Here is a 53632-nt window from a genome sequence, read left to right on the forward strand (position 1 = left end):
TACTCGGGCGAGTCCGGCGGCCTGAACGAGGCGACCTCGGACATCCTCGGCACGATGGTCGAGTGGCACGCGGGCAACGCCACGGACACGGGGGACTACCTCATCGGTGAGCGCATCGTGAAGCCCGGCTTCGGCAAGGCCGCGCTGCGCTTCATGGACAAGCCCTCCAAGGACGGCAACTCGGCGGACTACTGGTCCAGTTCGCTCGGCAACCTGGACGTGCACTACTCCTCCGGCGTCGCCAACCACTTCGCGTACCTGCTGGCGGAGGGCAGCGGCGCGAAGACCATCAACGGCGTCTCGTACGACTCCCCGACGGCCAACGGCCAGTCGGTGACCGGCATCGGCCGCGACAAGGTCGGCAAGATCTGGTACCGCGCGCTGACGGTGTACATGACGTCCTCCACCAAGTACGCGGGCGCCCGCACGGCGACCCTGAACGCGGCGAAGGACCTGTACGGGGCCGGGAGCGCGGAGTACAACGCGGTCGGCGCGGCGTGGAGCGCGGTGAACGTGAGCTGAGCCTCCCGCGGCGAGCGGTGGCTGACGGTGCGTCGGGGTCCGGCGCACCGTCTTCGCGTTCCCCCCGGCCGCACGCCATTCGTGTGCACTTGACTCCCGGCCCCCAATGCGCCTCTGACCTGCTGATATGTCGCGCCGCCTCACCCGTGCGGGGGTGGCGGCAGCCACCCGTTCACCGCAGCGGGGGCGCCGGCTCGGGAGGCGGGCCGGGCGCGGTGGCCTTTACCTCAAAAGGGCAGGGGCACGTCCCCCGCGCCACACGAGTCGAGGACACGAGTTCGGACAAGCTCTGGGGAGCACCATGCGACGCACCGCCCGTCTGCTGACCGGTACCGCGCTGGCCGTAGCCGCGGCCGGGCTCGGCACCGTTCCGGCCCACGCGGACGCGGCACGTCTGACGCCCGCTCGGGCCGGCAGCCTCCAGGTGTACCCGTCCACCGCGCTGCCCGGCAGCCAGGTCACGGTGAACACGGCGGCCTGCGGGGAGAAGGGCGCGGCGGTCGGTGACGCGGGGGCGGTGGGCGCGGGGACGTTCGCGCTGGCGCCGACCACGCACGAGGGCGAGGCGATCGGGCAGTTCCAGGTGCCGGCGGGGGCGCAGCCGGGCACGTACGAGATCGTCGCGCGGTGCGCGGAGGGCGAGAAGCGGGTCACGGGGGACCTGAGGGTGACCATGGCCGGGGCGCACGGGCAGGTGCAGCCGCACGGCAGTGTGAAGACGGGAGTCGGCGGCGCCCTGGGCCCCGGCCCCATGCAGACCACGGCGGGTGTGGCGGCTCTGGCCGTCGCCGCCGCGGGCGGTACCTGGCTCCTGCATCGCCGGGCGAGAGGCGACGGGATCTGACGGACACCCTCCGCTGTCCGTCGCCGGTACCGCGAAGCCCGCCCCCTAAGGGTCCGATGCCCCTCGTGACCCCTAGGGGGCGGGCCTTCCCTCAAGGGTCGTCTCCGGTAAGGGGTTCCCATGCGCAGGATCGGCGACACCGCCATAGCCGCCGTCACGGTGTTCGCGCTCGGTACCGGTGTCTGGCTGCTCGGTACCGGTACCGGTACTCCCCCGCAGCCGTCCGCCGCCGAGGGCCGCCCCGATGCGGGCGGCGAACGCGGCCGGGCCACACCCCTGGTGGCGTCCCCGCCCACCCGTATCCGCATCCCCGTGATCCGGGTGAACGCTCCCCTGATGGGCCTCTCCCTGACCGCCTCGGGCAGCCTGGACGTGCCGCCCCCCGCCGAGAAGAACCTCGCCGGCTGGTACGAGGCCGGCACCACCCCCGGCGACACCGGCACCGCCGTCGTCGCCGGCCACGTCGACAACACCGAGGGCCCCGCCGTCTTCTACGACCTCGGCGCCCTCAAGCGCGGCGCCACGATCGAGGTCGACCGCGAGGACGCCACGACGGCGGTCTTCACGGTGGACTCGGTGGAGGTGTACTCCGCGAAGAACTTCCCCGACTCCAAGGTCTACGGCGCCTCGTCCCGCCCGGAACTCCGGGTGATCACCTGTGGGGGCGGGTACTCCAAGTCGACCGGGTATCAGGGGAACGTGGTGGTGTTCGCGCATCTGACGGGCGCGCACGGCACGTGACGGCACACCCCCGGTCAGTCGATGCCGGAACGCTCCACACCTGTCACGATCCACCCTTGCCTTTCCCGTGCCCCGGTGTTGCCCCCGCAGGCAGCCGGCGACCCGACGCTCGCTCCCGCACCCAACAGTCCCCTGCGACTGACCGCCATCTGAGCACCTCCTCGCTTCCGTCATCGATGCCCGGCCCGGCGATCAACGATGCGGGACGAGCACGAAGAGGGTGCTGCGACGGTGTGTCACCCCTGGGGGCGACCCCATCCGCAGGATGTTCGGCTGCCCTGACCTGTGCAGTCAGCCGTCCGCCCTACCCGGAGGGCACTCTCAGGGCACATCGCCGGGAGCGGCCTCCCTCACGCCGGCCGTCGTCCGCCACACCGGGGCCGGGTGCCCGCGCAGCCGGGCAGTTGCCCACAGGCAGCTTTCGAACTCGCAAGGGCAGCACGGGAACAGCGGCGGCGAGGGCGAGGGCGTCTCGCCACAGGGGTGCTCGTTCCCGGTGGGGCTGTCCAGTACCGCAGTCCGGGTCTGCCGGGCCAAGTGGCAGTATGGCCGCAATGGATATTCGCCGCAGGAACAACGTGACGGTCACCGGCCCGGCCGAGGGGCCGGTGGTAGTGCTGGCGCACGGTTTCGGTTGTGATCAGAACATGTGGCGGCTGGCGGTGCCGGTCTTGGAGAAGCGGTACCGGGTAGTGCTGTTCGACTATGTCGGCTCCGGTGGTTCGGATCTGTCGGCGTTCACCCGAGAGCGGTACTCCTCGCTCGAGGGCTACGCCCGGGATGTGGTGGAGGTCTGCGACGAGCTGGACCTGGAAGGGGCGGTGTTCGTCGGGCATTCGGTCAGCGCCATGGTGGGGGTGCTGGCCGCGCGGATGGCGCCGCGGCGGATCGGAGCACTGGTGATGGTCGCCCCGTCTCCCTGCTACATCGACGACGACGGCTATCGGGGCGGCTTCACCGCGGATGACATCGATGAGCTGCTGACCTCGCTGGAGTTGAACTACCTGGGCTGGTCCTCAGCGATGGCCCCGGTGATCATGGGCAATCCGGGGCGGCCGGAACTGGGCCAGGAGCTGACCAACAGCTTCTGCGCCACCGACCCGGACATCGCGGCGGTTTTCGCCCGCACCACTTTCCTGTCCGACAGCCGCGAGGACCTGAAGAGTGTGACGGTGCCGACTCTGGTACTGGAGTGCTCCCAGGACGTGATCGCGCCCCGCGAGGTCGGCGCGTATGTGCACGCCGCGATTCCCTCCTCCCGTCTTGTCACTCTGGATGCCACCGGGCATTGCCCGCAGTTGAGCGCCCCGGAGACCACCACCGAAGCGATGCTCGACTTTCTGGAGTCGTTGCGGTGATGTGTCGCACTGGCGAGGAACCGGACCCGGTGGGGATCGGGGACGTGGTGGGCACGGATGCCGCTTTCACGGCCCTGCTGGAGGACAGTGCCGAGGACCTGTACGAGGCGGCACCCTGCGGCTACCTCTCGACGCTGATGGACGGCACCATCGCCAAGATCAACACCACACTGCTGGACTGGCTCGGTCTCACGCGCGAGACGGTGGTGGGCAGACTCCGCTTCCCCGACCTCCTCACCGTCGGCGGAAAGCTCTACCACGAAACGCACTTCGCGCCCCTGCTGCGCATGCAGGGCGAACTGCGCGGCATCGCCCTGGAGATGAAGGCCGCCGAGGGGCGCCGTCTACCGGTGCTGGTCTCCTCCGTCGTCAAACACGGCAGTGAGGGCGAGCCGCTGCTGATCCGCACCACCGTCTTCGACGCCTCCGACAGGCACGCCTACGAGCAGGAACTCCTGCGCCGTCGCAAGGAGGCCGAGCAGGCACGCACCGAGGCCGAGCGGGCGCATGCGGAGGCGGAAGCAGCCCGCCGGCAGGCCGAGGCCGACCGGGAACGGCTGAGCGACGCGCTCGCTGTGCTGCAGCGGTCCCTCGCGCCCTCCTCGCTGCCCGCCGTGCCGGGACTGGAGGTTGCCGTCTCCTATCACACCGCCTCCCCCGACCGTCTCGGAGGCGACTTCTACGACCTGTTCCCCCTGGGCGGGGGCCGCTGGGCGTTCTTCCTCGGCGACGTGTGCGGCAAGGGCCCCCAGGCGGCCTCCCTCACCTCACTGACCCGCTACACCCTGCACGCCGCGGCCCTGCACGATCCCGAGCCCACCGCGGCCCTGACCACACTGAACGCGGTCCTGCACGAGCGGTACACCGCCAGCGGGGACCCCCGCTACTGCACCGTCATCTTCGGCGTCATAGAACCCGGCGCCGACGACGGCCACACCACCGTCCGGCTTGCCTCCGGCGGCCACCCCCCGGCGCTCGTCATACGGGCCGACGGCCGGACGGACTACCTCCACACCCCCGGAGGGCTCCTCGTGGGCATCCTGCCCACCGCCCCGTTCAGCACCGCGCAGACCACCCTCGCGCCGGGCGACACGCTCCTGCTCTACACCGACGGTCTCACCGAGGCCCGCACCGGCCCCACCCGCGAGCACATGTTCGGCGATGACGCACTGCGCGCCTTCGCCACCGACCACGCACCCACCACACCCCAGCAGTTGATCACCGCCCTGACCGGGCTGCTGGAAGGCTTCGGCGACGGCCTGGACGACGACACCGCCCTGCTGGCCCTCGGCGCTCCCGCAGCCCACCCGACCGATCGCTAACGAATCAGCCAGAATGAGCCCGCTGAACATCACTCACCACGACGCCCTCACCGGACCTGTTCTCCACGTGGCCGGTGACCTCGACTACGCAGAGGCCACCGTCCTGCGCGAACAGGTCGAAAGCCTCGCCCTGAGCCCCGGTCAGAACCTGGTCATCGACCTGTCCGGCCTGGAGTACTGCGACTCCACCGGCCTCACCGTCCTCCTCGCCGCCCGCCAGCGCGCCCAGACCGCCAGCGCCGACATGGCCCTGGCCGCCGTCCCCGCCGACACCCTGCGCATCCTGACCCTCACGGGCCTGGACCAGATCTTCACCATCCACCCGGGCAGTGCGTGAGCTTCTGCGCCCGGTGGGGGTGGCGATCTGCACCTCGAGCACTTCGTCGGCGGCCCGCAGACCGGCAGCTTCCAGGAAGACCACCGGGTCGAAGTCCGCATGCGCCAGGCCGAGGATTTCGTCCCAGCCGTGGCGGTGGATCGTCACCCGGCGTCAGGGCGACGTCTCGGTGCCGGTGCAGGCGTTGCCCGTAGGTTCGTCGGGGGTCTGGTCGGCCAGGGCATCAGCGACCGTCGCATGGACCGGCAGCAACTGGGAGATGCCGGTCAAGGTGATCATCCCCATCAAGCGGTCGGGAACACCGGCCAGGCTGAGCGAGCCGCCCGCCTGCTGGGCCGCGTGCAGGAGGCCGAGGAGGGTGCTGAGGCCGGTTGAGTCGAAGAAGTCGGTTTGTGCCAGGTCAAGGACGAGATGCGGGCCGGCTTCTTCGAGGACGGGCAGGACGTGCGCGCGCAGGATGGATGCCGTGTGCAGGTCCACGTCTCCGGTGACGGTGACGACGGTGGCGCGTGCGCTGGGGTGCTGGACGGTCACATGGAGGGTGTTGGTCATGTCGGTCGTCACTCCTGGCCGGGGTGCTCGTGTGCTGGGATGGTGTAGCGGCGCACGGCGCACCGCCGCTGTCCGGGCCTGCTCGACCTGCGCGTCCGGCACCGGCTGCAAGCGCCGCCCAGGAGCCGGGTCGACGGTCGGAGCCTGCCGGGTCATCGGGTTCTCTTCCCCGGTCACCGCGGCGGCGCCTCGTCAGGTCCCACTTCGTGGACGGTGGTCAGAGTGGCGAGGCCCGAGACGGCGAGCACGGGTTCCAGCAGCGGAGTGGTGATGAGCTCCAGCCGGTCGGCGTGGGCGAAGAGCACGCTCAGTCCGGCGCTGTCGAGGTACTCCACCGCCGTCAGGTCCAGGACGAGCGGCCCAGAGCTGGCGGCGAGGGCATCGGCCAGGGAGCCTGCATTGCTCATGTCGATCTCGCCGTGGACCGCGAGTCGTGGAGTACCGTCCGCACTCCGACCGGGAGTGAGAGTGATGGGGGTGGTCATCAGGCGATCCTCATCTGCATGTCGACAGTGGTGCCGGACGGGCCGGGGGTGATGGTGACCTGCTGCATCATGGCCCGCATGAGCGCCACGCCGCGGCCACGGTGGGCGTTGAGCTCGGGCTGCGGGACCTTCCACCGGCCGCTGTCGGCGACCGTCAGGCGCAGGTTGTCGACGAGGGCCTCGGCGCGCAGCCGCACCCCTTGCCCCGGGGCGTGCCGGTGGCCGTGCTCGATGGCGTTGGCGCACGCTTCCCCGGCGGCGACGAGAACGTTCTGCACGGCGTTCGGGGACAGCTCGCACTGGGCGAGCCAGCTGCGCAACGCCTTGCGGACCGGCGCGAGCTGGGAGGACTCGGCCGGGAAGGACATCTCCAGCGGCGCTGGATGACGGTACAGCAGCAGGGCCACGTCGTCGTCGTAGCCTCCGGCCGGTGCGAGCCGCGCCATCACCTCGGTGGCGAGGTCGTCGACGGGCACGTTGCGGCCCTTCTGCACGACGTCGCTCGCCTGGTCGATTCCCACGCTGAGCGGTCGCCGGCGGCGTTCCACGAGGCCGTCGGTGTACAGCAGAAGCGTGGCCCGTGCGGGCAGCACGCACTCACCGTCCGGACGGTGCCTTCCGGGGCGTACGGCCAGGGGCAGGGACCGTCCCTCGTCCAGCAGCCGGGTGGTGCCGTCGGGGTGCGCGATGATGCCCGGCGGGTGCCCGGCGCTGGAGTATGTCAGCCGGCCTGTGTCGGGGTCGAGGACCCCGCAGAAGACAGTGGTGCCCAAGGCACCGGGCACGCCCACGGCGAACTGGTCGAGTGCCATCAGCGTCCCGGAGGGGCTGGGAGTCTGCAGCATCAGCGCGCGGCAGGCGCTGCGCAGTTGCCCCATCACGCTGGCGGCTTCCAGGCCCCGGCCTACGCAGTCGCCGACGACGATGCCGATCCGCCGGTCCGGCAGGATGACCGTGTCGTACCAGTCACCTCCCACCTCCAGCGGGCGGGTGGCGGGCTCGTAGCGGACAGCGAAGCCGTCGGGGAGCCGGTCCGGGCCGAGGATGGCGCGTTGCAGCGCGATCGCGGTCTCGCGCTGCTGGTCGATCTGGTGTGCCCGCACCAGTCCCTGGGCCAGGTGTCCGGCCAGCAGCGACAGCAGCAGCTGGTCCTCCGGGGTGAAGGGCCGGTGTTCGCCCAGATCGATCCAGAGAGCGAGCGGGCCGTCGGGGTGCTCCAGCAGCACACCGGCTCCGGTGTCCTTGCAGACCGGCGCGAGCGGCGCTTGGCCGCGCAGGCCGGCGAGCACATCACGGCGCTCCGGGGGCAGATCCTCCCACCGCTGCTCCGCGTCCGTGGCCGTCAGCTCGGGCGCGCCGTGCCGGCCGAAGACGGCGGCCACCACACTGCGCGCCTGCCACAGGCCCCTCAGTTCGGCAAGGGCAGCGGACAACGCCTCGGGCAGACTGGCGGCCCGGGACAGGGAGGTACTCAGCGCGGCCAGCGCCGTCTCACGCTGGATGGCATAGTGCTCGGCGGTGACGTCCCGGAAGGTGCCGACGGTGACCCGGCGCCCGGTGTCAGGGTCCTCGGCCTTGTTGTAGGTGGCGGTCACCCACACTCGGTGCCCGTCGCGGTGGGTCACCGGGATCGTGTAGGAGCCCTGGGGCTTTTCGAGCAGGCCGGCGAACGCGTCCCCGACCTTCCGGTGCGCCTCGGCATCGGTGGCGGTGTCCGGCCACCAGGGGTGGACGGGTGCGTAGGGCAGACCCTCCGGTCCGTAGCCGAGGATGTCGGTGAACGCGGCATTGATCTCCACGACCGCCCCGGCCTCGTCGCAGACGAAGAACGCCTCCTGCAGGGACTCGATGAGAGCCGTCCGCCAACGGAGATGGTGCGTGCGCAGCCGGGCCAGTTCGACGTTCGCACGCACCCGCGCCAGAAGCTCGGCGGCGGCGAACGGCTTGACCAGGTAGTCGTCGGCGCCCGCCTGCAAGCCCTCGATGGACGCTTCCTGCCCTGCCCGGGCCGACAGCAGCAGCACCGGTACCGAGGCCGTACGCGCGTCACCGCGCAGCCTTGCCACCAGCTCCAGTCCGTCCAGCCGGGGCATCATCACATCGCTGACGACGAGGTCGGGCGCATCGCGGCGGACGGACCGGAGGGCTTCCACTCCGTCCGAGACGGCGGTGACGTCATAACCCGCCCCGTCCAGAAGGCGCGTAAGGTACTCGCGCATGTCGGCGTTGTCGTCGGCCACCAGTACCCGGGCGCGGACCGCGGGCCCCGGACTCTGCGGGGTGGCACTCACCGCGTCCCGCACCGGCGTATCGTCGGCCGGTCCGCCGGTACCCTGCTCGGGCTGCCAGCGCATGGCCTCCTGGAGGTAAGGGTCAGCGGTGCTGGAAGCAGCGGTGCTGCCCGCTGCGGGCACCACGGTCCCGGCGGGCAGATGACCGGACCCGAACGGCAGCCGAATGGTGAACGCGGTGCCTTCGCCCTCGGTGCTCTCGGCAGTGATCACGCCGCCGTGCAGAGCGACGAGCTCCTGCACCAGGGCCAGCCCGATCCCGCTGCCCTCGTTCGAGCGGGAGCGGGCGTTCTCGATACGGTGAAACCGCTCGAACAGCCGGGGCATCTCCGCCTCCGGCACACCGATGCCGGTGTCGGCGACCGTGACCACGGCGTGCGCACCCGCTCCCCGCACGCTCACCCGGATGGCACCGTCGAAGGTGAACTTCAGCGCGTTGCTCAACAGGTTGAGCACCACCTTCTCCCACATGCCGCGGTCGACGTAGACCGGCGCCTCCAGCGACGGGCACTCCACCTGGAAGGTGAGGCCGGCCTTCTCGACTGCCGAACGGAAGACGCTGGCCAGCTCGGCGGTCACCACACCCAGGTCGACCGGCTCGTAACGAGCCTGCATGCGGCCGGCCTCGATACGGGAGAAGTCCAGCAGCGTGTTGACCAGTTTGCCCAGCCGCAGCCCGTTGCGGTGGATGACGTCGAGCTCCTGCCGCACCTGCTCGTCGGCGCCGGCGAGCCGGACGCGCAGCTCCTCGACAGGCCCCATGATCAGGGTCAGCGGGGTCCGGAACTCATGGCTGATGTTGGAGAAGAAGGTGGTCTTGGCCCGGTCCAGTTCGGCCAGTTCCTCCGCACGACGCTGCTGCGCCTCGTAGTTCCGGGCGCTGCCGATACCGGACGCGATGTGTCCCGCGGTCAGCTCGATGAAACCCCGGTAACCCTGGTCCAGGACCCGGTAGCGGTTCAGACCCACCACCAGGAAGCCGTACGGCGCGCTGCCCTGCTGGAGGAGCGGGACCACGAGTGCCTGTACGGGCGCTTCGGGCCAGTCCCCGCAGGGCAGGCCGGTGAAGACGTCGCCGTCGAGCTGCACGACCGCCGTCTCACCTCTGGCCAGAGCCGCGGCGGGCCACACGCCGTCCGGGTCGTCGGCCGGGAGGAGTGCCGGGACGGCCGGGTGACCGGCGGGAATGCCGGTCGTTCCGGCCAGCCGGGCGTCCTCCTCGTCGAAGAGATAGGTCAGGGTGAAGGGCAGATCCTTCCGATTGCGGTTCAACTGCCGGTCGACGAAGGCCAGCACCTCCTGCTCGGTACGGATCACACTCGGGTCCGAGCCCAGGTCCCGCAACGTGGTCATCCGCCGCTCGCCGATCACCCGCTCGGTGTCCTCGCTGACCACGCAGAGCATGCCGACCACCGCACCGGCGTCGTCCCGCAGGGGGCTGTAGGAGAACGTGTGGTACGTCTCCTCGCTGTAGCCGGACCGCTCCAGGAACAGCAGCAGCCCCTCGTCCCAGGTGGCTTCACCGGTGCTGAGCACGGCGTCGATACGGGGGCCGATGTCGTGCCAGATCTCCGCCCACACCTCGTTCGCGGGACGGCCCAGCGCCCACGGGTACTTCCGGCCCAGCGTGTCCCGCCGGTAGGCGGCGTTGCAGAAGAAGGTCAGTCGCTCGCCCCAGGCCATCCACATGGGAAACCGGGAGGACAGCAGGATACTGACCGCCGTGCGCAGGCTCTGCGGCCACTCCTGCGGCGGACCGAGGGGCGTGGCCGCCCAGTCCACCTCGCCGAGGTCCCCGCCGACCTCGCGGTCGGCGGCGAACACATCGCCGTCGGCCGCCGTCGGCGGCTTGTGTTCAGCGTCGTCCGAACGCGCCACGCGACATCCTTCCACTCATGCCGGCCCACCCCTGAAACCACCATCACGCAGAACTGCGCGCGAGTGCCCCCAGCGGGCATGGCGATGCCCGCCCTCTGCCCAGAACCATCGCCCGCATGCAAGCGCCCCCCGGATGCCCCCCGGCACGACTGACGGCCCTCGAGTCCGATCATGGTTCCGCCCAGGAGACTGCGAACATAGGCGCACAGTCGCGGCCCATAGGATAATCGAGCCGAGTGGCGCGACCTGGCCGCCGGTGCGGCTGCCTGAGCAGGACGGCAAGGATTGCCGTCGGTGCGCGCTGTCGGCCGCTGGGCGGTGAGCGGGCCCGCAGCCCCCAAGTAGAGGGGCCTGTGCAGCGGGTTGGCTTGGCAGTTCCCCCACCCCATGCCAAAGAGGCGGCACCCCCGCACAGGGTGCCGCCTCTCTTTTGGTGCCGGAGCCCGCCGGCGATCGGTGGTGAGGGTCGGGGACCGACGGGGGGCTCCGGGGATCAGCGGTGGTCGCTGCCCGTGGACTGGGTGGCCGCGCGGCCGGCCTCCAGGCGGGCCACCGGGATCCGGAACGGGGAGCAGGAGACGTAGTCCAGGCCGACCTCGTGGAAGAAGTGGACGGACTCCGGGTCGCCGCCGTGCTCGCCGCAGACACCGAGCTTGAGGTCCGGGCGGGTCGCACGGCCGGCCGTGGCGGCCGACTTGACCAGCGAGCCGACCCCGTCCTTGTCGATCGTCTCGAACGGGCTGACGCCGAAGATGCCCTTCTCCAGGTACGCCGTGAAGAAGGACGCCTCCACGTCGTCCCGGCTGAAGCCCCACACCGTCTGCGTGAGGTCGTTCGTGCCGAAGGAGAAGAACTCCGCGGCCTCGGCGATCTGGCCGGCGGTCAGCGCGGCGCGCGGCAGCTCGATCATGGTGCCGATGGCCAGCTTCAACCGAGTACCCGTGGCCGCCTCGACCTCCGCGATGACCTGGTCGGCCTCGTCGCGGACGATCTCCAGCTCCTGGACCGTGCCGACCAGCGGGATCATGATCTCGGCGCGCGGGTCGCCCTTGGCGGCCTTGCGCTCGGCGGCCGCCTCCGCGATGGCGCGGACCTGCATGGTGAACAGGCCCGGAATCACCAGGCCGAGCCGCACACCGCGCAGACCCAGCATCGGGTTCTGCTCGTGCAGCCGGTGCACCGCCTGCAGAAGGCGGAGTTCGTTCTCGTGCGGCTCCTGCCGGGACTCGGCGAGGGCCACGCGGACCGACAGCTCGGTGATGTCGGGCAGGAACTCGTGCAGCGGCGGGTCGAGCAGACGTACCGTCACCGGCAGCCCGTCCATCGCCTCGAACAGCTCCACGAAGTCCTGCTTCTGCAGCGGGAGGAGCTGCTTCAGCGACTCCTCGCGCTCCGCCTCCGTGTCGGCCAGGATCAGGCGCTCGACCAGCTCACGCCGGTCCCCGAGGAACATGTGCTCGGTACGGCACAGCCCGATGCCCTGCGCCCCGAACCGCCGCGCCCGCAGCGCGTCCTCGGCGTTGTCCGCGTTGGCCCGTACCCGCAGCCGGCGCTTGCGGTCGGCGAAGGCCATCATCCGGTGCACGGCCTCGACCAGCTCGTCGGCGTCGTCCGCGCCCGGGTGCATCCGGCCCTCGAAGTACTCCACCACGGGCGAGGGAACCACCGGCACCTCGCCGAGGTACACCTTGCCGGAGGAGCCGTCGATGGAGATGACGTCGCCCTCCTCCACCACATGCCCGCCCGGCACGATCATCCGGCGCCGCTTGGTGTCGACCTCCAGCTCCTCCGCGCCGCAGACACAGGTCTTGCCCATACCGCGCGCGACCACGGCCGCGTGGGAGGTCTTGCCGCCGCGCGAGGTGAGGATGCCCTCGGCGGCGATCATGCCGTCCAGGTCGTCGGGGTTGGTCTCCCGGCGCACCAGGATGACCTTTTCGCCCGAACGGGACCACTTGACCGCGGTGTACGAGTCGAAGACCGCCTTGCCGACCGCCGCGCCCGGCGAGGCGGCGATGCCCCGCCCGACCTGCTCGGTCCGCGCCTCCTCGTCGAAACGGGGGAACATCAGCTGCGCCAGCTGCGCGCCGTTGACCCGCTGGAGCGCCTCGGTCTCGTCGATCAGGCCCTGGTCCACGAGCTGGGTGGCGATGTGGAACGCCGCGCCCGCCGTGCGCTTGCCGACGCGGGTCTGGAGCATCCACAGCTTGCCGCGCTCGATGGTGAACTCGATGTCGCAGAGATCCTTGTAGTGGTTCTCCAGCGTCTCCATGATCTGCATGAGCTGGTCGTACGACGCCTTGTCGATGTTCTCCAGCTCCGCGAGCGGCACGGTGTTGCGGATGCCCGCGACGACGTCCTCGCCCTGGGCGTTCTGGAGGTAGTCGCCGTAGACGCCCTGGTGCCCGGAGGCGGGGTCGCGGGTGAAGGCGACACCGGTGCCGGAGACGGGGCCGAGGTTGCCGAAGACCATGGAGCAGACGTTGACCGCGGTGCCCAGGTCGCCGGGGATGCGCTCCTGGCGGCGGTAGAGCTTGGCACGGTCGCCGTTCCAGGACTCGAAGACGGCCTTGATCGCGAGGTCCATCTGCTCGCGCGGGTCCTGCGGGAAGTCCCGGCCGGCCTCGGTCTTCACCGTCTTCTTGAAGGCGGTGACCAGCTTCTTGAGGTCGGCTGCGTCCAGCTCGGTGTCGACCTGGACGCCCTTGGCCTCCTTGGCCTTCTCCAGCGCGTCCTCGAACAGTTCGCCGTCGACGCCGAGGACGGTCTTGCCGAACATCTGGATCAGGCGCCGGTAGGAGTCCCACGCGAAGCGCTCGTCACCGGCCTGCTTGGCCAGGCCCTTCACCGACTTGTCGGAGAGGCCGATGTTCAGGACGGTGTCCATCATGCCGGGCATGGAGAACTTGGCACCCGAGCGGACGGAGACCAGCAGCGGGTCGTCGGCCTGGCCGAGCTTCTTGCCCATCCGCTGCTCCAGCGCGTCGAGGTGCGCACTCACCTCGTCACGCAGTGCCGGGGGCTCCTCGCCGCTGTCGAGGTAGACCTTGCACGCCTCGGTGGTGATGGTGAAGCCGGGAGGAACCGGCAGCCCGAGGTTGGTCATCTCGGCGAGGTTGGCGCCCTTGCCACCGAGCAGGTCCTTGAGGTCCTTGTTGCCCTCGGTGAAGTCGTAGACGAACTTCGCTACGTGAGGCTCTTTGTTTTCCGACACGGGTCTCGACTCCTTGAGGCCACGGTGGCTGCCCTGACGGCGAGGAACATACCCAGATCGAAGGCGCCTTGGTACGTCCAGTCGTGCGTCATAAGCCTGTAACCAGCCGTCTGCCACAGGATCTAAAGCAAAGGCATGGCAAGGCCAGGGCCACCCGAGTGTTCACTTCTTGAACGGAGGGGCGTACGGTGGCGCCACATCATGCTCATATGAGCGGTGAGCGACACGATTGATTTCGATCATTGAACGCCGACAGGGTGGCACCGAGTGCCACCCCTTGGAGAAGTGCAGCCGCTCAAGATCCGCTCATCTGAGCGCGACCCTTATCAAGGGTGGCGAGAATCACGCTGCCACACGGCACCGGATTTCACCATGCGGACGCCGTTCCGGGCCGGAAACCCGGGCGTCACACCCCGAGCGCGGTGAGCCGTTCCTCCACCCGCTCCGGGGCGTACAGGTGCTCCACGACGAGCGCGCCCGCACCGATCAGCCCCGCCCGCTCCCCCAGCTTCGCGGTGAGGACGTCGAGGTGGGCGGTGGAGCGGGGCAGCGCCCGCTGGTAGAGCAGTTCGCGCACCCCGGTCAGGAAGGGCGTCCCGGCGAGGTCGCCCGCGATCATCAGCACACCGGGGTTGAGCAGGGTGACGACGGTCGCCAGTACGTCCCCGACCCGGCGCCCGGCCTCCCGTGCCAGGGCCGCCGCCTCCGGATGCCCGGCGGCCAGCAGGTCCCGTACGTCCGAGCCGGAGGCGGCCGGCACGCCCGCCTCCGTCAGCCGGCGGGCCACCGCGCCGCCGCTGGCGACGGCCGCGAGACAGCCGTACGAGCCGCAGCGGCACAGCGCCTCGGTGCCGACCCGGATGTGCCCGAGGTCGCCCGCGCCGCCGTCCACACCCCGGTACACCGAGCCGTCCACCACGACCCCGGCGCCGATACCGGTAGAGACCTTGACCAGTACGAAAGCCCGGCAGTCCTGGTACCCGGTGCGCTGCTCCCCGTACGCCATCAGGTTGGCATCGTTGTCCACGAGTACCGGGACCGGGCCGGCCCCGGTGTGCTCGGCGAAGGCGCGGGAGAGGCGGCCCCGTATGTCGTAGCCGTCCCAGCCGGACATCATCGGCGGCTGCACCACCCGCCCGGTCTCACTGTCGACCGGGCCCGGTACGCCGAGCCCGATGCCGCAGACCGCCTCCGGAGCGTGGCCGGTCTCGGTGAGCAGCTCGGCGAACCAGCGGCCCAGCCCGTCCAGGACCGTCTCGGGGCCGTCCTCGACCACCAGGGGCCCGGAGCGTTCGGCGAGGATCTCGCCGGTCAGGGTGAGCAGGGCCGCGCGGGCGTGCCGGGTGTCGAGGTCGGCGGCGAGGACCACGGCGTGCGAGCCGTCGAACTCCAGGGTGATGGCGGGGCGGCCGCCGAGCGGGGAGTCCACCGGGCCGCCCGCGCCCTCGCGCAGCCAGCCCGCCCGGAACAGCCGGTCCAGGCGCTGGCCGACCGTGGCACGGGAGAGGCCGGTCATCTGCTGGAGCGCGCCGCGTGTGACGGCCCGTCCACTGCGCACCAGGTCGAGCAGGTCACCGGCGCTCGTCTGAGCGCCGCCCCTGGCCGTCCTGCCGGGCTTTCCGGTCATGCCACCCCCTTGTGTTCCTCAAGTTTGCATTACATATTGAGTTTTGCGTGTTAAAGAGACGTAACCCTGCGATAGACACAACCGAACCAGGTCGGCCGGACGTCTACGGGGAGTCCCGAGTGGATCGCACTGCCCAGCTCACAGCCCGTGTCACCGGGCGCGGGATCGTATACGACCCGCTCTCCACCGCACCCTCGGCCGCATCACTGCACGTCAGAGCCGCCCGCGTGCTGGCGGCCAACTGGACGGGTACCTCTACGGTCCCCTCCCGGCACCTGTATCCGCACCAGTGGTCCTGGGACTCGGCGTTCATCGCCATCGGATTGCGGCACCTGTCGCCGCTGCGGGCGCAGACGGAGCTGGAGACGCTGCTCGCGGCTCAGTGGGGGGACGGGCGGGTGCCGCACATCGTCTTCTCCCCCTCCGTACCGCTGGACGCCTACTTCCCGAGCCCCGACTTCTGGCGCTCCTCCACCGCCGGGCGGGCCGCGGGCGCCCCGCGCACCGTACAGACGTCCGGCATCGTGCAGCCACCCGTGCACGCGCTGGCCGCCTGGCTGGTGCACCGGGCCGACCCCGGCTTGTCCTGGGCGCGCGGCTTTCTGGCGCGGGTGTATCCCCGGCTGGCCGCCTGGCACCGCTATCTGCTGCGCCGCCGGGACCTGGGCGGGGGCGGGCTGGTGGCGGTGGTGCACCCGTGGGAGCAGGGCATGGACAACAGCCCTTGCTGGGACGGTCCGTTGGCCCGTGTCACCCCGGCCCCGGGCCGCTCCTTCCGCCGCGCCGACCTCGACCACGGCGCCCCCGGGGACCGGCCGACCGATCTGGACTACGGGCGGTACGTGCGCCTCGCGGCCGACTACCGGGACCGTGCATACGCGGACGGCGACGGAGAGTTCACCGTGGAGGACCCGTCCTTCAACGCCCTGCTGATCGCCTCCGAGCACGCGCTCGCCCGCATCGCGGCCGAGTTGGGCACCCCCGGCACCGCCCGGCACGCCCGCGCCGAGCGGCTGACGGCGGCCCTGGTGGAGCGGCTGTGGGACGACGCGTCCGGGATGTTCCTCTGCCGGGACCTGGGCGGCGGGATGATCCGCGAGCGGAGCGTGTCGGGCCTGGTCCCGCTGCTGCTGCCCGGCCTCCCCCGCGAAGTGTCCGGCGCGCTGCTGGGCACCCTGCGCGGACCGCACTTCGCCGCGCGCACCGGGCTCGTACCGAGCTACGACCTACGGGGACCGGCGTTCGAGCCGAACCGGTACTGGCGCGGCCCGGCCTGGTTCAACACCGCCTGGCTGGTGGAGCGCGGGCTGCGCGCCCACGGCGAGAAAGCCGCGGCCGACGCCCTGCGCACCGCCTTCCTGCACGCGGCCGGGGACTCCGGGTTCGCGGAGTACGTCGACCCGGACACCGGCGAGGCGTGCGGGGCGCCGGGGTTCGGCTGGACCGCCGCGCTGACGCTGGACCTGCTGCACGACATGGACGGGGTTATGAGGACAGGGGAAGAGGGAGGGGACCGGGGATGACTCAACTGCTCGTACGGGGAGCCACGTTCGCCGCCGTGGGCGACCAGGGCGACATCAGCGGGGTGCGCGGGGGCGGCCGGGTGGAGGGGCTTTTCGTCCGCGACGCCCGGCACTTGAGCCGCTGGCAGCTCACCGTCGACGGCGCGGTACCCGAGGTGCTGAAGCCGGTCGGGGAGGGCGACACGGCACGCTGCGTACTGGTGCCGCGCGGTGGGCGCCAGGAGCCGCCCGCGTACACGCTGTGGCGTGAGCAGGCCGTGGGTGACAGCTCGTTCGTGGAGTCGGTGCGCATCACCGGCAATCGTCCGACGGCCACCACGGTACGGCTGGCGCTCACCGTCGACGCCGACTTCACCGACCAGTTCGAGCTGCGCTCCGACCACCGCACGTACGTCAAGGCGGGTGCCGTGCGCAGCCGGCAAGTGCTGGACGACGGCATCGAGTTCGGGTACCGGCGCGGTGAGTGGCGGTCCTGTACGACCATCACCGCGGACCCGGCTCCGGAGGCGGTGGAGGAGACCGGTACCGGTGCCCGGCGGCTGGTCTGGACGCTCGAACTCGCCCCGCACGGCGCGGCGGAGCTGCTGCTGCGGGTGGTGGCCCGCCCGCACGGCGACCGGCACACGGTGCGCGTACCCCGTGACCCGGCCGCCGTGAGCGGTGAACTCCGTGCGGCAGAGGAGGAGTTCACGGAGGGGGTCGCCTTCCCCACCGCCTGGCCGGAGCTGGCGGCCGCCTGTGTGCGTGGGCTGTCCGACCTGGCCGCGCTCCAGGTACCGGCGCGCGGGCCGGACGGGGAGGGGCTGCGGGTGCCGGCCGGGGGCGCGCCCTGGTTCCTCACGCTGCTCGGCCGGGACGCCCTGCTGACCTCGCTGTTCGCCCTGCCGTACCGCCCCCGGCTGGCCGCCGCCACGCTTCCCGCGCTGGCCGCCACCCAGGCCACCGCCGACAGCGCCTCCGCGGTGGCCCAGCCCGGCAAGATCGTGCACGAGGTCCGGCACGGCGAGCTGGCCCACTTCGGGCAGGTGCCGTACGGGCGTTACTACGGCTCGGTCGACGCCACCCCGCTCTTCCTCGTCCTGCTCGGCGCCTACACCGAGCGCACCGGCGACACCGCCCTGGCCCGGCGGCTGGAGCGGCACGCCCGCGCGGCGGTCGGCTGGATGCTGGACCACGGCGGGCTGACCGCGCGCGGCTACCTCGTCTACCGCGCCGACGAGGGCGGCCTCGCCAACCAGAACTGGAAGGACTCCCCCGGCGCCATCTGCCGCGCCGACGGCACCCGGCCGAGCGGCGCGGTGATGGCGGCGGGCGCGCAGGGGTACGCGTACGACGCGCTGCGCCGTACGGCGTGGCTGGCGCGGACGGTGTGGGACGACGGGACGTACGCGGCGCTGCTGGAGCAGGCGGCGGCCGACCTGCGCGACCGCTTCCAGCGGGACTTCTGGCTGCCCGAACAGGGCTTCCCCGCCCTGGCGTTGGACGGCGACGGCCACCGGATAGACGCGCTCGCCTCGGACGCCGGGCACCTGCTGTGGTCGGGGCTGCTGGACAAGGAGTACGGGGAGGCCGTCGGGCGCCGGCTGCTGGAGCCGGACTTCTTCTCCGGCTGGGGCGTCCGCACGCTCGCCGCCGGCCAGGCCGCCTACCACCCGCTCTCCTACCACCGGGGCTCGGTCTGGCCGCACGACAACGCGCTGATCACCCTCGGCCTCGCCCGCTACGGCCTGCACGACGAGGCCCGCGCCGTGGCCCGTGGCCTGGTGGACGCGGCGGCCTCCGCGGGGCACCGGCTTCCCGAAGTGCTGGCGGGTTACGGGCGGGACACCCACCCCGAGCCGGTACCGTACCCGCACGCGTGTGTGCGGGAGTCCCGTTCGGCTGCCGCGCCGCTCGCCCTGCTCACCGCGGTCGGAGGCGCCTGAGACCGGCCTTGACCGGGCGTTTGCCCGGTATTTGCCGTAGGCCCTGAACACCGGCCCGCGGCGGACCGTACGGAAGGACGGCGGGCCAGGCGGACCGGCCTCCAACGGCCCTGCCCAGCCTCCCCGGCGCGGCCCGCCGCCTCCGTCGTCACCGGCCTCGCGCGGAAGGACCTCCGGGTTGCCTCAGCACAAGAACACACATACGTCACCCGACGCGCCGGGGGGTGGTCCCGACGGCGGGGTGGAAACCCTGGTCGAGCACGGGAAGAGTGAGGACCGGGGGGACGCCGGGGCGCCGGGGACGGACTCCGAGGACGGGGGCGCCGCCCCAAAGGCTGGTGCCGGGCCCGAGGTTCACCGGGGCGCGCCTGCGGAGGACGCGGGTGGGGTCGCCGGAGCCGATCCCGAGCCGGGCGCCGGCTCCGGTTCCCGCGCGGAGGCGAGCCACGTGTCCGGAGCCAAGGCCGACCCCGAGGACGGCCCGGAGGGCTCTCCCGACGCGGAGGCCGCCCACACGTCCGACGCCAGGACCGACCCGGAGGGCGCCCCCGAGGCCGACCCCGGCACCAGCCCCGACGCGGGCCCCACCCCCGAGGTCGCCCCGGACACCCCCGCCAAGGCACCCCGCTTCGCCCGCCTGACCCGCTGGCAGGCGGAACACCCCCAAGGTGCCCGTGTCCTCTCCCGGACCATCACCGTCCTCGCCGCGATCCTGGTCGTCTGCACCCTGGTGATGCCCGCGACCATCGTCGACCTCGGCCCCGGCACGTTCTTCCGGCTGCCCGGGGAGGCCATCGTCGGCGCGGCCATCCTGCTCGCGCTGCCCAGGAAGCCGCGGATCGTGCTCGCCGCGGCCAGCGGTGTCGTACTCGCCGCGCTGACGGTGCTGAACTGGCTCGACATGGGCTTCAAGCAGTACCTCGGCCGCACCTTCAACCTGGTGCTGGACTGGAGCCTGCTCGGGGACGCGCAGTCGTACCTGGAGGACTCGCTCGGCCGGACGGCCACCCTCGCCGCGACCGCCGGCCTGATCGTGCTCGTACTGCTGCTGTTCGCCGCGCTGGCCTACGCCGTCGTGCGCCTGAGCAACGTCCTCGCCCGGCACTCGGCCACCGCGACCCGGGGGACGCTGATCGCGGGCGTCGTCTGGATCACCTGCTCCTCCTTCGGGGTGCAGCTCGCGGGCGTGCCGCTCGCCGCCGACAGCGCCGCCGTCACCCTGCAGAGCCAGACCGAGCGGGTGTCCGACACGCTGAAGGACGAGGCCGAGTTCCAGAAGGTCGCCAAGGTGGACGCGTTCGGCGCGACCCCGCCCGGCCAGCTCGTGCCGGACCTGCGCGGCAAGGACATGATCTTCACCTTCATCGAGAGCTACGGCCGCAGCGCGATCGAGGACCCGATCATGGCGCCCGGCGTGGACAAGACCCTCGCCGTGCGCACCGAGGCGCTGAAGAAGGCGGGTTACCACGCCAAGAGCGGCTGGCTGACCTCCGCGACGTACGGCGGCAGCAGTTGGCTCGGCCACTCCACCAGCCTGTCCGGCCTGTGGGTGAGCAACCAGCAGCGCTACCGCACGGTGATGGCGAGCGACCACCTCAGCCTGACCAAGGTGTTCAAGAAGTCCGGCGCCTGGAACACGGTCGGTGTGATGCCGGGTGTCCAGAAGGCATGGCCCGAACAGAGCTTCTTCGGACTGGAGAAGGTCTACAACGCCTTCGAACTCGGTTACAAGGGACCGAAGTTCAGCTGGTCCACGATGCCGGACCAGTACACCCTGGAGCAGTTCCAGAAGCGGGTGCACGGCAAGAAGCACGACAAGCCGATGATGTCCGAGGTCATCCTGACCTCCAGCCACCAGCCCTGGGGCCCGATCCCGAAGATGGTCGGCTGGGACGAGCTGGGCGACGGCTCGATCTTCAAGGGCATCGAGGCGGCGGGCAACAAGCCGGCCGACGTGATCGCGGACACCACCAAGTCCCGCCAGGAGTACGGCAAGTCGATCCAGTACTCGGTCACCGCGCTCACCGAGTGGCTGGAGCGCTACGGCACCAAGGACACGGTGCTGGTGTTCCTCGGCGACCACCAGCCCATCGCCCGCGTCAGCGGCAACCACGCCAGCAGGGACGTGCCGATCTCCATCGTCGCCAAGGACCCGAAGGTGCTGGACAAGATCGGTGACTGGGGCTGGTCGGACGGTCTGCGGCCCGCGCACGACGCGCCGGTGTGGAAGATGAACCTCTTCCGCGACCGCTTCCTGACCGCGTACGGGTCGACTCCGCACCCGAAGAAGGGCTGACCCCCAAGGCCCTTGAGGGGGCTCGAGGACAGGGCCGGTCCCTTGAGGGCCGGCCCTGTCGCCGTTCAGCCGCCGGAGGTGTCCAGCTCGGCGTCCTCGCTGACGCCCGCGCAGTCGTACGGGTCCTTCAGCCAGCCGTCCGGGAGGACCACCCGGTTGTTGCCGGAAGTGCGCCCGCGCGGGCCGTCGGCGCCGGCCGGCCACGCCTGGTCGAGGTCCAGCTCGTCCAGGCCGGCGCGCAGCTCCTCCAGCGAGGAGGTGATGGCGAGCCGCTTGCGCATCTCGGAGCCGACCGCGAAGCCCTTGAGGTACCAGGCGACGTGCTTGCGGAAGTCGATGACACCGCGTGCCTCGTCGCCGAGCCACTCGCCGAGCAGTGTGGCGTGCCGGACCATCACGTCGGCGACCTGGCGCAGCACCGGCCGCTGGAACTCGTCGCGGCCCTCGAAGGCGGCGACCAGGTCGGCGAAGAGCCAGGGCCGGCCGAGGCAGCCGCGGCCCACGACCACGCCGTCGCAGCCGGTCTCGCGGACCATGCGCAGCGCGTCCTCGGCGGACCAGATGTCGCCGTTGCCGAGCACCGGGATCTCGGGGACGTGCTCCTTCAGCCGGGCGATGGCGCTCCAGTCGGCGGTGCCGCCGTAGTGCTGGGCGGCGGTGCGGCCGTGCAGGGCGATGGCGGTGACGCCCTCCTCGACGGCGATGCGGCCGGCGTCGAGGTAGGTGATGTGGTCGTCGTCGATGCCCTTGCGCATCTTCATGGTGACCGGCAGGTCGCCCGCGCCGGAGACGGCCTCGCGCAGGATGGCCCGCAGCAGGTTCCGCTTGTACGGCAGCGCGGAGCCGCCTCCCTTACGGGTGACCTTGGGGACCGGGCAGCCGAAGTTCAGGTCGATGTGGTCGGCCAGGCCCTCTTCCGCGATCATGCGGACGGCCTTGCCGACGGTGGCCGGGTCGACGCCGTACAACTGGATCGAGCGCGGCTTCTCGCTCTCGTCGAACCGGATGAGCTGCATGGTCTTCTCGTTGCGCTCGACCAGCGCCCTCGTCGTGATCATCTCGCTGACGAACAGCCCCTTGCCCCCGCTGAACTCCCGGCACAGGGTGCGGAAGGGGGCGTTGGTGATCCCGGCCATGGGTGCGAGCACGACGGGCGGCACCACGGCGTGCGGGCCGATGGACAGCGGCTGGGTCATCAGGGGGCTCCGGGACGGATGTACGGCAAGGGCGTCGTCCATTGTCCCTCACCTCACCGGTGCCCCTTCCCCTGCCGGACGGATCGGGTACGGGTACTGCTGCGGATCGTGTAGGGGTCATTAGTTAGCCGCACTATCGAAGCGCGTACGATGGAGCGCATGCCCGAGCTGAGTCACCGGCGGCGGATGCTGGTGCTCTCGATCTGCTGCATGAGCCTGCTGATCGTGAGCCTGGACAACACCGCCCTGAACGTCGCGCTGCCCTCGATGCAACGCGAGCTGCACGCCACCACCTCCGGTCTCCAGTGGACGATCGACGCCTACACGCTGGTGCTGGCCTCGCTGCTGATGCTGGCGGGGTCCACGGCGGACCGGATCGGCCGCAAACGGGTCTTCATGGCGGGACTGGTGATCTTCACCGCCGGTTCCCTGCTGTGCTCGCTCGCCCCGAACCTGGAACTCCTCGTGGTGTTCCGCATGGTCCAGGCGGTCGGCGGCTCGATGCTCAACCCGGTCGCCATGTCGATCATCACCAACACCTTCACCGAACCGCGTGAACGGGCGCGCGCGATCGGCGTCTGGGGCGCGGTGGTCGGCATCTCCATGGCCGCCGGTCCGCTGGCGGGCGGGCTGCTGGTGGAGTCGGTCGGCTGGCGCTCGATCTTCTGGGTCAACCTGCCGGTCGGCCTTGCCGCCCTGCTGCTCACCCTGCGCTTCGTCCCCGAGTCCCGCGCGCCCCGGCCGCGCCGCCCGGACCCGGTCGGCCAGGTGCTGGTGATCGCCCTGTTCGGCTCGCTGACCTACGCGATCATCGAGGCGCCGGACGCGAGCCTCACCAAGGTGCTCCCCTTCGCCGCCGTGGCCGTCGCCGCGCTGCTGGCCCTCCTGATCTACGAGCCCCGGCGCGCGGAGCCCCTCATCGACCTGCGCTTCTTCCACTCGGCACCGTTCAGCGGGGCGACCGGGATAGCGGTGAGCGCCTTCGCCGCGCTGGGCGGGTTCCTCTTCCTGTCCACGCTGTACCTCCAGAACGTACGCGGTCTCGACGCCCTGCACGCCGGCCTGTGGATGCTGCCCATGGCGGTCCCGACCCTGCTGTGCGCCCCGCTGTCCGGACGGCTGGTCGGCAGCCGGGGGCCGCGGCTGCCCCTGCTGATCGCGGGCGCGGCGATGACGGTGAGCGGCCTCCTCTTCGCCCTCTTCGAGGCCGAGACCTCCGACGTCACCCTCTTCCTCGGCTACGTCCTCTTCGGCGTCGGCTTCGGCTTCGTCAACGCCCCCATCACCAACACCGCCGTCTCCGGCATGCCCCGCACCCAGGCGGGCGTCGCGGCGGCGGTCGCCTCCACCAGCCGCCAGCTCGGCCAGACCCTCGGCGTCGCCGTCATCGGCGCGGTCCTGGCCGCGGGCATCGGCTCGTCCCCCTACCGCGGCACCTTCGTCTCCGCCGCCCGCCCCGGCTGGTGGATTCTCGCCGCGTGCGGCGCCGCCGTCCTCGTCCTCGGCCTCCTGACCAGCGGCCGCTGGGCCCACAGGACGGCGGAGCGGACGGCTGAGCCGCTGGAGACCGCGGAGGTGCGGCAGCCCGTGGCTACGTCCGGCTGATCCCCCGGACTCAGCCCTCCAGCGCCAGCGCGTGCAGCTTCTCCAGGCGTTCCCGGGACTCCTCGTTCTTGGGTGGGTAGATCACCATGCGGGGGCCCTGGTCGGGGGAGAGCCAGAGGTCGGTGTGTTCCAGGGTGAGGTGGCCCACGTGGCGGTTGAGGAACTCCTTGGTCTTGGAGCGGCTGCCGACCACCTCGTAGCGCTCCCAGTGTTCGCGGAACTCGGGGTACGCCTGGAGGCGCTTGAGGAGCATCTTCCAGGCGGGTTCGCCGAGGTGTCCGGCGAGCGAGGCGCGCAGGCGGGCCGCCATCAGCCGCAGGGCCTCGTCGAGGTGGACGATCGAGGAGCGCCACTCGGGGTTGGAGTAAGCGAGGAGCACGCAGTTGCGGTCCTCGGGCGGGACGGCGTCCATGTCGCACAGCAGCCGGGCGTAGGTGCGGTTGTAGGCCAGGATGTCGTACCGGCTGTTCTGCACCGCCGCCGGGAACGGCTCCATCTGGCGCAGGGTCGCCCGCAGCGCCGGGGTGATGCTGGGGCAGACCGCGGCGGGCGTCGGGTCGGCGGCCCCGGCCAGCTGGAAGAGGTGGGCGCGCTCGCTGGGGTCCAGCATCAGGGTGCGCGCGAGGGCGTCGAGTACCTGTACGGACACCTGGATGTTCCGGGCCTGTTCGAGCCAGGTGTACCAGGTCACGCCCACGGCGGAGAGCTGCGCGACCTCCTCCCGGCGCAGCCCCGGCGTGCGCCGCCGGGCCCCGCGCGGCATCCCCACCTGCTCCGGGGTGATCCGCTCACGGCGGCTGCGCAGGAACGCGGCCAGCTCGTGGCGCCGGATCTCCGCGCCCTTCACCTGCGGGACGGCGCTTTCCTGGGCCATGGTCGTCATGGTTCCAGGGTGCCTCCGCCCGGACCCCGTTACCAGGTACTGCTGCCACCAGGATGAGCGCCCGCCAGTACCAGGCTCCGGGCGGGACAAGGGCCGTCCGAGGGCATTGGCGGGTACTTCCGGTACCAGGATCGGCACACTCTGGTACCCGTCTGAGGGCGGGCGCACGCTCGGTGGCATGACCGAGACCACCCTCTCCACCGTGCCGTCCGTACGCGCTCCGGCGGCGGCGCCCACCCTGAGCGGGGCGGGCCTGGTGACCGTCCTGCTGGCCGCCTCGCTCCCCCTGGTCGACTTCTTCATCGTCAACGTGGCCCTCCCCGCCATCGGCAGCGACCTCTCCGCGAGCGCGTCCCTGCTGGAGCTGGTGGTGGCCGGGTACGGCGTCACGTACGCCGTGCTGCTCGTGCTCGGCGGGCGCCTCGGTGACCTGTTCGGCCGGCGCCGGCTGTTCATCGGCGGCATGGCCGCCTTCGGGCTGACCTCGCTGGCGTGCGGGCTGGCCCCGGACGCGTGGACCCTGGTCGCGGCGCGGGCCGTGCAGGGCGCGTCGGCCGCGCTGATGCTGCCGCAGGTGCTCGCCACCATCCAGTCCACCACCGCCGGTGGCCGCCGGGCCCGCGCGATGAGCCTGTACGGCGCGACGGCGGGCCTGTCCATGGTGGTGGGCCAGATCCTGGGCGGTGTCCTGGTGGCGGCGGACATCGCCGGCACCGGCTGGCGCTCGATCTTCCTGGTGAACGTGCCGGTGGTCGTGCTCGGCCTGATCCTCGCCGTCCGCCACGTCCCCGACACCCGCGCCCGGCACCCCGAGCCGGTCGACGTCCCCGGCACCGTCCTGCTGGCCGTGGCCCTGCTGGCGCTGCTCGCCCCGCTGACCGAGGGCCGCGCGACGGGCTGGCCGCTGTGGACCTGGGTCTCGCTCGCGGTGTTCCCGGTGGCGGGGTGGGCGTTCTGGACGGTGGAACGGCGGCTGGACCGGCTGGGCCGTACCCCGCTGCTGCCGCCGAGCCTGTTCGCCACCCTGTCGCTGCGACGGGGGCTGCTGATCGTGGTGCCGTTCTGCCTGGGATTCAGTGGGTTCATGTTCGTCATCGCGCTGGGCCTCCAACAGGGCGCGGGTCTGGGTCCGGTACGTGCGGGTCTGGCGCTGGCGCCGATGGCGGTCTCCTTCCTGCTCGTCTCGCTGGCCGGGCCCCGGCTGATCGCGCGCTTCGGTACGCGGGTGGTGGGCGCCGGGGCGGTGCTCCAGGGCGTGGGTGTGCTGCTGATCGGGCTGGCGGTGTGGCGGGACTGGCCCGGCCTGGGGCTCGCCGGCCTGCTGCCCGGCGCGGCCGTCGCCGGAGCGGGTCAGGCGCTCCAGCTCCCCAATCTGCTGCGGATCGTGCTCTCCGAGGTCCCGGCCGCCCGTGCCGGGGTGGGCAGCGGGGTGCTGGCGACGACCCAGCAGGCGTCCTTCGCCCTGGGGGTGGCCACCCTGGGCGCCCTCTTCCTGACCCTGGTCCCGCACCTCGGCATGCGGGACGCCCTGCTGATCGCCCTGGTCACCCAGCTCACGGCGATTCTCGCCACCGGTCTGCTGAGCCTGCGCCTGCCCCGCGAGGTGGGTTGAGCCGGAACCGTGTGAGAGTTCCCACCCGGACTTCCGCCCCTGGCCCCGCCCCGCGTGCCGCACACTCCCGGCATGACCGACAACAGAATCGGCACCAGCGTGCGCCGTTGGGACCGGCACGGCCGGGAACACGTCGTACGGGTGGTGCGGGCCGGACTCCAGCGGACCTTCGGCTGCGGCACCTGCGGCTGGAGCCGGGGTACCCGGCACCTGCCCTGGACTCCTACGGACGAGCACCCGGCGACGGAGCATCTGGCCGAGGCCCATCAGGCGACGCTGGACCCCGCCCGGCGATGAGTTCCCGGCGCCGTGGGAGTCGTACCCGATGACGACCCGCGCCGACCGGAAGGCGAGCCCCATGACCGCACTGCACGACACCCTGCGCCGATACGTGGACGACGGGAGCCTGCCCGGCGTGGTCGGCCTCGTCGCCCGGGGAGACGAGGTGGAGGCGGTGGCCGTCGGGCACACGGACACCGGCCGGACCGTGCCGCTGGAGCGGGACTCGCTGTTCCGGCTCGCCTCGATCACCAAGCCCGTGACCGCGGCCGCCCTGCTGACGCTCGTCGACGAGGGGCTGGTCGGGCTGGACGACCCGGTGTCGCGCTGGCTGCCCGAGCTGGCCGCGCCGATGGTGGTGCGGACGCCCGAGTCGCCGGTGGACGACCTGGTGCCGGCCGAGCGGCCCATCACCGTGGAGCACCTGCTCAGTTCCCGGTGCGGGTGGGGGTTCCCGCCGGACTTCTCGCTGCCCGCCGTGGCCCCGCTGTTCGAGCTGCAGCGCGGCGGGTTCGCCCCGCACGCGGTGCCCGCCATGGACGAGCTGCTGGCCGAACTCGCCAAGGTGCCGCTCCTCCACCAGCCCGGCGAAGCCTGGCTCTACAACACTTCCTCCGATCTTCAGGGCGCCCTGATCGCCCGGGCGACAGGCCGATCGCTGCCGGACTTCCTGGCCGAGCGGATCTTCGAGCCACTCGGCATGAAGGACACGGGCTTCTCCGTGCCGGAACGGCACCTGCACCGGTTGCCCACCGCCTACCAGCCCGGCCCCGACGGCACCCTGAAGGTGGCCGAAGCCTTCAACGACGGCTGGGACCGGCTCCCCGCCTTCCCCTCCGGTGCGGGCGGCCTGGTCTCCACCGCCGACGACTATCTGGCCTTCGCACGGATGCTGCTGGCCGGGGGTGAAGCGGGCGGTGGCCGCAAGCTGCTCTCGCCGGAGTCCGTCGCCCGGATGACCAGTGACCAGCTCACCCCCGCCCAGCGGGAGAGCAGCCCGCTCTTCCTGGAGGGCCAGGGCTGGGGCTACGGCGGCTCGGTCGACATCGCCCGCACCGAACCGTGGCACGTGCCCGGCCGCTACGGCTGGGTCGGCGGCACCGGGACCGCGGCCCATCTGATTCCGGCCACCGGCCAGGTGACCGTCCTGCTCACCCAGGTCGCCATGACCGGCCCGACCCCGCCGGCCGTGGTGCGGGACTTCTGGCGGGTCACGGCCTGACCGGAGTCACGGCCTGACGGGTGCGCCCAGCCCGCGTATCAGCAGGTCCACGATCACCTTGAAGTCCTCCTCGATACCGGGCTGCTGCCACTCACGTGCGTAGCAGGGGTCGTGGAAACGGGCGGTGGCCTGGAAGACGGCGCGGGCCTCGGCGGCCGGGTCCGCGGCGCGGAAGGTGCCTGACTCGGCGCCGTCCTCGATGATCCGGGCGAGCTGGGCGGTGAGGTCGGTGATGTGCTCGCCGACCGTCGCCCCGCTCTCCTCGGCCAGCACGCTGTAGGTGGCGAAGAGTTCGGGATCGTCACCCGCCTTGTGCCGCTTGGCCTCGAACAGGGCGGCGAGCCAGTCACGCAGCCGCCCCTCGACGGGGGTCTCCTCACCGGCGATGACCGCGAGCCGCTCCGAAGTGCGGTCCAGCCAGCGCTTGGTGACCGCCTCGCGCAGCGCCGCCTTGGTGCGGAAATGGCGGTAGACACTGCCGTGGCTGACGCCGAGGGCGCGGGCCACGTCGACCACGGTGGCCTTGGCCGGGCCGTGGCGGCGCAGCACCTCCTCCGTTGCCTCGAGGATGCGCTCGGCGGTCAGGGTCTCGGTCGCTGCCATGCCTAGACCGTACCCGGCGCGCCGGTCACCGGTTCCTGCTCATCGCTCGCTGTCCAGCATGGCCATCTGCGCGGGGGCGTACCGCTCGCCGGCCGCCGCGTCGGCCGGGACGGCCTCCTCGATGGCGGCGAGGTCGGCGGCGTCCAGGGTGATGTCCAGGGTGCCCAGCGCCTCGGACAGCCGCTCGCGGGTGCGGGAGCCGATGACCGGCACGATGTCGGAGCCCTGGGCGAGGACCCAGGCGATGGCGATCTGGGCGACGGTGGCCCCCTTCTGTTCCGCGATCTTGCGGAGGGAGTCGACCAGGCTCAGGTTGTGCCGGAAGTTCTCGCCCTGGAAGCGGGGTGAGAAGGCGCGGAAGTCGGTGGCGGCGAAGTCGCGGTCGGCGGAGATGTGGTTGGAGAGCAGGCCGCGGGAGAGCACGCCGTACGCGGTGACGCCGATGCCCAGCTCGCGAAGGGTGGGGAGGATCTCCCGCTCGATGCCGCGCGAGATCAGCGCGTACTCGATCTGGAGGTCGCAGATCGGGGCGGTGGCGGCGGCCCGGCGGATGGTGTCGGGGCCGACCTCGCTGAGGCCGATGTGCTTCACCCACCCCTTCTCCACCAGTTCCGCGACCGCGCCGACCGTCTCCTCGATCGGGACGTCCGGATCGAGGCGGGAGGGGCGGTAGATGTCGATGTGGTCCACGCCGAGGCGCTGGAGGGAGTAGGCGGCGAAGGTCTTCACCGCGGCGGGCCGGCCGTCGAAGCCGAGCCAGGCGCCGTCCGGGTCGCGCAGGGCGCCGAACTTGACGCTCAGCACCGCGTTGTCACGGAGGGGGGCCGGGGCGGTGCGCAGGGCTTCGCCGACCAGCATCTCGTTGTGACCCATGGCGTAGAAGTCGCCGGTGTCGATGAGGGTGACGCCTGCTTCCAGAGCGGCGTGCACCGTGCGGATGGCCTCCGGGCGGTCCGCTTCTCCGTACATACCCGACATGCCCATGCAGCCGAGGCCGAGGGCGGAGACCTGGGGGCCGGTGGTTCCGAGATTTCGCGTGGGGATCGTCATGCGTCCAGCCTGGCACGTGGACTGACAGAATTCAATATCTGTCAGCTGTTAGTTGTCAGCGGATTCCGGGCAGACCCCGTCCAGACACGAAAAAGCCCACCCTCCGACCCGGGGACCGGGCAGGAGGGTGGGCGGAAATGCGAAGGTCAGGCGCCGATCAGACGGGCGGCGAGGTAGCCCTCGATCTGGTCGAGGGAGACCCGCTCCTGCTTCATGGTGTCGCGCTCGCGCACGGTCACCGCGTTGTCCTCGAGCGTGTCGAAGTCGACGGTCACACAGAAGGGGGTGCCGATCTCGTCCTGGCGGCGGTAGCGGCGGCCGATGGCGCCGGCGTCGTCGAAGTCGATGTTCCAGTTCTGGCGCAGCGCCTGGGCGAGACCCTTGGCCTTCGGAGACAGCTCGGGGTTGCGGGAGAGCGGGAGCACCGCGACCTTGACCGGCGCGAGGCGGTGGTCGAGGCGCAGCACGACGCGCTTCTCCATCTTGCCCTTGGCGTTGGGCGCCTCGTCCTCGGTGTAGGCGTCGAGGAGGAAGGCCAGCATGGTGCGGCCGACGCCGGCGGCGGGCTCGATGACGTAGGGGGTCCAGCGCTCGCCGGCCTCCTGGTCGAAGTAGGAGAGGTCCTGGCCGGACGCCTTGGCGTGCGCGCCGAGGTCGTAGTCCGTGCGGTTGGCGACACCCTCCAGCTCGCCCCACTCCGAACCGCCGAACGAGAAGCGGTACTCGATGTCGGCGGTGCGCTTGGAGTAGTGGGAGAGCTTCTCCTTCGGGTGCTCGAACCAGCGCATGTTCTCCTCGCGCAGGCCGAGGTTGGTGTACCAGTTCCAGCGCTGCTGCATCCAGTACTCCTGCCACTCCTCGTCCTCGCCCGGCTTGACGAAGAACTCCATCTCCATCTGCTCGAACTCGCGGGTCCGGAAGATGAAGTTGCCGGGCGTGATCTCGTTGCGGAAGGACTTGCCCATCTGGGCGATGCCGAAGGGCGGCTTGCGGCGCGAAGTGGTCTGCACCTGGGCGAAGTTGGTGAAGATGCCCTGGGCGGTCTCGGGACGCAGGTAGGCGACGGAGCCGGAGTCCTGGGTCGGGCCGAGGTGGGTGGAGAGCAGACCGGAGAACTGCTTGGGCTCGGTGAAGGTGCCCTTGTTGCCGCAGTTCGGGCAGTTGAGGTCGGCCAGGCCGTTCGCCGGGGCGTGGCCCTTCTTCTCCTCGTACGCCTCTTCCAGGTGGTCCGCGCGGAACCGCTTGTGACACGAGGTGCACTCGGTCAGCGGGTCCGTGAAGGTGGCGACGTGACCGGAGGCGACCCAGACCTCGGGGGCCAGGATGACGGACGAGTCGATACCGACCACGTCCTCGCGCGACGTCACCATGTAGCGCCACCACTGACGCTTGATGTTCTCCTTGAGCTCGACACCCAGCGGTCCGTAGTCCCAGGCGGCACGCTGTCCGCCGTAGATCTCACTGCAGGGGAAAACGAAGCCACGGCGCTTGCTCAGGCTGACGATGGTGTCGATCTTGTCGGCGGCCACGGTGCTCTCTTCATTACGACGACGGGCGTTGAAGCGAGATGCTTCCAGCGAATGATTCAGGTTACCGGCGCATGCTCCCCCACGGCCAAATCGGCCCCCGCCGGCCCCCCTCCCGAAGCCGTCGAAGCCCGCCCTAACCCTTACCAAGCCGACCCGGAGAATCCGCGTCGCGAGCTCCGGGCGGTCAGCTTGTTGACAATCGTTTCCAACTTTGTTGAAAATGACTGTCATGAACGTACGACGACGCCTCATATCCGGGTCCGCGATAGCGGCCGTCACCGCCCTGGGCCTGGGGACGCTGTCCGCCTGCTCGGACAGCAGCGCCGCTTCGGGGGACACGGGGAAGTTCGACGTCGTCGCCTCCTTCTATCCGATGGCCTACCTCGCGGAGCGGATCGGCGGGGACCACGTGCACGTGACCACCCTCACCTCGCCGGGCCAGGAGCCGCACGACCTGGAGATCAGCCCGCGGCAGATAGGCGGGCTGGAGCGTTCCGACGCCGTCCTCTATCTGAAGGGGCTGCAGCCGTCGGTGGACAAGGCGGTGGACCAGTCGCCGGTGAAGACGAAGATCGACGCGGCCACGATGACCACGCTGGAGGAGCACGGCACCGAGGCCGGGGGCCATGCCGCCGAGCACGAGGGCCACGGCCACGAGGCGGAGAACGGCAAGGACCCGCACATCTGGCTCGACCCGGTGCGGTACGCCGAGGTCGCCCAGGGTGTCGGCCGGGCCTTCGAGAAGGCGGACCCGGACCACGCCGCGGACTACAAGAAGAACACCGCGACCCTGGTGCAGCAGTTGGACGAGCTGAACACCGACTTCGCGAAGGGTCTGGCGCACACCCGGTCCAAGGTCTTCATCACGACGCACGCGGCCTTCGGTTACCTCGCCGAGCGGTACGGCCTCACCGAGGAGGCGATCAGCGGGCTGGACCCCGAGTCCGAGCCGAGCGGGGCACGGGTGCGGGAGCTGCAGAAGCTTGCCCACGCGGACGGGGTCTCGACCGTGTTCTACGAGACGCTGGTCAGCGACAAGACCGCGAAGACCGTCGCCGGGGACGCGGGCCTGAAGACGGACGTGCTCGATCCGGTCGAGGGCATCACGAAGAGGTCGCGCGGCCAGGACTACCTCGCCGTCCAGCGGGCCAACCTCAAGGCCCTCCAGAGCGCGCTGGGGTCCAAGTGACCAGCGAGGGGCGGGAGTCGGCGCCCGTACTGACCCTGCGGGACGTGCGGGCCGAGCTGGGCGGGCGACCGGTGCTGCGGGGCATCGACCTGAGCGTGCGGCCCGGTGAGGTCGTCGCGCTGCTCGGGGCCAACGGTTCGGGCAAGTCCACGGCCGTGCGGACCGCGATCGGGCAGGTGCCGGCCACCTCCGGTGCCGTCGAGCTGTTCGGGACGCCGTTGCGCTCCTTCCGCGACTGGGCCCGCGTCGGCTACGTCCCCCAGCGCACCTCCGCCGCCGGGGGCGTACCGGCCACGGTGTCCGAGATCGTGTCGTCGGGGCGGCTGGCGCGGACCCGCTTCGGGTTCTTCCGCAAGGCGGACCGGGAGGCGGTGGAGCGGGCGCTGGAGCTGGTCGGCATGGCGGACCGGGCCAGGGACTCGGTCACGGCGCTCTCGGGGGGCCAGCACCAGCGGGTGCTGATCGCCCGGGCCCTGGTGTCCGAGCCGGAGCTTCTGATCATGGACGAGCCGATGGCGGGTGTCGACCTCGCCAGCCAGGAGGTGCTGGCCGCGACCCTGCGCGAGCAGGTGGCCGCCGGGGCGACCGTGCTGCTGGTGCTGCATGAACTGGGCCCGCTGGAACCGCTGATCGACCGTGCGGTGGTGCTGCGGGACGGCTGTGTGCTGCACGACGGGCCGCCGCCGAAGGCCGTCGGCCAGCACGCCCTGCCGGGCCACGACCACGTGCATCCGCACGAGGGCGCCGAACCGATCCGTACGGGACTGCTGAGCTGATGGACTTCCTGAACTACGCCTTCATGCAGCGGGCGCTGCTCGCGGCCGTCCTGGTCGGTGTCATCGCGCCGGCGATCGGCATCTACCTCGTGCAGCGCCGCCAGCCGCTGATGGGTGACGGCATCGGGCACGTGGCGATGACCGGTGTCGGTCTCGGTTTCCTGCTGAACTCGTCGCCGGTGTGGATGGCGACCCTCGTCTCCGTGGCGGGGTCGGTGCTGATGGAGCTGATCCGGTGGTACGGCAGGACGCGGGGTGACATCGCGCTCGCCATGCTCTTCTACGGCGGTATGGCGGGTGGTGTGCTCTTCGTCAACCTCGCGCCGGGCGGGTCCAATGCCAACCTCACGTCGTATCTCTTCGGCTCGCTGTCCACGGTGGCGCCGGCCGATGTGACCGCGATCATCGTGCTCGGCGCGGCGGTGGTCGCGGTGACGCTGGGGCTGCGGCGGCAGTTGTTCGCCGTCAGCCAGGACGAGGAGTTCGCGCGGGTCACCGGGCTGCCGGTGCGTGCGCTGAACCTGCTCGTCGCGGTCACGGCGGCGGTCACCGTCACCGTGGCGATGCGTGTCGTCGGCCTGATCCTGGTGTCGGCGCTCATGGTGGTCCCGGTGGCCGCCGCCCAGCAGCTGACCCGGAGTTTCGCGGCGACGTTCGCGATAGCGGTGGCCCTGGGCGTGACGGTGTCCATCGGCGGCACGATCACCTCGTTCTACGAGGACGTCCCCCCGGGCGCCACGATCGTCCTCCTCACCATCGCCGCCTTCGCCGTCATGACCGCCCTCGCCACCCCCCTGGCCCGCCGCCGCGCCCGCGCGACCCGGCCCACCGGGGACCCGGTCGAGTGCGCGATCCCAGCGACACGACCCGCGGGGGACGAGGTGGGCGTCTGACCTCGGGGCGCCCCGCCGCAGCGCCGGCCCCGTGCACGCCCCGCAGTGCCGAACCGCCGGACGCGGCTTCGCGTCTGACCACCGGGGGCAACGGCTGGCACAATGGGCCGGTCAGAGGCGCAGATCTGAGGAGGCACCCGGTGACGACCGCTGGACCGCCCGTGAAGGGCCGCGCGACCAAGCAGCGCGCGGCGGTGGCGGCGGCCCTCGACGAGGTCGACGAGTTCCGCAGTGCGCAGGATCTCCACGACATGCTCAAGCACAAGGGCGACTCGGTCGGGCTCACCACCGTCTACCGCACCCTCCAGTCCCTGGCCGAGGCCGGCGAGGTCGACGTGCTGCGTACCTCGGACGGGGAGTCGGTCTACCGCCGCTGCTCCACGGGTGAACACCACCACCACCTGGTCTGCCGCACCTGCGGCAAGGCCGTCGAGGTGGAGGGCCCCGCCGTGGAGAAGTGGGCCGAGGCCATCGCCTCCGAACACGGTTACGTGAACGTCGCCCACACGGTGGAGATCTTCGGTACCTGCGCGGACTGCGCGGAAGCCACCGGCTGAGCCGGAAGGCCCGCACGAGGAGCCCCCGCACGACAAGAACGCCCCCTGCCGGACAGGCAGGGGGCGTTCTCACGCGAAGTCGCACAAGGACACGGGCAGGCACTACGACGCCGAGTCGTCGCCCTTCATCGCCGCCTCCATGGCGAGCAGCTCCTCGTTCGGGACCGCTCCCCCGAAGCGGCGGTCGCGCGAGGCGAATTCGACGCACGCTCGCCACAGGTCACGCCGGTCGAAGTCGGGCCACAGGACGTCCTGGAAGACCATTTCCGCATAGGCGCTCTGCCACAACAGGTAGTTCGACGTGCGCTGTTCGCCGCTGGGGCGGAGGAAGAGATCGACGTCGGGCATGTCGGGGTAGTACAGGTACTTCTGGACGGTCTTCTCGGTGACCTTGGCCGGGTCCAGGCGGCCCGCCTTGACGTCCTCGGCGATGGCCTGCGCGGCGTCGGCGATCTCGGCGCGGCCGCCGTAGTTCATGCAGAAGTACAGCGTGAGGAGATCGTTGTCCTTGGTCTGCTCCTGCGCGACCTGGAGTTCCTTCGCCACCGACTTCCACAGCTTGGGCATCCGCCCGACCCACCGCACCCGGATGCCCAGCGCGTCTAGCTGGTCGCGGGACTTGCGGATGAAGTCGCGGTTGAAGTTCATGAGGAAGCGGACCTCGTCGGGCGACCGCTTCCAGTTCTCGGTGGAGAAGGCGTAGAGCGAGATGTTGCGGACGCCCGCCTCGATCGCCCCCTGGAGCACGTCGAGCACCTGCTCGGCGCCCACCTTGTGCCCCTCGGTACGCGGCAGCCCCCGCTCCTTGGCCCAGCGCCCGTTGCCGTCCATGACGATCGCCACGTGCTCGGGGACCAGCTCACCGGGAAGCTTCGGCGCGCGGGCGCCGGACGGGTGCGGTTCCGGCGCCTGGTACTCCCGGCGCCGGCCCCCCAGAAATCCGCGTACGACCATGCTTCTCGTCTCCTCAGCCGTGCTTGCTGCTTATTTCTCTACGTAGCGCAGGGAGCGCAGACCCCGCTCCAGATGCCAGTGCAGGTAGGCCGACACCAGGCCGCTCCCCTCGCGGACGTGCCGCGCCTCGGCCGCGTCCGCGGTCTCCCAGTCTCCCGTAAGCAGCGCGCCCAGCAGCATCAGGGTCTGCGGGGAGGGGACCACACTGCCCGGCACCCGGCAGTCCACGCACACCGAGCCGCCCGAGGCGACCGAGAAGAACCGGTTCGGCCCCGGCATCCCGCACCGGGCGCAGTCCCCGAAGGTCGGCGCGTAGCCGTTGACCGCGAGCGAGCGGAGCAGGAAGGCGTCGAGGACGAGGTTGGAGGCGTGCTCGCCGCGCGCGAGGGTGCGCAGACCGCCGACCAGAAGCAGGTACTGCTGTACGGCGGGCTCGCCCTCGTGGTCGGTGAACCGCTCGGCCGTCTCCAGCATGGCGGTCCCGGCGGTGTAGCGGGAGTAGTCGGTGACGATGCCGCCGCCGTACGGGGCGATCGTCTCGCTCTGGGTGCACAGCGGCAGCCCGCGCCCGACCAGCTCGCTGCCCCGCGCGAAGAACTGCACGTCGACGTGGGAGAACGGCTCCAAGCGGGCGCCGAACTTCGACTTCGTGCGCCGTACCCCGCGGGCCACCGCCCGGACCCGGCCGTGGCCGCGGGTCAGCAGGGTGATGATCCGGTCCGCCTCGCCCAGCTTCTGGGTGCGCAGCACGATGCCGTCGTCGCGGAACAGACTCATGCCGTCCATTCTCGCCCACGCCCGGACCCGCGAAGGCGTCGCTCCGGTTATCCGCCCCCGGCTGTGACCGGCCCCACGCCCGGCCCTACGATCCCGCTGACGTGACGCATGTGTGCGCACGGGCCGCCTGTTGCGGCAAGGGGAGAGGCTGGACATGAGAACAGAGGCAGGCGGCGCGCGGGCGCCGCGGGGGAGACGGGCCAGGATATGGCTCGCCGCCGGAACCGTGCTGGTGGCGGGGACGGGCGCGGTCGTCGCCCTCCGCGCCGGCTCGGGCACGGGCACGGCGGCGGACGGCCCGCACGTCGTGCACACCTCGGTGGACTCGCTGGATCTGACGGGCTCGTCGGGCGAGCGCGTGCTCGCGGCCCGCTCGACCAAGGCGTTCCGGATGCTGGCGGTGAGCTGGCAGGACCCGAGTGTCCGCCTCGACGGGACGGTACGGGTCCGCACCCGGTCCTCGGCGACCGGCAAGTGGTCCGGCTGGCAGGCGCTCGGCGCCGGGGACGCCCAGCCCGACCCCGCCGAGCGCGACCGGGCCGGAGTGCGCGGCGGCACCGCCCCCCTGTGGGCCGGACCCTCCGACGGCGTGCAGGTGAAGGCGGACGGCAAGACGCTGCCCAAGGGCCTGACCGTCGATCTGGTGGACCCCGGCAAGGGCGGCTCCACCACTCCCGCCATGGACCCGGCCGCCTACGCGGTGCCCGGCGACGGTGAGGAGACCCCGACCGACCAGCCGACCGGCCCCGAGACGGCCTCCGCCCCGGAGCAGACCCCCTCGGACAGCCCGGCGGAGACCACCCCGGCGCCCACCGACTCCGCCACGGAGACGCCGACCGAGAGCACACCCCCGCCGACCCAGACCGCCGAGCCCTCGCAGAGCACCGACGCCGGGACGACCGCCCCCGCGTCGCCCAGCGCGTCCACCTCGACGGCGCCGCCCACCAGCGCGTCTCCCACCGCGCCCGGCTACCTGCCCTCGCTGTCGGCCGCCTACCCCTCCTGCGCGAGCGCCTCGGCCGTGCCGCAGACGGTGCCGAGCCCGCTGCCCGCGCAGCCCCCGGCGACGAAGGTGCCCGCTCCCCCGTTCGTCACGCGGGCCGGCTGGGGCGCGGACGAGTGCGCCCGTGACACCGGATACCCGGACTACGGCCACAGCGTGAAGGCGGTGTTCGTCCACCACACCGACACCACCAACACCTACTCCTGCGCCGACTCGCCCTCGATCGTGCGCAGCCTGTACGCGCTGCATCTGCACCAGGGCTGGCGCGACCTGGGCTACAACTTCCTGGTCGACAAGTGCGGCACGATCTTCGAGGGCCGTTTCGGCGGCGCCGCGATGCCGGTGATCGGTGCGCAGACCTATGGGTTCAACACCGACTCGATGGGCATCGCCGCGATCGGCACGTACACCGACCTCAGCGGCGGCGACTCCACGGCGAGCACCATCGTCGGTGCGACGCCGAGCCAGGCCATGGTGACCGCGATCTCCCGGATCGCCGCGTGGAAGCTCGGGATGTCGGGGGTCAGCCCGACCGGTACCAGCACGCTGACCGAGGGCGCCAAGGACAGCTCCGGCTTCACCTTCGGCAAGACCTACACGATGAACGCCGTCTCCGGGCACCGCAACGGCTTCGCCACCGACTGCCCCGGCAACCAGCTCTACGCCAAGCTCGGCACCGTCCGCTCCTACGCGGCCGGTCCCCCGGCCGGGGTGGGTGTCACCAGCGTGGACTCCGCGTCGGGCGCGGTGCGTTCGGGCACCGGGTACGTCACCGGCACCACGGCGACGGTGCGCTGGTCCACGTCGACGCCGACCTCGCTGCTCTCGGGCGCGGAGGTCCTCGTGGACGGCACTTCCGTGGCGAAGGTCGCGGGCACGGCCACCTCGGCCTCCATCACTCTGGCCTCGGGCCGGCACACCGTCCAGGTGCGGGCGACCCACGTCTCGGGCAAGACCGCCACCTCGGCCGCCGTCACGGTGACCGCCGACACCACGCGGCCCACCTACCCGACAGCGCCGTCCGCGCAGTTGGGCAAGGGCACGGTCAACACGGCGGCGGTGCCGGTGACGGTGACCTGGAAGGCGGCCGACGACAACGGGCTGCGCTCCCAGGCCGCCACCTCGCCGACCGCGAAGAACCTGACGGCGACCTCCACGAGCTGGTCCACCACCGCCAAGTCGGCGACGGCGACCAAGTTCGGCCTGACCGCCACCGACCTGGCCGGCAACACGGCGACCGCGTCGGTCACCCGTACGGCCACCCTGATCCAGGAGAGTTCCGCCAAGGCGACCGGTACCTGGACCAAGCGGTCCAGCAGCAGCTACCTCGGCGGCTACTCCGCCAGCTCCGGCACCACCAACGCCTCGCTGACCTGGACCTTCAAGGGCCGTTCGGTCGCGTGGATCGCCTCGCGCGCGAGCACGTCGGGCGCGGTCAAGATCTACGTCGACGGTACCTACCAGGCCACTGTCGACCTCAAGTCCGCCACCACGGCCTACCGCCAGGCGATGTGGACCAAGAACTGGAGCAGCGCGGCCCAGCACACCCTGAAGATCGTGGTCGTCGGCACGTCAGGCCGTCCGACGGTCACGACGGACGGCGTCGCGGTCCTCAACTGACCTGATCCTGCGGGCAAGCGGCCTCCTCCGGACTCCGGTCCGGGGGAGGCCGCTCGCCCTTGTGCGGGGCATCCCCCGTCACGGCACCTCGCCCCTGCTGCGGGCATTCGCGTACGCCGTCGCCGCGCTGATCCGCTCCGCGGGAGTCGCCTCCCGCACCCGGTACGGCGGTACGTCCCACTCCCGGCCGCCACCCAGTGGTCTGAGCTGCACATACGGTCCCTGATGTCCCATGACCACCCCCACTCTGTTCGTCCCGGTGTCCAGCGCGTACGAGCCCAGCGGCGGCCGCACCGCCTTCATCGCAGGGCCGCCGCGAGCTGCGCGGCCGTCTGCACCGAGCACCGCCCCAGCTCCACCAACGGGATCGGGGCCTCGCAGGCCAACGAGATGGGATCGAGCCCGAGCGAAGGCAACTTGATCCCGACCTTCTCCAATGCGGTCCGCAATTCCTCGAGGGTTCGCTCCGCTTCCTCGACCCGGTCCGCTGAATCCTGTGTGTTCACTGTCCGCATCACTTCCCTTCCGTCACGTCCTTCACGCTTCGTGTCCTCACGGTGACGCTCCACAACTAGACTCGGAAGGGGCCTGAGCCCTACAAGCGCGTGGCAGCACAAGGGGGTTGGCAGTGGCCAACGGTTCACGTCAGGCGGTCTGGGAGTTCTTCGGCACCGAGCTGAAGCGTCGCCGCGAGGAGGCGGGACTCACCCAGACAGAGCTGGGGGCGAGGGTCTTCGTCTCGGGCGGGTACATCGGCCAGTTCGAGCAGGCGATCAGGAAGCCGCAGCTGGATGTGGCCCAGCGGATCGACCAAGTGCTGCGGACGGACGGATTCTTCGAGCGCCTGTGGCGCAAGCTCATCAAGGAGCAGCAGTACGCCGACTACTTCGCGCATGCAGCGGAGCTGGAGCGATTGGCGACGAGCCTGTGCGAGTGGGCGCCCGCTGTCGTGCCGGGCCTGCTCCAGACGCCCGAGTACGCGCGCGCCATCTACCTGGCCAGCAACCCACTCGCCACGGATGAGTGGATCACCGAGATGGTTCGGCTGCGGATGGGCCGCACAGAGATCCTCAAGGACGTCACGCGGCCCGTGTACTGGGTTGTACTGCATGAGAACGTGCTGCGCACGCCAGTGGGCACGAACGCGGTGATGGCGCAGCAGTTGGAGCACATCGCAAACGGAGTGCGCGCCCGCCAAGTTTTGGTGCAGGTGCTGCCCTTCGCCGCAGGACCGCACCCCCAGATGGGCAAGATGATGGTCCTCAAAGAGTTCGACGACGCACCGCCGACCATCTATACAGAGGGCGTGTTGTCGGGCAACCTGCTGGACGATCCGGCAGTAGTGAAGCGAATTCAGTGGGATTACGATCTTCTTCGGGCTGCGGCTCTGTCCCCAGAGGCGTCCCTAGCCATGCTCGAATCGGCGGCGGAGGACTACACACGATGCTCGGGTACGACCTGACCAACGCCCTCTGGCGTAAGAGCAGTTACAGCGGCGGCAGCGGCGGCGAATCGTGCGTCGAGGTCGCCGTCGGAGTCCCCGGCGCCGTCCCCGTACGGGACAGCAAGGTGGAAGACAGCCCCGTACTCCTCCTCAGCGCCTCCGCCTGGGCCGACTTCCTTGACGCCATCCGGCACTGACATCCGCACCCCGCGGCTCGACCTGCTCCCCCTGCGCGTCGAGCACGCCGAGGAGATGGCCGGGGTACTGGCCGACCCCGCCCTGCACCGCTTCATCGGCGGGACCCCGTACACCCCGGACGCGCTGGCCACCCGGTACCGCCGACTCGTCGCCGGCTCGCCCGACCCCGAGGTCACCTGGCTGAACTGGGTCATCCTGCTGCGCGAGGACTCCCGCCTGACCGGCACCGTGCAGGCGACGCTCAGCGCGGCGAAGGGCACCGCCGAGATCGCGTGGGTGGTGGGCACCCCGTGGCAGGGGCGGGGCATCGCCAAGGAAGCGGCCGTGGCCCTGGTCGCGTGGCTGACCTCGCACCCGGTGCGGAGCATCACGGCGCACATCCACCCCGACCACCACGCCTCGGCGGCCGTGGCGAGGGCGGCGGGCCTCGCGCCCACCCCGGAACGCCAGGACGGAGAGGTCCGCTGGGAGTTTGCGGGCGGTGCCGGGGGCATTGGGGGCTCAGGGAGGGAAAATGACACCACGACCCAAGTCCCGTGAAGAACCGGCCTGGACGAAGCCCGGATCTCAAGGGGCCTTCTGGGTGTTCCTGTCGCTGCTGGTCCTCAACTTCGCCGTACTGGTCATGCGGGTTCTGGGGGGTGACGGAGCAGGCCGCGTCGGCTCCTCCCTCGGCCTCTGCCTCCTGTTCGCCTTGCTCCTCGTGGCGAACCGGACGGCGCGGCGCAAGCGGTCGACGCCCACGCGCTAGACCAGTGGCTCGCTCAGCTCGACCGCCCGCAGCGCCGCCGCGAAGGCGTGCTCGTCGCCCACGTCCAGTGCCGTGTCCGTCAGATTGATGACGTGCTCGTCCCCGTGCGCGAGGGCCCGCTCGGCGAGTTCCTCGGGCGTGAGGGCGCTCGGCGGGGAGTAAGGGGCCGGCTCGTCGGGCGCGTACATGGCCGTGACCGCCGCCGAGGCCGTCCATGCTGCGCGCATGCTCGGAACCCACAGGTCTCTCGGGAGCGCCGGCAGCGTACGCAGCACCGCGTTGGGCGCCGTCGCGGCGTGCACCAGCATCGTCGGCTCGCCGTGGGCGTGCGTGGCGTACCGGTGGGTGGCGGCCCGGACCAGTTCGGTGAGGCGGCGGTGCGCCTCGGCCGGGACCGTCGCTTCCACCGCCCAGACGGGCAGACCGGTGACGCGATCCAAGCGGGCGGGAAAGCCACCGTCCCGTACCGCGATGGGCCGTACCGCGTCCAGCGCGGCGGCGGCGCTCTCCGCACCGGGCAGCGGGGTGAGCCCGGCGACGGGCCGGTGCCGAGCGGCCCAGTAACCCAGCCCGTGCGCGAGCTCGTTGACCCGTGGCCCGGTCTCGGCCGCCAGAAGTGTCCGCACCGCGTGCCCCACCCGGATCACCGGGTGCGTGGACCCCCCGTACATGCCGGGCAGCAGCCTGGGCCACCACTCCGCCAGTACCTCACGCCACCCCCGCTCCCCCACCTCCCCCTGGAAGTACCCGACCCAGTCGGCGACTCTCCGCGAATCCCCCAGCGCGAACGCCCAGTTGGCGTCGGTCACCCGCTCCACCCCGGCCGGGAACTCCTCCAGCTTCCGGGCGTACAGGCCCACCCACCGGTGCACGCCCGCCCCCTGCCCCCGTGCGACCAGTGCCTCCACGGCCATGGGCGCGTGGTTGGTCAGCCGGCCCATCCGCTCCGGCCCCGCCCCGTGCAGCCGCTCCAACGCCTCGTCCAGAACCCCGGTCTCATCCATGCCGAGGACGGTAGAGCGGGGTGCGGGGGCGGCGTAACGGCCGGAAGACCTAGGTCTGACCCGGGTCGGGACCTAGGTCAGACCCTCGCTTTCATAGCGCGCCAATGTGCTGCGGGCACCCTCGGTGTCGGGGTGCCGGCGGCCCAGTACCCGGTCGAGATCGGCCACCGCCCGCCGCAGGAGCGCGACGGCTTCTTCCCTCCGCCCGGCCTCCCACTGGGCGACAGCGAGATTGCCACGGCCCGTCAACGTCTCGGGATGGTCGGCGCCCATCAGCCGCTCCCTGTCGGCGACCAGCGCCGCCAGCAGGGCGACGGTCTCCTCCACTCGCCCGGCCTGCCAGTAGTAGTAGGCGAGGTGATTACGGACGTTCAGAGTCTCGGGGTCCTCGTGCCCGAGCAACCGCTCGAAATCGGCAATCAACTGTGTGAGCAGCTCACCGGCCTCTTCCACCATGCCGCCCTGCCAATAGCAGTTGATGAGATTGAGGCGTGCGCCCAGGGTGTCGGGATGCTCGGCTCCCAACAGCCGTTCACTGTCGGCGATCACCCACCTCTGCAGACCTACGGCCCACACGACCCGTCCCGCCTCCCGGTAGGCGGTGGCCAGGTTGTTCCGAGCCGTCAGGGTGTGGGGATGCTTGTCCCCGAACTGCCGCTCGCAGTCGGCGACCAGGCGCTCGAACAGGCCGACGACCTCCTCGGTGTGTCCCGTCTTCCCGTAGGAGATCGCGAGATTGTTCCGGACGCCGAGGGTGAGAGGGTGCTGGTCTCCCACCAGTCGCCGGCAATCGGTGAGCACACGCTCCTGAAGACCGACTGCCTCCGGCACCCGCCAGGCGTCCGCATAGGCAGTGGCCAGGGCGCTGCGCACCGTCAGGGTCTGAAGGTGCTCATGGCCCATGCGCCGCTCACAATCGGCGGCCAGTCTCTGCCAGTAGGCGAGGGCGGGCACCACGAGCCCCGATCTGCTCAGGCTCTCACCGGCGCGGCCGAGAACCGCGTGAGGTACGGAGTCCCAGAGGCAGTCGGGCGCGTGGTCGACCAGAGCGTCCGTGTTGGCGCGCAGGGTGGCCGCGAGATCGGGACGGAGCTGGTCGGGGTAGGGCCAGATGTTCACGAGTGCGTCCGCCGCCGCCTCGGCCAACTCAGGCAGCCGCGCCTCGGGAATCCCCTCCCGTACAGCCCGAGCCGTCAGGGCGTGGATGCGGACGGCACGCGGCTCCGCGCGGGTGTCGCAGGTGATCAGGGCGTAGCGGTGGAGGAGGCGCAGGGCCTTGTGGGCCTGGTCCGGGGAAGCCTCGTCGGGGGCGAGGCAGCCCAGCAGGGGCGGGGCGGACCACAGGGCGTGGGGGTGGCCGGCCGGGTCCAGGAGGGCCACCAGGCTGAGCGCCGTGGTGGCGAAGCCCGTCGTATCCACCGCCCGCACGGCCTCCAGGGACAGCAGGAGGGTTGTGGTGATCTGGCGGCCGTAGCCCTCGGTGTCGGCCGACTCGGGGAGGGCCTCTTCCAGCGAGGTCCGCTGGTCCGTGAACAGCGCCAGGTACGCCGTGCACGTCAGCTCCTCGTTGATCATGTACGCCGTAGCGTGGCTCAGGGCCAGGGGTAAGTGGCCAAGGGCGGACGCGAGTTCAGCCACCTGCTCGTCCAGCAGGTGCTCCATGCCCTCGCCCGTCAGGCGGGCCTCGACGAAGGTACGCGCCTCGTCCGGGGTGTACACGTCGATGTCGATCCGGGTCCGGCCACCGCCCGTCATGCGCGCGTCCTTCAGCCGCGTCGTGGCCAGCACCCAGCCCGACCCCGTACGGCTCGCGGGCCACCACGACGTCAGGACGGCCGGGTCGGTCACGTCGTCCAGCACCACCAGCCAGCGGCGGGAGGTGGTCGCCAGCCACTCCAGGAACAGGCGCGCGTCCGCCTCCGGGTCGTGCCCCGCCGCGCCCGGCACGCGCACGCGTGCAGCGGCCTGCGCGTACTGGGTGATGACCTGCTGGGCCTCCGTCGCGGCCGCCCACACCACGAGGTCATACCCCTCGGCCACGGCGTCGCAGGCGCAGGCGGCGGCGAGTTGGGTCTTGCCGACGCCGCCGCCTCCGGAGAGGACCTGAGTCAGGACGACCGTCCCGCCGTCCGCCCGCGCGCCTTCCACCTGCTTGCGCAGGTCGTGCCTGGGTTGGAACGCGGACGCCAGGGCCGGGACCGGCCCGATCTCCACCGGCCATGCCACGGCCGGCACCGGAGCCTGGTGGAAGTGGATGTTGGCGACCCGGCTGTTCTCCCCGAGCGCACTCCCCTCGATGCTGCCCCCGGCGCCCACACCCCCGGCGCCAACGCGCACCCGGCCGTCGCCTCGCCCCCACGGCCACCGGGGGCGCGGCCCTCCGGTGTCGTTCACCCCAGCCACCCCGAACCCCCGTCCGCCCCGGCACACCTGCCGTAAAACGTAGCGCTCCCCACCGCACTGGGTGAACATGTCCCTGTCGGACGAGGGTTGGGGGAATCGTGATGACGCGGACATGGGCATGGGTGACCGCCGTGGTGGCCGGGGCAGGCGCCCTCGGGCTGGCCCTGGTCGTCCTGCTGGCGGACCTGGACACCGCCGGTCAGGCCGCGAGCGTGGTGGGCGCGGTGGTGGCGCTGGCCGCGCTGGTGGTCTCGGTCCTCGCGCTCGGCGGAACGCCCGCACCGGGACGCCGGGTCCGCGCCGGACGGGGCGCCGTCGCCGCCGGGGGCAACATCACCGGCTCCGCCCTGGGCAACCACTCCAAGGTCACCGGCCCCCGCACCGCGCCCACCACCGCCCGCCGCGCCCACGACGACGTACACGCGGCCCGCGACGGCATCGCCGCCGGAGGCGACATCACCGACAGCGCCCTCGGCGAGGGCAGCGAACGGTAGGCCCGCTCCTACGGGGTACTCCTCCGCCGCAGGTCGAGCCGGGTGCCGGCCCAGCTCACCGCCACGTCAAGGGGGGTACGGCTCAACCCGGCCGCCGTCGCGCTCTCCGCGATCTCGGCGGGCTCCACGTATCCGTCGCGGCCCGGGTGGGGCGTCAGCAGCCAGATGGGGCCGCCGGAGGTGAGGCCGGTCAAGGCGTCGGTGAGCGCGTCGAAGAGGTCGCCGTCCGTCTCGCGCCACCACAGCAGCACCGCGTCGGCCAGGTCCTCACCGCCCGCGTCGGCCAGCGCGTCGCCGGTCCACTCCTCGACGGCCGCGCGCAGGCGGTCGTCGCAGTCCTGGTCCCAGCCGATCTCCCGCACGACCTGTCCCGCCGTGATCTCCAGCCGGTCCGCGAGAATCCGCTCCGCAGTGCTCATCGCCGTCCTCCACAGGTAAGACCGCGATGCTCAACGCCAAAGGGCTCCCGCGCGTCACGCCCTCTTGCTCAGGAGGGCATACGGGCCGCCGCCAGGACCCGTTCGACCACCTCGGCGGGGAGCAGGAGGGCCTCGCCGGCCGTGGTGAGGGCGGTGTGTTCGGCGGGGGTGTAGGGGCCGTCGGCGAGAGCGATGAGGGCGGCGTCCAGGAGGAGGGACTCGCGGCCCGGCGCGGCCAGGTGGGGGGCGAGAGCGGTCAGGGCGACGCGCGGGTCGCCGCCGTCGAGGGTCATGGCGAGGCGTTCCGCCGCGTCCTCCTCGCAGCCCGCCGCGCGGACGGTCTCGGCCGCCGTCTCCAGCGCGGCCCGCGACCCGGTGCCCCCTGCGGCCAGCACGGACACGGCCACCGCGTGGACCGCGTCGCGGAGCAGGACGGAGAGGCGGCGGGTGGTGGGGTGGTCGAGCGTCTCGACGCCGAAGCGGTGCAGACAGGAGGCGCACTCCACGACCGGCCCGGTCGTCCCGCGGGCCAGCACGGGCACCCCGAGCACGGTGAGACGGGTGCGGCCGGTGAGACGCTGGTAGTTGCGGTCGCCGCCGCAGCCGGGGCAGAAGAACTCCCCGTCGCCCTGCGGCGTCCAGGCGGTGCGGGAGCCCAGGATGTGCCGGACGAACCCGGTGGCTCGGCCGTCTCGTCCCCGTACTGGCAGCACGTCGCACCTCCGCACGTAACCACGCGGCCACATCGCCACGTGGGCGTGATGTTAGCCACATCACGGAGCCCGAGTCAGCACCCCGGACGAGACCGGCCCGTGACCTGGGGCGTTCCCTGGCCGGAAGACGACGGTGCCCCGGCCGCCGTATACAGCGGCCGGGGCACCGAAGCGCCGGGTGGGGGCGGGGTCAGCGGGTCGCGCGGTTCACCGCGGAGACGACCGCCTTCAGCGACGCACGTGTCGTGTTCGCGTCGATGCCGATGCCCCACAGCACCTTGTCGCCGACCGCGCACTCGATGTAGGAGGCGGCCTGCGCGGACGCGCCCTCGCTCATCGTGTGCTCCTGGTAGTCCAGCAAGCGTACGTCCACGCCGACCGACTGCAGCGCGTCGAAGAACGCCGAGATCGGGCCGTTGCCGGTACCGGTCAGCACGGTGTCCACGCCGTCCACCGTCGCCTCCACGGTCAGCGTGTCCACGCCGTCCGTGTCGGTGGTCGACTGGCCGGTACGGACCTGGATGCGGCCCCAGGGGTTCTCCGGGTTCGGCAGGTACTCGTCCTGGAAGGCGGCCCAGATGTCGCGCGGGGTGATCTCGCCGCCCTCGGCGTCCGTCTTGGCCTGGATGATCTTCGAGAACTCGATCTGCATCCGGCGCGGCAGGTCCAGCTTGTGGTCGTTCTTCAGGACGTACGACACACCGCCCTTGCCGGACTGCGAGTTGACCCGGATCACGGCCTCGTACGAGCGGCCGACGTCCTTGGGGTCGATGGGCAGGTACGGCACCGCCCACTCCAGCTCGCCCACGCCGACACCCCGCGCCGCCGCGTCGGCCTCCATCGCGTCGAAGCCCTTCTTGATGGCGTCCTGGTGGGAGCCGGAGAAGGACGTGTAGACCAGGTCGCCCACGTACGGGTGGCGCGGGTGGACCTCCATCTGGTTGCAGTACTCCCACGTGCGACGGATCTCGTCGATGTCGGAGAAGTCGATCTGCGGGTCGACGCCCTGCGAGAACAGGTTCATGCCCAGGGTGACCAGGTCGACGTTGCCGGTGCGCTCGCCCTGGCCGAACAGGCAGCCCTCGACGCGGTCGGCGCCGGCCATCAGCGCCAGCTCGGCGGCGGCCACGGCGGTACCCCGGTCGTTGTGCGGGTGCACGGACAGGACGACGTGCTCACGGCGGGAGAGGTTGCGGTGCATCCACTCGAACCGGTCGGCGTGCGTGGACGGGGTCGAACGCTCCACGGTGGCGGGCAGGTTGAGGATGATCTCGCGGCCCGGACCGGGCTGGTAGACGTCCATCACCGCCTCGCAGACCTCCAGGGCGAAGTCCAGCTCGGTGTCGGTGAAGATCTCCGGGCTGTACTGGTACCCGAACTCGGTCTCCGGGCCCAGCAGCTTCTCCGCGTACTCCACGACCAGGCGGGTGCCGTCGACCGCGATCTGCTTGATGTCCTCCTTGGAGCCCCGGAAGACCACCCGGCGGAAGACGGGCGCGGTGGCGTTGTACAGGTGGACGGTGGCGCGGCGGGCGCCCTTCAGGGACTCCACGGTCCGCTCGATCAGGTCCTCGCGGGCCTGGGTGAGGACGGAGATCGTCACGTCCTCGGGGATCGCGCCCTCCTCCTCGATGATGGAGCGCACGAAGTCGAAGTCGGTCTGGCCCGAGGCGGGGAAGCCGACCTCGATCTCCTTGTAGCCCATCTTCACCAGCTGGTCGAACATCCGGCGCTTGCGCTCGGGCGACATCGGGTCGATCAGTGCCTGGTTGCCGTCGCGCAGGTCGGTGGAGAGCCAGCGGGGGGCCACGGTGACGCGCTTGCCGGGCCAGGTGCGGTCGGGGATGTCGACCTGCTCGTACTGGCCGTAGCGCTGGAACGGCATGGGGCTGGGCTGCTGGCGGTTCGCCATGATCGCGTGGGCTCCTCGGAAAGTCCTTGGGACGGCCGACGACGCAACGCCAAAAGCACCGCGGGGAGGGGGTCGGCCTTGCTTACAGGCCCTCGCCGCGGCAGCTAAGGAGAAGCAGCCCGAAATGCATGATGCTGTGCAGCCTAACCGAGGCCCACCGAGCGCGCGGGGGCGTATCAGCATGCGGAACCGGTACGAGTGACGTGGGCCCTTGATGAGGGTCCATACCACTCGGTGACGGGGAGTGACGAGAGATATCACCGTATTTCATCAATCACGGTTACAGCTAGTGACTTTGACATCGCTCGGTGCGACCATTTATTGGTATGACGACCAACGGGGGCCATGAGCCCGTCTTCTGCACGATCGTGCCGCCGCACCTCCTCGACAAGCTCGCGCGCGACTCCGACCCGGCGCTGTCCGGCCCGGCCCGCCGCTCCCTGGAGCGGGACGCCCTGGAGCGCACCCGCCGCCGGCTGACCACCGTGATCGGCGGGCAGGCCGCTGCCGCCGCCGCGCCCGCCGAGGGGGACCAGCCGGACCGCACCGTCTTCGACGCCGGGCACAAACAGGACCTCCCCGGCAAGAAGGTCCGCACCGAGGGCTCCGAGCCGGGCTCCGACGCCACGGTCAACCGGGCCTACGCGGGCCTGGGCGCCACCTTCGAGCTGTATCTGAAGGTGTACGGCCGCCGCTCCATCGACGGCCAGGGCCTCCCGCTCAACGCCACGGTCCACTTCGACAAGGACTACGACAACGCCTTCTGGAACGGCGAGCAGATGGTGTTCGGCGACGGGGACGGCGAGATCTTCCTCGACTTCACCATCCCGGTCGACGTCATCGGCCACGAACTCACCCACGGCGTCACGCAGTACACCGCCAACCTCGCCTACTTCGGCCAGTCCGGCGCGCTCAACGAGTCGCTGTCCGACGTGTTCGGCTCGCTGATCAAGCAGTACACGCTCGGCCAGACCGCCGCCGACGCGGACTGGCTGATCGGCGCCGGCCTGCTCGCCCCGCGTGTCCAGGGACAGGCCCTGCGCTCGATGAAGGCACCGGGCACCGCGTACGACGACGACGTGCTCGGCAAGGACCCCCAGCCCGCCGACATGCAGCACTACGTCCACACCGGCCGGGACAACGGCGGCGTCCACATCAACTCCGGCATCCCCAACCACGCCTTCTACATCGCGGCCACCGCGATCGGCGGCTACGCCTGGGAGAAGACCGGCCGGATCTGGTACGACGTGCTGACCGGCGGCAAGCTCAAGGAGGACGCCCAGTTCGCCGACTTCGCCACGCTGACCGTGAAGGCCGCGCGCGAGCGGTTCGGCGCGGGCGCCGAACTCCAGGCGGTGGAGAAGGCGTGGGAGGAAGTGGGGGTGGAGACGCTGTAGCCGCCGTGCCGGACACTGGGGCCATGCGTATCCAAGTACGGCGTACGGGCGGCTTCGCGGGCATCGAGCGGCAGGCGGAGGTGGACACCTCGGGGCGCGCCGACGCCCAGGAGTGGCGCACCCTGGCCGACCAGGCCCTGGCCGCCGCACCGGACACCCCGGTACCGGGTGTCCCGGACGGCTTCCACTACGAGATCACGGTGGACGGCCACACCGTCCACGCGGCCGACCCCCGGCTGACCGAGGCCCAGCGGGAGCTGGTGTCGCGGGTGCTGAAGGAGGGGGCCTAGGGAGTGTCTCGTCGGCCTGGGGCCGACGCGGCGTTGACGCGGCGGGGGCCGGGTGCGGATGATCCGGCCCATGGTGACGGACGCGCACGGCCCTCTCCCCCGCTTCCCCGACGGCTTCCTGTGGGGGGTGTCGACCTCGGCGCACCAGATCGAGGGCGCCGCCGACCTGCGCGACCCCTCCGTGTGGGACGTGTTCACGGCCGAACCGGGCCGGGTGAAGGACGGCTCCACCGCCGCCGTGGCCTGCGACCACTACCACCGTTACCCGGAGGACGTGGCCCTGCTGGCCGACCTCGGTGTGGACGCGTACCGCTTCTCCGTCTCCTGGCCGCGCGTGAACTCCCCCGGCGGGCCGGACTTCTACGACCGGCTGGTGGACGCGCTGTGCGAGGCGGGGATCCAGCCGGTGCCGACGCTGTTCCACTGGGATCTGCCGGCCGGGCTCGACTGGCTGGACCGGGACACCGCGTACCGGTTCGCGGACCACGTCTCCGGTGTCGCGGACCGGCTCGGGGACCGCGTACCGCGCTGGATCACCCTCAACGAGCCGGCCGAACACACCCTGTTGGGCCACGCGCTGGGCACCCACGCCCCGGGCAAGACCCTGCTCTTCGACGCGCTCCCGGCCGCCCACCACCAGCTCCTCGCGCACGGCCTGGCGGTACGGGCGCTGCGCGCGGCCGGGGTGACGGACATCGGCATCGCCAACTCCCACTCCCCCGTGGAGTCCGCCTCCGCCGACCCGGCGGACGTGGAGGCGGCCGCCTTCTACGACCTGCTCCTCAACCGCCTCTTCGCCGAACCCGTCCTGCTGGGCGAATACCCGGACGGCACGGCCGCGTTGATGCCCGAGGGCGCCGAGGACGACCTGCGGATCATCGCGGAACCGCTGGACTGGTACGGGATCAACTACTACGCCCCGGCGCGCGTGGGTGCTCCCCGGGACAAGCCCACCGAGTTCGGCGGTGTGCCGCTGCCCGCCGAACTCCCCTTTTCACTGAGGGAGTTCGAGGGTGTCCCGGTGACCGACTTCGGCTGGCCCGTCGTCCCCGAGGCGCTGACCGGTCTGCTGACCGGGCTCCGGGACCGCTACGGCGACCGGCTCCCGCCCGTCGTCATCACCGAGAACGGCTGCTCGTACGAGGGGCTGGACGACCAGCACCGCATCGCCTACCTGGACGGCCATGTCCGCGCGGTCCATGCCGCGATCGCCGAAGGCGTCGACGTGCGCGGCTACTTCGTGTGGTCGCTGCTGGACAACTTCGAGTGGGCCGAGGGCTACGCCCGCCGCTTCGGCCTGGTGGACGTGGACTTCGCCACGCTGCGGCGGACCCCGAAGGCGTCGTACCGCTGGTACCGGGACCTGCTGCGGGCGCAGCGGGGCTGACAGTCAGAAGGTGCGGGCTCAGAAACCGAGCTTGCGGAGCTGCTTGGGGTCGCGCTGCCAGTCCTTGGCGACCTTCACATGCAGGTCGAGGAAGACGGGCGTGCCGAGCAGGGCCTCGATCTGCTTGCGGGACTTGATGCCCACGTCCTTCAGTCGCTTGCCCTTGGGACCGATGATGATCCCCTTCTGGCTGGGCCGCTCGATGTAGACGTTGGCGTGGATGTCGAGCAGGGGCCGGTCGGCCGGGCGGTCCTCGCGCGGGAGCATCTCCTCCACGACGACGGCGATGGAGTGCGGCAGCTCGTCGCGCACGCCCTCCAGCGCGGCCTCGCGGATCAGCTCCGCGATCATGACCTGCTCGGGCTCGTCGGTGAGGTCGCCCTCGGGGTAGAGCGCGGGGCCCTCGGGCAGCAGCGGCACGATCAGGTCGGCCAGCAGGCCCACCTGCTTGCCACCGGTCGCGGAGACCGGCACGATCTCGGCCCACTCGAAGCCCAGCTCCTTGCCGAGCTGGTCGATGGCGATGAGCTGCTCGGCGAGGGTCTTGGAGTCGACCAGGTCGGTCTTGGTGACGATGGCGACCTTGGGGGTCTTCTTGATCCCGGCCAGCTCCTTGGCGATGAAGCGGTCGCCGGGGCCGATCTTCTCGTTCGCCGGGAGGCAGAAGCCGATCACGTCGACCTCGGCCCACGTGGTGCGCACCACGTCGTTCAGCCGCTCGCCGAGCAGGGTGCGCGGCTTGTGGAGGCCGGGGGTGTCGACCAGGATCAACTGGGCGTCGTCCCGGTGCACGATGCCGCGCACGGTGTGCCGGGTGGTCTGCGGCTGGTCGGCGGTGATGGCCACCTTCTGCCCGACCAGAGCGTTCGTGAGGGTGGACTTGCCCGCGTTGGGACGGCCCACGAAGCACGCGAAGCCTGCGCGGTGGGCGTTCTCGCCCGACCGCTCGGATGACTGGGTACGAACGCTCATGCCGACCATTCTCCCTGATCCGCGAGCCCGTGCCGCACGGGCGTCCGCCACACCCCCGCGACCGGTGTCCCAGAGCGCCGGGAGGGGCCGAAACCTGCTGGAAACGCCCCTGTAGGCGACCGGAAACGCGCACCCGTGACCCTCTGACGAGCCCGCTCCCCCGGATCACTGGAGACGCCCGTGACTCTCGCCGCCGCGCACGCGGACAGCGGTGACACCGCCTGGCTGCTCGCCGCCACCGCCCTGGTGCTGCTGATGACACCGGGCCTGGCCCTGTTCTACGGCGGCATGGTCCGCGCGAAGAGCGTCCTCAACATGCTGATGATGAGCTTCGTGTCCATCGCCCTGGTCACCGTGGTCTGGCTGGTGGCCGGCTACTCCCTCGCGTTCACCGGCGACCTCGGCGGCGGGCTGATCGGCGGGCTGGAGGAGGCCGGGCTGGCCGGGGTCGGCCCGGCCAGTCTGCACGGCACGGTCCCCACCCTCCTCTTCGCCACCTTCCAGCTCACCTTCGCCGTCATCACGGCCGCCCTGATCAGCGGAGCGGTGGCGGACCGCACCCGGTTCGGGGCCTGGCTGGTGCTGGTGCCGGTGTGGACGCTGCTGGTATACGTTCCGGTCACCCACTGGGTGTGGGGGCCGGGCGGGTGGATCGGCGCGAAGCTGGGGGCGCTGGACTTCGCGGGCGGTCTGCCGGTCGAGATCACGTCCGGGGCCTCGGGGCTCGCGCTGTGTCTGGTGCTCGGACCCCGGCTGGGCTTCAAGAAGGACGCCATGCGGCCGCACAGCCTGCCGATGGTGATGCTCGGTGCCGGGCTGCTGTGGTTCGGCTGGTTCGGCTTCAACGCGGGCTCCGCGCTCGGCGCGAACGGGCTCGCCGCGGCCGCCTTCCTCAACACCATGGCCGCCGGCTGCACCGGTCTGCTGGGCTGGCTGCTGGTCGAGCAGAAGCGCGACGGCCATCCCACCACCCTGGGCGCCGCCTCCGGCGCGGTCGCGGGGCTGGTCGCCATCACCCCGTCCTGCGGGACGGTCTCGCTGCTCGGCGCGCCGGCCGTCGGCCTGGCCGCCGGTGTCGTCTGCTCGTACGCGGTGGGCTGGAAGTTCCGGCTGAACTACGACGACTCCCTCGACGTCGTCGGCGTCCACCTGGTCGGCGGGGTGATCGGCACGCTGCTGATCGGCCTGTTCGCGGACAAGGCCCTGACCGGCGGCCCGGAGGGGCTGCTGTACGGCGGTGGACTCGGGCTGCTGGGGCGCCAGCTCGTCGCGGTCCTCGCGGTCGCCGGGTACGCCTTCGCGGTGACGTACGGTCTGGGCAAGGTGCTGGACCGCACGATCGGGCTGCGCGCGAGCGAGGAGGAGGAACGCACCGGACTCGACCTTACGGTGCACGCCGAGACGGCCTACGATCACGGGGTCCTGGGCCATGGCGCCCCCGTCCGGAAAGCCGAGAGCCCCGCATGAAGCTCATCACCGCCGTCGTGAAGCCCTACCGTCTGGACGAGGTGAAGTCCGCCCTCCGCGACCTCGGCATCGACGGCCTCACCGTCACCGAGGCCAGCGGCTACGGCCGCCAGCGCGG

Annotated in this window: 48 protein-coding genes; 28 read left to right on the plus strand and 20 right to left on the minus strand. The window is 71.3% G+C overall.

Annotation, left to right across the window (positions count from 1 at the left end; translation table 11 throughout):
• The 6 genes from GT030_RS13970 to GT030_RS13995 form a co-directional block, all read left to right on the plus strand.
• Positions 1 to 522 (plus strand): peptidase M4 family protein (locus GT030_RS13970; RefSeq protein WP_161201378.1); only part of this gene is annotated, 522 nt, incomplete at its 5' end.
• 301 nt (positions 523 to 823) lie between these two features.
• Entirely contained in the window at positions 824 to 1366 is a 543-nt protein-coding gene (locus GT030_RS13975; RefSeq protein WP_161201379.1) for a hypothetical protein, read from the plus strand.
• 120 nt (positions 1367 to 1486) lie between these two features.
• On the plus strand, positions 1487 to 2107 hold the full coding sequence (locus GT030_RS13980; protein WP_161201380.1) for a class F sortase: 621 nt from the start codon (positions 1487 to 1489) through the stop codon (positions 2105 to 2107).
• Between the two features lie 554 nt (positions 2108 to 2661).
• The gene (locus GT030_RS13985) at positions 2662 to 3465 is read left to right on the plus strand and encodes an alpha/beta hydrolase (RefSeq protein ID WP_161201381.1); all 804 of its coding nucleotides are present in this window, start codon (positions 2662 to 2664) and stop codon (positions 3463 to 3465) included.
• The gene (locus tag GT030_RS13990; protein WP_161201419.1) at positions 3465 to 4787 is read left to right on the plus strand and encodes a SpoIIE family protein phosphatase; all 1323 of its coding nucleotides are present in this window, start codon (positions 3465 to 3467) and stop codon (positions 4785 to 4787) included. Before GT030_RS13985 ends, GT030_RS13990 begins: the two co-directional genes overlap by 1 nt.
• 13 nt (positions 4788 to 4800) lie before the next feature.
• Positions 4801 to 5124 carry an STAS domain-containing protein gene (locus tag GT030_RS13995; protein ID WP_161201382.1) on the plus strand — a complete coding sequence of 108 codons (324 nt, stop codon included), beginning with the start codon at positions 4801 to 4803 and terminating at the stop codon, positions 5122 to 5124.
• A gap of 153 nt (positions 5125 to 5277) precedes the next feature.
• Here the strand turns inward: GT030_RS13995 and GT030_RS14000 are convergent, their stop codons facing one another.
• The 5 genes from GT030_RS14000 to GT030_RS14020 form a co-directional block, all read right to left on the minus strand.
• Entirely contained in the window at positions 5278 to 5676 is a 399-nt protein-coding gene (locus tag GT030_RS14000) for an STAS domain-containing protein (protein ID WP_161201383.1), read from the minus strand.
• 173 nt (positions 5677 to 5849) lie between these two features.
• Positions 5850 to 6161 (minus strand): STAS domain-containing protein, encoded by a 312-nt coding sequence (locus GT030_RS14005; protein ID WP_161201384.1) that lies wholly within the window; start codon positions 6159 to 6161, stop codon positions 5850 to 5852.
• Entirely contained in the window at positions 6161 to 10330 is a 4170-nt protein-coding gene (locus tag GT030_RS14010; RefSeq protein WP_161201385.1) for a SpoIIE family protein phosphatase, read from the minus strand. Before GT030_RS14010 ends, GT030_RS14005 begins: the two co-directional genes overlap by 1 nt.
• A gap of 493 nt (positions 10331 to 10823) precedes the next feature.
• Positions 10824 to 13544, minus strand: a complete 2721-nt coding sequence (ppdK, locus tag GT030_RS14015) for a pyruvate, phosphate dikinase (protein WP_161201386.1) — start codon at positions 13542 to 13544, stop codon at positions 10824 to 10826.
• A 406-nt stretch (positions 13545 to 13950) separates the two neighbouring features.
• The gene (locus tag GT030_RS14020) at positions 13951 to 15171 is read right to left on the minus strand and encodes an ROK family protein (protein WP_161201387.1); all 1221 of its coding nucleotides are present in this window, start codon (positions 15169 to 15171) and stop codon (positions 13951 to 13953) included.
• Between the two features lie 119 nt (positions 15172 to 15290).
• Here GT030_RS14020 and GT030_RS14025 point away from each other — a divergent pair, with 119 nt between their 5' ends.
• The 3 genes from GT030_RS14025 (at position 15291) to GT030_RS14035 (ending at position 20915) form a co-directional block, all read left to right on the plus strand.
• On the plus strand, positions 15291 to 16694 hold the full coding sequence (locus GT030_RS14025) for a trehalase family glycosidase (RefSeq protein ID WP_161201388.1): 1404 nt from the start codon (positions 15291 to 15293) through the stop codon (positions 16692 to 16694).
• A complete protein-coding gene (locus tag GT030_RS14030) occupies positions 16691 to 18619 on the plus strand; it encodes a glycogen debranching N-terminal domain-containing protein (RefSeq protein WP_161201389.1) in 1929 nt (642 codons plus the stop codon). The genes GT030_RS14025 and GT030_RS14030 overlap by 4 nt, the downstream gene beginning before the upstream one ends.
• Before the next feature lie 733 nt (positions 18620 to 19352).
• Positions 19353 to 20915, plus strand: a complete 1563-nt coding sequence (locus GT030_RS14035; protein WP_161201420.1) for a CDP-alcohol phosphatidyltransferase — start codon at positions 19353 to 19355, stop codon at positions 20913 to 20915.
• A gap of 65 nt (positions 20916 to 20980) precedes the next feature.
• Here GT030_RS14035 and dusB read toward each other — a convergent pair whose 3' ends face one another.
• Positions 20981 to 22111 carry a tRNA dihydrouridine synthase DusB gene (gene dusB / locus GT030_RS14040; protein ID WP_161201421.1) on the minus strand — a complete coding sequence of 377 codons (1131 nt, stop codon included), beginning with the start codon at positions 22109 to 22111 and terminating at the stop codon, positions 20981 to 20983.
• A 159-nt stretch (positions 22112 to 22270) separates the two neighbouring features.
• Here dusB and GT030_RS14045 point away from each other — a divergent pair, with 159 nt between their 5' ends.
• Positions 22271 to 23716, plus strand: coding sequence for an MFS transporter (locus GT030_RS14045; RefSeq protein WP_161201390.1), 1446 nt, complete (start codon positions 22271 to 22273; stop codon positions 23714 to 23716).
• 10 nt (positions 23717 to 23726) lie between these two features.
• On the opposite strand, the gene GT030_RS14050 is transcribed toward GT030_RS14045, so the two are convergent.
• Positions 23727 to 24599, minus strand: a complete 873-nt coding sequence (locus GT030_RS14050) for a helix-turn-helix transcriptional regulator (protein ID WP_161201391.1) — start codon at positions 24597 to 24599, stop codon at positions 23727 to 23729.
• Between the two features lie 178 nt (positions 24600 to 24777).
• On the opposite strand from GT030_RS14050, the gene GT030_RS14055 reads away from it, so the two are divergent.
• From GT030_RS14055 to GT030_RS14065, 3 genes are all read left to right on the plus strand, one after another.
• Positions 24778 to 26211, plus strand: coding sequence for an MFS transporter (locus tag GT030_RS14055; protein WP_161201392.1), 1434 nt, complete (start codon positions 24778 to 24780; stop codon positions 26209 to 26211).
• 72 nt (positions 26212 to 26283) lie between these two features.
• On the plus strand, positions 26284 to 26508 hold the full coding sequence (locus tag GT030_RS14060; protein WP_161201393.1) for a hypothetical protein: 225 nt from the start codon (positions 26284 to 26286) through the stop codon (positions 26506 to 26508).
• A gap of 61 nt (positions 26509 to 26569) precedes the next feature.
• Positions 26570 to 27712, plus strand: coding sequence for a serine hydrolase domain-containing protein (locus tag GT030_RS14065; RefSeq protein ID WP_161201394.1), 1143 nt, complete (start codon positions 26570 to 26572; stop codon positions 27710 to 27712).
• Positions 27713 to 27718: 6 nt separating this feature from the next.
• Here the strand turns inward: GT030_RS14065 and GT030_RS14070 are convergent, their stop codons facing one another.
• From GT030_RS14070 to GT030_RS14080, 3 genes are all read right to left on the minus strand, one after another.
• A complete protein-coding gene (locus GT030_RS14070) occupies positions 27719 to 28315 on the minus strand; it encodes a TetR family transcriptional regulator (RefSeq protein WP_161201395.1) in 597 nt (198 codons plus the stop codon).
• A gap of 39 nt (positions 28316 to 28354) precedes the next feature.
• A complete protein-coding gene (locus GT030_RS14075; protein WP_161201396.1) occupies positions 28355 to 29365 on the minus strand; it encodes an aldo/keto reductase in 1011 nt (336 codons plus the stop codon).
• 146 nt (positions 29366 to 29511) lie between these two features.
• Complete coding sequence (locus GT030_RS14080; protein WP_086692524.1) at positions 29512 to 30894, minus strand: glycine--tRNA ligase; 1383 nt, start codon at positions 30892 to 30894, stop codon at positions 29512 to 29514.
• A 229-nt stretch (positions 30895 to 31123) separates the two neighbouring features.
• Here GT030_RS14080 and GT030_RS14085 point away from each other — a divergent pair, with 229 nt between their 5' ends.
• From GT030_RS14085 to GT030_RS14100, 4 genes are all read left to right on the plus strand, one after another.
• Complete coding sequence (locus GT030_RS14085) at positions 31124 to 32083, plus strand: metal ABC transporter substrate-binding protein (protein WP_161201397.1); 960 nt, start codon at positions 31124 to 31126, stop codon at positions 32081 to 32083.
• The gene (locus GT030_RS14090; protein WP_161201398.1) at positions 32080 to 32859 is read left to right on the plus strand and encodes a metal ABC transporter ATP-binding protein; all 780 of its coding nucleotides are present in this window, start codon (positions 32080 to 32082) and stop codon (positions 32857 to 32859) included. Before GT030_RS14085 ends, GT030_RS14090 begins: the two co-directional genes overlap by 4 nt.
• Positions 32859 to 33752, plus strand: a complete 894-nt coding sequence (locus GT030_RS14095) for a metal ABC transporter permease (protein ID WP_161201399.1) — start codon at positions 32859 to 32861, stop codon at positions 33750 to 33752. The genes GT030_RS14090 and GT030_RS14095 overlap by 1 nt, the downstream gene beginning before the upstream one ends.
• Positions 33753 to 33892: 140 nt before the next feature.
• Complete coding sequence (locus GT030_RS14100) at positions 33893 to 34309, plus strand: transcriptional repressor (protein ID WP_161201400.1); 417 nt, start codon at positions 33893 to 33895, stop codon at positions 34307 to 34309.
• A gap of 102 nt (positions 34310 to 34411) precedes the next feature.
• On the opposite strand, the gene GT030_RS14105 is transcribed toward GT030_RS14100, so the two are convergent.
• Positions 34412 to 35263 (minus strand): isoprenyl transferase, encoded by an 852-nt coding sequence (locus GT030_RS14105; RefSeq protein ID WP_135790187.1) that lies wholly within the window; start codon positions 35261 to 35263, stop codon positions 34412 to 34414.
• A gap of 30 nt (positions 35264 to 35293) precedes the next feature.
• A complete protein-coding gene (gene recO, locus GT030_RS14110) occupies positions 35294 to 36040 on the minus strand; it encodes a DNA repair protein RecO (RefSeq protein ID WP_030814776.1) in 747 nt (248 codons plus the stop codon).
• A 154-nt stretch (positions 36041 to 36194) separates the two neighbouring features.
• On the opposite strand from recO, the gene GT030_RS14115 reads away from it, so the two are divergent.
• A complete protein-coding gene (locus tag GT030_RS14115) occupies positions 36195 to 38663 on the plus strand; it encodes a peptidoglycan recognition protein (protein WP_161201401.1) in 2469 nt (822 codons plus the stop codon).
• Between the two features lie 78 nt (positions 38664 to 38741).
• On the opposite strand, the gene GT030_RS14120 is transcribed toward GT030_RS14115, so the two are convergent.
• The gene (locus GT030_RS14120) at positions 38742 to 38957 is read right to left on the minus strand and encodes a hypothetical protein (protein ID WP_161201402.1); all 216 of its coding nucleotides are present in this window, start codon (positions 38955 to 38957) and stop codon (positions 38742 to 38744) included.
• A gap of 5 nt (positions 38958 to 38962) precedes the next feature.
• Complete coding sequence (locus GT030_RS14125) at positions 38963 to 39169, minus strand: hypothetical protein (protein ID WP_086693596.1); 207 nt, start codon at positions 39167 to 39169, stop codon at positions 38963 to 38965.
• 122 nt (positions 39170 to 39291) lie between these two features.
• Between GT030_RS14125 and GT030_RS14130 the strand changes: the two genes are divergently transcribed.
• Genes GT030_RS14130 through GT030_RS14145 form a run of 4 tightly spaced genes read left to right on the plus strand, consistent with a single transcriptional unit; the run spans position 39292 to position 41056 of the window.
• The gene (locus tag GT030_RS14130; RefSeq protein WP_161201404.1) at positions 39292 to 40125 is read left to right on the plus strand and encodes a helix-turn-helix transcriptional regulator; all 834 of its coding nucleotides are present in this window, start codon (positions 39292 to 39294) and stop codon (positions 40123 to 40125) included.
• Positions 40107 to 40304 (plus strand): DUF397 domain-containing protein, encoded by a 198-nt coding sequence (locus tag GT030_RS14135; RefSeq protein WP_161201405.1) that lies wholly within the window; start codon positions 40107 to 40109, stop codon positions 40302 to 40304. Before GT030_RS14130 ends, GT030_RS14135 begins: the two co-directional genes overlap by 19 nt.
• Complete coding sequence (locus GT030_RS14140) at positions 40285 to 40845, plus strand: GNAT family N-acetyltransferase (protein ID WP_161201406.1); 561 nt, start codon at positions 40285 to 40287, stop codon at positions 40843 to 40845. Before GT030_RS14135 ends, GT030_RS14140 begins: the two co-directional genes overlap by 20 nt.
• Complete coding sequence (locus GT030_RS14145; protein ID WP_161201407.1) at positions 40820 to 41056, plus strand: hypothetical protein; 237 nt, start codon at positions 40820 to 40822, stop codon at positions 41054 to 41056. Before GT030_RS14140 ends, GT030_RS14145 begins: the two co-directional genes overlap by 26 nt.
• Here the strand turns inward: GT030_RS14145 and GT030_RS14150 are convergent.
• Both GT030_RS14150 and GT030_RS14155 read right to left on the minus strand, forming a co-directional pair.
• Complete coding sequence (locus tag GT030_RS14150) at positions 41053 to 42060, minus strand: questin oxidase family protein (protein ID WP_161201408.1); 1008 nt, start codon at positions 42058 to 42060, stop codon at positions 41053 to 41055. The two genes, GT030_RS14145 and GT030_RS14150, sit on opposite strands and share 4 nt — an antisense overlap.
• Before the next feature lie 72 nt (positions 42061 to 42132).
• The gene (locus GT030_RS14155; RefSeq protein ID WP_346009636.1) at positions 42133 to 44397 is read right to left on the minus strand and encodes a tetratricopeptide repeat protein; all 2265 of its coding nucleotides are present in this window, start codon (positions 44395 to 44397) and stop codon (positions 42133 to 42135) included.
• A 167-nt stretch (positions 44398 to 44564) separates the two neighbouring features.
• Here GT030_RS14155 and GT030_RS14160 point away from each other — a divergent pair, with 167 nt between their 5' ends.
• A complete protein-coding gene (locus tag GT030_RS14160) occupies positions 44565 to 44957 on the plus strand; it encodes a hypothetical protein (RefSeq protein ID WP_161201410.1) in 393 nt (130 codons plus the stop codon).
• An 8-nt stretch (positions 44958 to 44965) separates the two neighbouring features.
• Here the strand turns inward: GT030_RS14160 and GT030_RS14165 are convergent, their stop codons facing one another.
• The 3 genes from GT030_RS14165 to leuA form a co-directional block, all read right to left on the minus strand.
• Positions 44966 to 45376, minus strand: coding sequence for a DUF3052 domain-containing protein (locus GT030_RS14165; RefSeq protein ID WP_161201411.1), 411 nt, complete (start codon positions 45374 to 45376; stop codon positions 44966 to 44968).
• Positions 45377 to 45444: 68 nt separating this feature from the next.
• Entirely contained in the window at positions 45445 to 46089 is a 645-nt protein-coding gene (locus tag GT030_RS14170) for a TerB family tellurite resistance protein (RefSeq protein WP_161201412.1), read from the minus strand.
• Between the two features lie 190 nt (positions 46090 to 46279).
• Positions 46280 to 48001, minus strand: a complete 1722-nt coding sequence (leuA, locus tag GT030_RS14175; RefSeq protein ID WP_161201413.1) for a 2-isopropylmalate synthase — start codon at positions 47999 to 48001, stop codon at positions 46280 to 46282.
• A gap of 326 nt (positions 48002 to 48327) precedes the next feature.
• Here leuA and GT030_RS14185 point away from each other — a divergent pair, with 326 nt between their 5' ends.
• The 3 genes from GT030_RS14185 to GT030_RS14195 all read left to right on the plus strand — a co-directional run bounded on the left by GT030_RS14185 (position 48328) and on the right by GT030_RS14195 (position 51075).
• The gene (locus GT030_RS14185; protein WP_161201414.1) at positions 48328 to 49398 is read left to right on the plus strand and encodes a M4 family metallopeptidase; all 1071 of its coding nucleotides are present in this window, start codon (positions 48328 to 48330) and stop codon (positions 49396 to 49398) included.
• 23 nt (positions 49399 to 49421) lie between these two features.
• Positions 49422 to 49688 carry a protealysin inhibitor emfourin gene (locus tag GT030_RS14190; protein WP_161201415.1) on the plus strand — a complete coding sequence of 89 codons (267 nt, stop codon included), beginning with the start codon at positions 49422 to 49424 and terminating at the stop codon, positions 49686 to 49688.
• Positions 49689 to 49758: 70 nt separating this feature from the next.
• Positions 49759 to 51075 (plus strand): GH1 family beta-glucosidase, encoded by a 1317-nt coding sequence (locus tag GT030_RS14195; protein WP_237522398.1) that lies wholly within the window; start codon positions 49759 to 49761, stop codon positions 51073 to 51075.
• An 18-nt stretch (positions 51076 to 51093) separates the two neighbouring features.
• Here GT030_RS14195 and era read toward each other — a convergent pair whose 3' ends face one another.
• Positions 51094 to 52047 (minus strand): GTPase Era, encoded by a 954-nt coding sequence (gene era / locus GT030_RS14200; RefSeq protein ID WP_086691134.1) that lies wholly within the window; start codon positions 52045 to 52047, stop codon positions 51094 to 51096.
• 180 nt (positions 52048 to 52227) lie between these two features.
• Between era and GT030_RS14205 the strand changes: the two genes are divergently transcribed.
• Entirely contained in the window at positions 52228 to 53514 is a 1287-nt protein-coding gene (locus GT030_RS14205; RefSeq protein ID WP_161201417.1) for an ammonium transporter, read from the plus strand.
• The coding region (locus GT030_RS14210; RefSeq protein ID WP_161201418.1) for a P-II family nitrogen regulator at positions 53511 to 53632 on the plus strand (122 nt) is incomplete at its 3' end. The genes GT030_RS14205 and GT030_RS14210, both read left to right, overlap by 4 nt.

Origin of the sequence: Streptomyces sp. SID1328 (assembly GCF_009865595.1) — a bacterium.
GTDB lineage: Bacteria > Actinomycetota > Actinomycetes > Streptomycetales > Streptomycetaceae > Streptomyces > Streptomyces griseoluteus.

Excerpts from the sequence above, each read along its gene's own strand:
- GT030_RS13975 (WP_161201379.1), top strand. The coding sequence starts at position 824 with ATGCGACGCACCGCCCGTCTGCTGACCGGTACCGCGCTGGCCGTAGCC.
- GT030_RS13980 (WP_161201380.1), top strand. The coding sequence starts at position 1,487 with ATGCGCAGGATCGGCGACACCGCCATAGCCGCCGTCACGGTGTTCGCG.
- GT030_RS13985 (WP_161201381.1), top strand. The coding sequence starts at position 2,662 with ATGGATATTCGCCGCAGGAACAACGTGACGGTCACCGGCCCGGCCGAG.
- GT030_RS13990 (WP_161201419.1), top strand. The coding sequence starts at position 3,465 with ATGTGTCGCACTGGCGAGGAACCGGACCCGGTGGGGATCGGGGACGTG.
- GT030_RS13995 (WP_161201382.1), top strand. The coding sequence starts at position 4,801 with ATGAGCCCGCTGAACATCACTCACCACGACGCCCTCACCGGACCTGTT.
- GT030_RS14000 (WP_161201383.1), bottom strand. The coding sequence starts at position 5,676 with ATGACCAACACCCTCCATGTGACCGTCCAGCACCCCAGCGCACGCGCC.
- GT030_RS14005 (WP_161201384.1), bottom strand. The coding sequence starts at position 6,161 with ATGACCACCCCCATCACTCTCACTCCCGGTCGGAGTGCGGACGGTACT.
- GT030_RS14020 (WP_161201387.1), bottom strand. The coding sequence starts at position 15,171 with ATGACCGGAAAGCCCGGCAGGACGGCCAGGGGCGGCGCTCAGACGAGC.
- GT030_RS14030 (WP_161201389.1), top strand. The coding sequence starts at position 16,691 with ATGACTCAACTGCTCGTACGGGGAGCCACGTTCGCCGCCGTGGGCGAC.
- GT030_RS14035 (WP_161201420.1), top strand. The coding sequence starts at position 19,353 with ATGCCCGCGACCATCGTCGACCTCGGCCCCGGCACGTTCTTCCGGCTG.
- dusB (WP_161201421.1), bottom strand. The coding sequence starts at position 22,111 with ATGACCCAGCCGCTGTCCATCGGCCCGCACGCCGTGGTGCCGCCCGTC.
- GT030_RS14045 (WP_161201390.1), top strand. The coding sequence starts at position 22,271 with ATGCCCGAGCTGAGTCACCGGCGGCGGATGCTGGTGCTCTCGATCTGC.
- GT030_RS14050 (WP_161201391.1), bottom strand. The coding sequence starts at position 24,599 with ATGACGACCATGGCCCAGGAAAGCGCCGTCCCGCAGGTGAAGGGCGCG.
- GT030_RS14055 (WP_161201392.1), top strand. The coding sequence starts at position 24,778 with ATGACCGAGACCACCCTCTCCACCGTGCCGTCCGTACGCGCTCCGGCG.
- GT030_RS14060 (WP_161201393.1), top strand. The coding sequence starts at position 26,284 with ATGACCGACAACAGAATCGGCACCAGCGTGCGCCGTTGGGACCGGCAC.
- GT030_RS14065 (WP_161201394.1), top strand. The coding sequence starts at position 26,570 with ATGACCGCACTGCACGACACCCTGCGCCGATACGTGGACGACGGGAGC.
- GT030_RS14070 (WP_161201395.1), bottom strand. The coding sequence starts at position 28,315 with ATGGCAGCGACCGAGACCCTGACCGCCGAGCGCATCCTCGAGGCAACG.
- GT030_RS14075 (WP_161201396.1), bottom strand. The coding sequence starts at position 29,365 with ATGACGATCCCCACGCGAAATCTCGGAACCACCGGCCCCCAGGTCTCC.
- GT030_RS14085 (WP_161201397.1), top strand. The coding sequence starts at position 31,124 with ATGAACGTACGACGACGCCTCATATCCGGGTCCGCGATAGCGGCCGTC.
- GT030_RS14095 (WP_161201399.1), top strand. The coding sequence starts at position 32,859 with ATGGACTTCCTGAACTACGCCTTCATGCAGCGGGCGCTGCTCGCGGCC.
- GT030_RS14105 (WP_135790187.1), bottom strand. The coding sequence starts at position 35,263 with ATGGTCGTACGCGGATTTCTGGGGGGCCGGCGCCGGGAGTACCAGGCG.
- recO (WP_030814776.1), bottom strand. The coding sequence starts at position 36,040 with ATGAGTCTGTTCCGCGACGACGGCATCGTGCTGCGCACCCAGAAGCTG.
- GT030_RS14115 (WP_161201401.1), top strand. The coding sequence starts at position 36,195 with ATGAGAACAGAGGCAGGCGGCGCGCGGGCGCCGCGGGGGAGACGGGCC.
- GT030_RS14135 (WP_161201405.1), top strand. The coding sequence starts at position 40,107 with ATGCTCGGGTACGACCTGACCAACGCCCTCTGGCGTAAGAGCAGTTAC.
- GT030_RS14145 (WP_161201407.1), top strand. The coding sequence starts at position 40,820 with ATGACACCACGACCCAAGTCCCGTGAAGAACCGGCCTGGACGAAGCCC.
- GT030_RS14150 (WP_161201408.1), bottom strand. The coding sequence starts at position 42,060 with ATGGATGAGACCGGGGTTCTGGACGAGGCGTTGGAGCGGCTGCACGGG.
- GT030_RS14160 (WP_161201410.1), top strand. The coding sequence starts at position 44,565 with ATGACGCGGACATGGGCATGGGTGACCGCCGTGGTGGCCGGGGCAGGC.
- GT030_RS14165 (WP_161201411.1), bottom strand. The coding sequence starts at position 45,376 with ATGAGCACTGCGGAGCGGATTCTCGCGGACCGGCTGGAGATCACGGCG.
- leuA (WP_161201413.1), bottom strand. The coding sequence starts at position 48,001 with ATGGCGAACCGCCAGCAGCCCAGCCCCATGCCGTTCCAGCGCTACGGC.
- GT030_RS14185 (WP_161201414.1), top strand. The coding sequence starts at position 48,328 with ATGACGACCAACGGGGGCCATGAGCCCGTCTTCTGCACGATCGTGCCG.
- GT030_RS14190 (WP_161201415.1), top strand. The coding sequence starts at position 49,422 with ATGCGTATCCAAGTACGGCGTACGGGCGGCTTCGCGGGCATCGAGCGG.
- GT030_RS14195 (WP_237522398.1), top strand. The coding sequence starts at position 49,759 with ATGGTGACGGACGCGCACGGCCCTCTCCCCCGCTTCCCCGACGGCTTC.
- era (WP_086691134.1), bottom strand. The coding sequence starts at position 52,047 with ATGAGCGTTCGTACCCAGTCATCCGAGCGGTCGGGCGAGAACGCCCAC.